We start from the raw sequence: 57,671 nt of genomic DNA on the forward strand, positions 1-57,671 counted from the left end.
CGAATCGAGTTTCTTTATCGGTGTCAGAAGATTTATTGGAACAACTATTTGAGACATATCATTCACCTGAGATTTTTCAACAAATCTTAAATGAAATGTACAGCCATTCAGAAGCTCTTCGATTAATCCATGAAATACCAAACTATCAGGAGCAAACATTAAATAGAGCAAAAGAATTACTCGATCGAGATTTTGTGTTCGAGGAGGATAAAGAATGAGAATCTTAAGAATAGAGATTGCTGCTTTTGGCAAGTGGCGACAAAAAAGCTTTGACTTTACTTCTGGGAATCAGTTGATTTATGGGGAGAATGAGGCTGGTAAATCAACAATCTACCAATTTATTCAAGCCATTTTATTTGGCTTTCCTTCAAAGGGAAAGAAGAAAAAGGATTACACTCCTAAAGATGGCTCCGCTTATGGAGGAAAGCTTTGGCTTGAACATCCTGTTTATGGAGAGATCATGGTTGAACGCTACAAGCAACAAAACCGAGGCAAAGCTAAGGTGCGTTTTAATGAGCAGGTAGGCAGTGATGAATTATTAGAAAAACTGATCACGCCTTTAACAAAGGAACTCTTTCAGCAGGTTTTTACTTTTCAACAAGAACAGTTGACCGAGCTGGAATACCTGAGAGAAAAGGAATTACATGATGCTTTGATTTCTTTAGGCATTACTGGTAGCTCGCAAGTTTTCCAAAAAAGACAGGATTATTTTCAAGAAGCCCAGCAGCTATTTAAAAAGAAGGGGCAAAAATTGCTCATTAACCAGAAATTGAATGAATGGAAGTTGTTGCAAGAAAAAGTTCAACAAAAACAAAATCAAGAAGCTTATTTCAGCCAATTAGTGCAACAAGAGCAGAGTTATAGTCAAGAACAAACAGTATTACAAGAAAAACTTCAAAAAATAAATGAAAAAATCAGTCAGATCAAACAGCAAGAACTTAATTATCCTTTATATGAAGAATGGCAAACTTTAAAAAGCAAGTCATTATCAGGAGTTCCAGAAGAAAAATTATTGATAGACCTCGAGGATTTTTCTAAACGGTATCAACAGATGACGGAGCGCCTAGATGAATTAGAAACGACTCTCGAAAAACATAGTGGCATGGATCAACAATCTGCTCGCTATTATTTTTATTTAGAAAATGAAGAAACATTAAAAGAAATACTAAAGCAACAAAATCAAGTGGAACAATCTCTCAAAGAGTGGGAAAGACTTCAAATAGAAGAAAGAGAGACAGAATCTGAACTGAAAATTTTAGAGCAACGTTGGCACTGGTTGAGGCAGCAAGCACCAAAAGAATTCTTGTATACTGAAGAATGGCAGCAACTTTTAACGGAGCACCGATCATTAAGTGAAAAAAGGAATCAATTGTCTATTCGCTCTGAAATCGTAGAAGAACAGCAACTAGCACTTGAAACGGAAATAAATAAAATAGAAGAAGAGCATCCAGAATTGATAAATAGCCAACCGGTAAGTAGTCAGCCAAAGATGAACCTACAATTGATTGTCATTTCGGCAATATTCATAGTGATTGCGTTTTTTATTCCTATGCCTTGGAAGCTCGTGCCGTTCTTATTTGTAGTAGGAAACGTGGCTTATTATTTGTACAAGCAAAGAGAAATAGGACAAAAGAGCAATCTAGCTGAAGTTAAAGGAATGTGGCAAGAAAAACTGGGGCAATTAGACAGTGTACTTGCTCAAATAGAAGAACTTAACCAGAAGAATAAAAAATGCTTCACTGAACAGCAAGTATTCGAAAAAAAAATAGGAGAGTTTTCTTCTAGGAATCACTTGGCACAGATGAATACATTTGAAGCGATGAGAACTTATGGACAGGAAGTATCCGATTACCAAAGGTTACTGGAGCTATTTGAACAAAAACAGGTACGTGTAAAGGAAATCAAACAAAAGCTATTGCTAGTCGAAAGTAAATTGGAGATCGTGAAGGAATGGCTACCGATACATGATCGGCAGTTGACTGAAAAAATGGGATTACTTGCTCAGTTTGTCGAAGCGATGGAACAGTTGAAATTTGCGAGAAGTTATCAACAAAATACATTATTGAAGCAAGAAATCAATCAGCTTAAAAAGAAACAGAAAACATTGTTGGCTGAGTATAACGGACAATTACAAAAAGCTGGACTTATGTATCCATCAGAAGTACCTGTGTATCTGCAAAAGGCAAAACAAACAAAAACGCATCTTAAGCGATTGACTGAATTAACCGAAATGCTAACGTCTCTTTTTCCAAAGAGCAAGACAAGAGAACAATTGAGCCAAGAATTGCGTACGTATCAGCAAGAACAGTACCGCTATCAATTAGAGGAAAAAGAAATCATCGAAAAACGCCAACGCTTGAAAATACAAGTAGAGGAACTTCAAAGAGATGGGACACTAGATGAGTTATACCAAGAAGCTAGTTTAGTAAAATCACAATTGGAACAGTTATTCGAAGAGTGGGGTGGCTTAGCGATTGCAGCGACATTTTTAGGTGATCTTTCAACCGAAATGAGTGAACGGCAACTCCCTCAGTTATTAAAAATTGCAGGTGATTATTTAGGGGTATTGACTAAAGACCATTATCACGAAATTTTATTACAAAATGACACATTGACATTAACAGATGGTAGTACGGAGTATCCAATTTATGAGCTATCAACGGGCACGAAAGATCAGCTGATCATGGCTATGCGATTTGCTTATCTATCATTAGAAGCTAAGCGTTCCATTTGTCCGATCATCATAGATGATGGTTGGTTGCATTACGATCATCAGCGGAAGTACCAATTGGCAAAACTTTTAGCCGAATTTGGGGAAAAGTATCAGGTAATTTGTTTTTCTTCTGATCAAGAAATGGTAAGCTATTACCAAGAGCTAAAACAAGCTGTAAATATACTAGAAGGAGCAAATAATGAAAAAAATTCGTGAATTAGTTATTGATGAACAGTTTGAACTGTTTGTTCTAATAAAAAATGCTGATGTTAGAATCGCAAAAAACGGGAAAAAATTTATCGCATTTACTTTTCAAGATACATCGGGAACAATTGACGGAAAATATTGGGATGCCTCCGAAGATGAAATAAAGAAATTTACTGCTGGGACAGTGGTGTTCCTTAATGGTAAAAGAGAAGTTTATCAAGGAAACCCTCAGGTGAAAATTTTACACATGCGTTTAACGAAAATCGATGAACCAAGTGAACCAAGTCTTTATATGGAACGAGCACCAATGAAAAAAGAAGCAATGGAAGAAGAAATCAATCAATTATTGTTTGAAATCACAAATGCGCATTGGAATCGAATTGTTCGTCATTTACTCAACAAGTACCAAAAACAATTTTTTGAGTTTCCGGCAGCTAAACGAAATCACCATGCATTCGCTAGTGGGCTAGCTTATCATACACTGACCATGCTTCACTTAGGCAAATCCATTGCAGATGAGTATCCGGAATTGAATCGGGCACTATTATATGCAGGAATCATTTTGCATGATCTTGGAAAGGTTATTGAACTATCAGGGCCAATGAGTACCGAATATACGTTGGCTGGTAACCTTGTAGGCCATTTGGTATTAGTGGACGAAGAAATTACAAAGGCCTGTGTGGCGTTGAAAATCAATGAGGCGGATGAAGATGTTTTGGTTTTGCGACATATGGTGTTGGCTCATCATGGGTTACTAGAATATGGATCGCCAGTAAGACCTCGGATAATGGAGGCAGAAGTTCTACATCAAATCGATAACATCGATGCTTCAATGCAAATGATGCTGACTTCTATACGACAAACAGAGCCAGGTAAATACACAGATCGTATTTTTGGGATGGACAATCGTAGTTTTTATGTACCTAAAGATATATAAATAGAAAGTACGTAGTCAACTTTGCGGGAATAAAGGGACCACCAAGAGTTAGATTTTTGATTTAACTCTTGGTGGTCCTTTTAGCATGATACGTGCTTTTATTTCGTCTTAAATATTTTTTTTATTGTAAAACAAGTATGTGTATGATTATACTTATTTAGAGAATCATTCAGTTGGGACGTGGGACGATTGGAACAAGTTATTCAAAGTTTTGATGATCGGAAAAAGTTATTATTGATTTGGTTACTAGGATTATTGGTTGCCCTTTGTCTGCTATACACGGCGTATAAAATCAGAAATCATTCAAAAATCGGACTGATTGCATTGACAACGATAGGGATATTTCTAGGAATCGTAATGACTTTTTCACTCATCGTTACTGTAATGTTAGGAATCAATTGGTAAAAAGAGGTCGAGATAAAAGTCGTTTAGGCTTGAGAAATTGGAGAAAAAAACGAACAATACGTTTTTTGTATTGTTCGTTTTTTTTTGAAATTTCCAAAAAGCTTGACTTTGGGATGCGGTTTATTCGAGAGTCTGTAGCAAACCTGATGTTTAGATTTGTCTCACATTCCCTTTGTTTATTTGCTTGATGATTCTGTAGTGCTTTCTTCAGTATCTGAAGCTTTTGTTGATTCAGTTTCTTTTGTTTCAGAAGATTTAGTTGATTTAGTTGATTCTTTTTCTGAATCGGAAGTGCTCTTGCTACCTGACTCTGTAGTAAATGCACTTAGGACATTTTTGAAGGAATCATCCTTCACTTTAACATTCGCTGCTTTTAATTCTTCTGAAATGACTTTTGTTTGGAAAGCTTGGTCATTCAGTTTTGTATCAGTAGCGATTTGTTTTACTTCATCTTTGTACTTGTCCATATCATTGCCTTTATTTTGGTTTTTCACCATTTTTACTACATAGTAATCAGTTGCGTAAGTACTTGCATTTGTAGCAGTGATGACATCAGATACTTCGCCATCTTTCAGTTTGAATGCAGCTTCTTGTACTTCTGTAGGAACAGTCTTGCTTTGAGAATCAAACTTGACTTTTCCGCCGTCTTCTTTTGTTGTTGTGTCAGTTGATTTTTCTTTTGCTAATTTTGTAAAATCATCACCATTGTCAGCTGATTTTTTCACATCTTTCGCATCATCTTCACTACCTAATTTAATGATTTGAGCTTCTACTTCTGGATGGAAAGATTTCCATGCAGTTTTCAAATCTTCGTCAGTCAGCTTGATGTGATCCTTGATTCCAGCTTGTAAGACTAGATTATTTTTGATTGTTTGTTTGTAGCTGTCTTTTGTATAGCCAGCTGCTTCCAATTGAGATTCAAATGTATCGCCGTAGCTTTTTGCTTGTTTGTCATACTCGGCATTGACTTTTTTGTCAGATACTTTATCTTCATATTTGTTATTGAAAACCTTATAAATGATCATGTTTTGAACTAACTGTTGATTGGCAGAAGAAGTTTTTGCTTCATCGTAAAAATCTGAAACAGTAATGGTTCCACCTTTCATTGTTGCAATATCTTTATCTGTACTACCTGAACAAGCTGCTAGTGCCAACACAGCCAACGCACTAGTTGCTGCTAAAATTATTTTATTTTTTTTCATTCAATTCTGCTCTCCTGTAATTTATTATTATTTTTACATATATAACTATACCACATAAAATTCTCAATAAAACCGTTCTTACGATAGTTTCAAATAAAATTCAAATTTTCATCACATTCACCATTTGAATTTTAAAAAATGATAAAATATGTCCCATGATTATTAAAAAAACGTATTATTGTAAGTCGTTCGGAAGTTCTTGAGATAATTTTTCTACCTGTTCTTGGATTTGAGCAATCCTTGGTTCTGCTTGAAATTTAAAATTTTCAATATCCTTTTTCATAGCATTTTGGAAAGCAGGAATAACAGAATTTGCGGTTTCTTTTGTTTCTACTAAGGCATGCTTAAAATGATTAAGACTGTTATTTAATTCATTCGTCAAAGCAGTTGCTTCGTCGACTTCAGTGATTAGTTTTTTTCTTGTATCATTGCCACTTCTGGGTGCGAATAGTAGACCCGATGTTGCACCTACTGCTGCGCCAAAGATAAGACCTTTGAGAAAATTTTTAATCATGGGTATTCACCTGCTTTTGGATAGCATTTTGGATACTAGCTAAGGTCTCAGCTGTATAATCTTCTTGATGATTGCCAAAATGAATAGAGAAGTCATCCTTTTTGCTGTATCTAGGTACCAAGTGGATATGTGAATGAAAGACAGACTGATAAGCAAGTTCTCGATTATTGTTTAAGATATTTAGACCTTCCATTTCTGGGAAAGCTTTTTCGATTGCGCGGGCAATTTTAGGGATTCGTGAAAAAACATTTGCTGCTAATTCTTCATCATAGTCAAAAATATCTGAAACATGTTTCTTGGGAACGACAAGGGTATGACCTTTTGTTGTTTGAGAAATGTCTAAAAAGGCATATACTTTTTCATCTTCATAGACTTTATAGCTAGGAATTTCTTGATTGATAATTTTGCAAAAGATACAGTTTTCCATTTGAAACATCCTTTCCATTAGAAATAATTCTTTAGTTTAACTTTACCATAAGTTCAAAGGAATGTATGAAAAAAAATAAATTGACTCGATTTTCTTCGTGGTATAATAATAGCAGTATACTTACGGAGGAAAATTTATGAGTTTAATATTAGAAAATGTCACGGGGGGCTACGGTCATCTACCCGTTTTAAAAGATATCAGTTTCAGAGTGAACCCAGGTGAGATGGTGGGAATGATTGGGTTGAATGGTGCTGGGAAAAGTACAACGATCAAACACATTATCGGGCTTTTGGAGCAAAAAAAGGGAACGATCTCAATCAACGATCTTACTTTGAAGAAAAATACGGAAGCTTATCGAAAACAAATCGGTTATATTCCCGAAACACCTTCTCTCTATGAAGAACTCACTTTAAGAGAACATATTGAAATTACTGCGATGGCGTATAATATCCCACTTGAAACTGCGATGAGAAGAGCGAAAAAATTATTGCATACTTTCCGCTTAGAGAATCGCTTAGAATGGTTTCCAGCTAACTTTTCAAAAGGAATGAAGCAAAAGGTAATGATTTTATGTGCTTTTTTAATTGAGCCTTCCTTATATATCATTGATGAACCTTTTTTAGGGTTAGACCCTTTGGCAATCAATGCGTTACTGGAATTGATGGTGGAAATGAAAAATGAAGGATCTGGCATCTTGATGTCCACACACATTTTAGCAACAGCAGAAAAATATTGTGATCGCTTTGTGGTGTTGCATAATGGAGAGATACGTGCGAATGGAACGTTGAACGATCTGCAAGAGGAATTCCAACTACCTGGTTCTTCGTTAGATGAAATCTATCTTTCTTTAACAAAGGAGCAGCAAGATGAATAATTTTTTTCAATTACGATTAGCGAAGCATCAGAAGAAAATGATGAAATATATGCGATATGTCCTAAATGATCACTTTGTACTGATCTGTTTATTTCTAATCGGTGGGGTAGGTTTCTATTATTCTAATTGGCTAAAAACGCTAACGACCCCTTTTCAATTAGGCGGAGTGATCCTTTCTGTATTTTGGCTTCTTTGCCTATATTTTGGAAAGTTTGCTTCTTTTACTCGTGCGGCTGATATTGTTTTTCTATTACCTAAAGAAGAAGAAATGCGCGGCTATTTACAGCAAGCCTTTCGCTATTCATGTATTTTTCCGTTCATCTTTTTAGGCTTGATCTGTGGCTTTTCTATGCCTTTACTCGTTGTTTCTACGGGGCGACCTTTTACAGTCTTCTTTTTTTATTTGATCATGCTCTGGTGTATGAAAAGTAGTCAGTTACAAATTAAAAGAGCAGAAGTGTTTCGGATCGACAACCGCCAGTTACTTTTGTGGAAAGGCGCATGGGCTGTATCTAGCTTACTCATGCTCTTTTTCTCTTTTTACTGGATTTGGATAGGACTTGTAGGTGCAATCGCTCAAGCTATTATCTATGGCTGGTTTTTATGGAAAAAAATGGATCGTCGTTTGGATTGGGAAAAAATGGTGCAGATCGAAGAACATCGTTTACATCAAATTTATCAATTCATCAATCTTTTTACGGATGTTCCAGAAATCACTTCCAAAGTTAAAAGAAGAAAGTACTTCGATCCTTTGTTAGAAAGAATCAGTAAAACACCAGCGAACACATATTATTACCTTTATATGAGAAGATTTGTTAGAGGAACTGATTTTAGTGGGCTTGTTTTTCGATTGACGTTGATCGGTGGTATTCTGATAGCCAGTATGTCTGACGTTTATTTTATCAGCGGTATCGGAGCATTATTCATTTACCTGATTGGATTTCAGCTTCTTCCTTTATACAATCAATTTCGCTATATGACACTCGTTAAACTATACCCAGTTCAAGAAGAGCAGAAGAAACGAGCGATTCAAAAATTATTATTAGGAGTACTTCTTGCAGTAGCAATTCTTTTTGGGTTGCTGGCTGCCATTGCCCTAAGTGGAGTAGAAAAAGTGATCCCTCTGATCATTTATCTAGTGGCTGCGGGACTGTTTGTTGGGCTGTATGCTCCCGCTAGACTCAAAAAAATGGATGATTGAAGAGATACAAGAATAAAAAACGGAAAAAGAGGATGAAAGAGAGCATGGGACAAAAGTAAGAAATACTTTTGTCTCATGCTTTAAAAACGAATAAACGGTGGGAGCAGAAGCAACTCCTTCTTAAATAAGCCGAAATCCACAAAAATTTGAAAAGCAATTTTCGTTGATTTCTTCTTATTTCTCAGAGTTAAACATTTCTGTTCCAACCTCTTTTCGTTCTCTTTTTTGATAAAAGATGGTTTTTTGAAGCTGAATGATGGAAAAAGAACGTATATGTGCTTGACGTTCGCGGCTTAGGCGACTAGAATAATAAGTACTGCAAAACATAGAGTTAAGAGGACGGGAGAATGCATGATGGAGTTTCAGTTAGACCAAGAATGGCGTTTACGCCCCATCAAAGGTGATACGGGAAAAACATACATAGGCATGCGTGATGAAGACAAGGTCTTTATTAAACGAAACACGACTCCAATGCTTGCTGCACTATCCCGAGAAGGAATCACGCCAAAGCTAGTATGGACAAAACGTACTGGGAATGGGGATACTTTAACAGCACAAGAATGGTTAGAAGGACGTTTATTGACACCCAATGAAATCGGGCAAAGAAATGACGTCATTGATGTATTGTATCATTTGCATCACTCAACATCATTGAAGACAATGCTGACACGTATTGGCGGTAAAGTAATGACTCCAGAAAAAATGTTGAAGCACTATGAATTAGATTTACCTGAGATGCTTAAAAACAATCAATTTTTACAAATTGTTCATCAGTTTTTACGTCAACAGCTTCCACATACGGATAAAGAAGATTTTGCAGTGGTGCATGGAGATGTGAATCATCGTAACTGGTTAGTATGTAAAAATTATTTATATCTAGTTGACTGGGATTCAATCATGTTTGCGGATCCTGCGGTCGATCTCGCCACGATTTTAGGGAATTATGTACCGTTGTCTAATTGGAATCAGTGGCTTATCAGTTATGGCATCAGACCGACAGATGAAATACTTGAGAAATTGCATTGGTATGCTGCAATGAATCTGCTTCAAGAGATCACTAGATATTGTAAACGGGATGATCATCGGAGAATGAACGAAGAAATTCTACAGCTGAAGCGGGTATTCAGCGGTTGATAAAAGTCGTAAATACCGATGCATCACCAGAAAAAAACAAAAATAAAACATGTGTATTTTTAATTTGAGATCAGAAGAGTTTAACTTCACTTTGTCTGATCTTTATTTTTTTAACTAAGAAAGGAATGGAAAGTTTCATGCGCGTACGAAATCGCCCAGGAGCTGCAGAAATGTTAGCAGCACACCCAGATCTTGTCATCAGTGAGCCTACCAAATGGAAAGGGAAATGGCACGAACTATTTGGAAATGATCAACCAATCCATATCGAGATTGGTATGGGAAAAGGACAATTCATCACAGGAATGGCAAAAGCACATCCAGAAATCAATTATATCGGGGTGGAGATGCAAGTGAGCGTTGTGTCGATCGCTTTAGACAAGCTTCTTGAAGAACCATTACCTAATTTGAAACTATTGCATGTCGATGGCTCAGCACTGACGGAGTATTTTTCAGATAGTGAAGTAGACCAAATCTACTTGAATTTCTCTGATCCATGGCCTAAAAAAAGACATGAAAAGCGTCGCTTGACCTACAAAACTTTTTTAGCTGTGGATGAACAGATTTTACGTCCTGAAGGGGAGATCCACTTTAAAACAGACAATCAAGGGTTATTTGAATATTCACTAGCAAGTTTTTCTCAATATGGAATGGTCATCAAGCAAGTATGGCTTGATCTGCACCAAAGTGATTTTGAAGGAAATATCATGACTGAATATGAAGAAAAATTTTCTTCAAGAGGACAAAGGATTTATCGAGTTGAAGCACAATTTAAAGATAAAACAAAATAAGTTGAAGTATCGTTTATCATGATTTAGCGGTACGGAAAAATATAAAGAGGTCGAGACAAAAGTCGTTTAGGTTTGAGAAATTGGAGAGAAAAGAGGTTGGGACAAAAGTGTTTCTTACTTTTGTCCCACCTTGTTTGTATTTTCAATTTTTATTTATTAAATACCTAGAAAAGTAGATTATCCTTTTTTGATCGAAGGTTCGATCAAATTGAATTTAGAAAAGGAGAACAACCCTTTATCAGTGATTTTTAACTCGGGAATGACAGACAAAGTTAAAAAAGAAAGAGTCAAAAAGGGATCGAAGGCTTGACTTGCTCCTAATTTATAGGCTTCTTTGGTTAGAGAAACCAACTGTGTGTTCACCTCTAAAAAAGGATCTTGGGACATTAGGCCGGCAATTGGTAATGGGAGGCAAGCTAATTCTTTTTCAGCTTTGACAGCAATCATTCCTCCACCTTTTTTGATCAACTGGTTTGCCGCATAGAGCATATCCTCATCGTTCGTTCCTACCACAACTATATTGTGGGAGTCATGAGCGACTGTCGTTGCAAGCGCACCGTCTTTCAATTGGAATCCTTTGACGATACCGACACCGATATTTCCTGTTTGATGGTGGCGTTCAATAACTGCGATCTTTAACCAATCATTTTCGATCGAATGTTCAAAGAATCCGCCTTTTACAGAAACCGTTTCTATCAAATCATTCGTCAATAAGCTGTTGGGAATGATTTCAATCACATGTGCTTGCTCTGAGTGTATCGGTAGAGCAAAAGAAGTGTTAGATAAGGGTTTGACATTCATTGCTGGTAAGTTATCTGTAAATGGATTTGGTTGTGTGGGAAATCTATCTTGGATTATCTCGCCTTGTTTCACTACTAAATTTCCTTGGGTGAAGACATCAACGATCGGTAAAGTAGTTAAATCATCAGTTAAGAAGAAATCAGCTTGATATCCAGGAGCAATCGCCCCTAAATGGTCAAGTCCGAAGCATTCTGCTGCATTTAAAGTAGCCATCTGGATAGCTTGTAGTGGGTCCATTCCCAATTGGATCACCTGCCGAATAATATGATCGATTGATCCTTCAGAAACGAGATCGTCAATCAATTTATCATCAGTGACAAATAAGCAGCGACGTGAATTTTCGGGAGTGATTGCTGGATATAATGCGTGAAGATCTTTTGCAACGGTTCCTTCACGAATCATCAAATACATGCCTAATGCTAGACGTTCTCTGGCTTCTTCAGCAGTTGTTGCCTCATGGTCTGTACGGATTCCAGCTGCCAAGTAAACATTTAAATCGTCTCCGTGGATACCAGCAGCATGACCATCGATTTTTTTATTTTTATTCTTCATTAATCGTAATTTATCGATAATTGTTGCCTCGTTTGTTGCGACAGCTTGATAATTCATGACTTCTGCAAGACCAAGGACTTCCGGCCGTTCCAGAAATGGGATAAATGAAGCAGCATCGAGAGTCGCTCCATTTGTTTCAAATGGTGTGACTGGGACGCAAGAAGGCAACATGACAAATATATTCATCGGAACACTTCTAGCATCATCGATCATAAAATCAAGGCCTGTACTTCCAGCAACATTTCCAATTTCATGAGGATCAGTAACCACGGAAGTAACCCCGTGGATCAGTGAAATTTTCGCGAATTCTTTTGGTGACAATAAGGAACTTTCAATGTGTACATGGCCGTCGATTAGACCTGGTACCAGATATTTATTTTTCGCATCATAAATTTGTTTTCCCTCGTAGTCTCCTACTCCAACAATCACCCCATCACAGATAGCAACATCAGCCTCCATGACTTCTTTTGTAAAAACATTGATAATTTTTGCGTTTTTGATGACTAGATCTGCGAGTTGTTTTTTTCCAGCAATTAAAATATGTTTTTCGAGTAATGAATCCACTTTAGACCCTCCAAAATAAATTTTTACTAGTATAACATAAATTCGGATTTTGCCAATGATTTTTAAAAGAATAATTCAGAATACAAATAAAAGTTGGAAAAAGACGTATGTTTTTTATGGAGGGAAGCGAATGGACATAAAAGTTTTTTCGAATGAACTAATCAAAGAAAGTTTTGAAAAGAATGTACAAGATATCTACATTTTACCAAGTGGATCAGGGTTTACGATTTATTATCGATATAGTAAAAAGCGAACATTTCAACAAGAAGTATCTTTTGAATTAGGACAACAATTGATTTCTCGATTTAAGTATTTAGGAGAAATGGATATTGGTGAAAAGCGAAAATCACAACTAGGTTCGTTGACCTATCCGTTGGAAGAAAGACAAATTAGATTACGTTTGTCTTCGGTGGGTGATTATTTACAAAGAGAAAGCTTAGTTATTCGTTTATTGTATGATTTGTCAGCAAAGCATTTTCGTTGTTTTTGCCCACGTGATTTCAAAATGATCGATACTTATACGAAAGAAAGAGGGCTCTATTTATTCAGTGGTCCTGTTGGTTCAGGAAAAACATCCTTGATGTATTATTTGGCACGTGAAACGACCCTCCAAGTCATTACAATTGAGGACCCAGTAGAAATCGAAGAACCATTATTTCTGCAATTACAAGTTAACAATAAAATCGACCAAACGTATGAACAACTCCTAAAACTTTCATTGCGGCACCGTCCGGACTTATTGATCATAGGGGAGATAAGAGATAAACAAACAGCGGATACTGCGGTAAGAGCAGCATTGACTGGACATCGTGTCTATGCTACTGTACACGCCCGTTGTCTAGAGGGAGTAGAAGCCAGGATGACTGAATTGATGGGAAAGAACCAAGATTTATTTGAATGTTTAGCAGGAGTGATCTATCAAGAAATTTTGTTGGATCAATTTCAATCGGCAGCAGTTTTGTGGGCCTATGATTTCTCATATAGTGGATTTGTAAAGAAGGGGTGGGAAGAAAGTCGTGAAGAGGCAAAAAAAGCGTGTTGGCAGACCACAACGTTTTAAAAAAATGCCTATCAAAGAACAAGCAAAATATATTCAATTGATGGGAGAATTACTCTTGAATGGGTTCAGTATCCAAGAGGCAATAACGATCCTCTTAAAAATCCAAGCAATAACCAAGATCCATTTACAAAATGCACAGCGGTTGCTACAGGAAGGACATCCATTTTATGATGTATTGCAACAAATGGGATTCAGCTCTGAAAAATTAGTGCAAGTCGAGTTAGCAGAGACGCATGGGAATTTAATTGAAACATTGAAAGGAATAGCTGAACAATTTCGATTGGTTGAAGAATTTCGTAAAGAATTGAAAAAAATGATCAGTTATCCCTGTCTATTATTGATTTTTTTACTAGGAATACTTGCTGCTTTACGGCAAATGGTTTTGCCACAACTCCTTGCTACGGATATGGTCGCAGCTTCACATTGGGGGATAGTATTTCTAAAAACTTTCCATTGGTATTTGCTTGGAACATTTTTGGTCGGGGGGCTCCTACTGATTTTTATTCAGGTTCGATTGACTAAAATGGATGTTATACAAAAATATACTTGGTTTAGTCAACTAGTATTTTTCGGGCGAATGTTCTCACTCTATCAATCTTCTTATATTGCTCTTGAATTAGGAAAATTATTCTATGAAGGATTAGAATTACGTCAAATCATTTATTGCTTGAAGGAAACAAGACAAGGAAGTTTGATCCAATTACTGGCTTTTCGACTAACTAAAGGACTTGAATCAGGGATTCCTTTGGCTGAACAATTTCAAAGTTATACATTCTTTACCGAAGATTTTAGTCAAATTATTTTACAAGGTGAAGCAAAGGGACAACTTGGAAAGGAGTTATTATTTTATAGCTCATTGACCAGACGGCATTTTTTTCAAAAGATCAATCGAATACTCCATTGGATACAACCACTGTTTTTTTTCGGGATCGCTAGTTTGATCCTACTGATTTATGCTGCAATTCTACTGCCTGTATATGGAAACATCGAGGAGGTTTTATTATGAGCGTGACCAAGAAAAAAAGACTTTTTCTTAATCGGGAACTTGCCAGTTTCACACTGATAGAAATGTTTATTGTGTTACTAGTGATCAGTGCTTTAGTTTTGTTATTTATTCCTAATATTTCGCGGTATCGGGATCATGTAAATAAAGAAGGAAGGGCGGCTGTGCTTCAATTGATCGATGCACAAAAGGAGCTATACTCGTTACAAAATAACGGGAAGGTCCCTACGATAGCTGAGTTATTGAAAGAAGGGTACATCAAACAAGAACATGCAGATGCTTATAATAAAAAGTAAGCATGACCCACCTGGGCATACATTACTAGAAACTCTACTTGTTCTATTCATTATATCAAGTCTGTTTATCTTTCCATTCGTTTCTATTTCATCGTGGCAAACACGATTAGCTGCCTATCAGTTCTTTGATCAATTTGAAAGAAGAATTTATGCCACACAAAAAGCAGCAATCGTTAACCAGGAAAACACAACGATCGCCTATGATAACAAACAAGCTCAGATCATTTTTACAGTTCCACAGCAAATGAGCAGTTGGTCAGTGTTGAAGATACCCAAAGAAATTGAAGTGAGAAGGGCCCCAACACTTATATTTGCTGCAAAAACTGGAAACGAAAGTTCCTTAAACGCGTATCAGTTTTACTGGAAGGAAGAAAAACAGTTGATCAGCTATCAATTCCAAATGGGAAGTGGTCATTATCTTAAAAAAGTCGAATAAAAGTGGTTTTGTATTATTAGAAACGCTGATGGCGTTAACAGTCACAGTTGCCTGTATCTATTTGGTAAGTTCAAGCAATCGATTTTTATTACAGTTAGACAAGCAGAACAATCGAAGAGTTTTGCTAGTACGTAGATTATATGAAGATGTCAAAACTTTTCGGAAACATCAACAGTTACCTAGTAGGACAATCGTTGAGCCGAAAAGTAAAACAGTGATTGAGTCAAACCAAAATGGGATACAACAAGTGAAAATCACGCAGGAGGAGGATACCATTGAGATCCTCCAAAAATAAACCTACCTTTACACTAATCGAATGTCTGATTTCATTAGTTGTTTTAAGCAGTATCTTCCTATCGATGACTTTGTTGATCAATCAAGCAAATCAAGTAAATAAGTATTTACAAAGAAAAGACCAAAAAGAATGGTTGATTTTTTTAGTGCAGTTTGAAGAAGAAATAAAACATGGTGAAAATATCCTAGTCAAAGATGATTGTGTCTATTATGAAATCTCCGATAAAGCTTATTCTATCGAGCAATACAAAAATATGATACGCAAACGAGGTCGAAATGGAGGCCATCAACCCATGCTGACAGCTGTCAGTACATGGATCGTAAAAGAAAATGAGACGACAGTGTCTTTTTTGATATCTTTTGAAAATGGGGAGGAGTATGAAGGCGTTTGGACAAAAAGCAAAGATGGAACGGCATAATCAAGCGAATATCTTGATAACTACACTTTTGATTTTCTTAGTGTGTAGTTCCTTGATGTTAGTTATTTTAGAAAATTATCGGCTCACTATCGATATCAATAAGAGAACTGAGAAATATTATATAGCCAAAATAATGAAACAATTAGCATTATCAAGAATCACCAATGAAAAAGTAAAAGGGAAATATCAATATTCTACTGGTATCGTTTTTTACACTCAACAAAATAACGAAGTAGAGTTCCACATTGAAGTTCTACCATATACCTTCAAATTTACGGAAAAGTTAAATAATGGTACAGATTGTGATACAGTTTGTGACTAAATGTATGAAAACGCCCTCTTTTCTGTTATAGCGCTGTTTTTCTGATATATGTGTTTATTATTTCACAAATAAAAAAGTGTGAAAACGATTGAAATTTTGTCGATTCTTCGTTAAAATTAAACAGGTAAAATAATTGTTATAATATATCTAGAAATGAGGTGCACCATGTTACCAGAAAAAATGGAACAGGGTTTTGAACAAAACCTAAAAGCGATTCAGCTTTTACAAAATGCATTGGGAACTTCCTTTTTAGAAGCCTATGTCGAAAATGCTGAGAACTTAATCGACAACTATCAAGTACGTGTGGTGGATGGGGTGCCGACTGAAGAGATCACAAAACAGATTTCAGCGATCTATGAAGAATTCAGTCAATTATCTTTTGAGCCAGAAGAATGGCGTCGTCTGTCTCAACTACTGTTACTAAAGGGGGCACAGACTGAACATCTGCAAGCAAATCACCAGTTGACTCCAGATAGTATTGGTTTTTTATTCGTCTTCTTAATTGAACAACTGTTCACAAAAAAGACAGAGCCAGTCAGAGTTTTAGACATTGCGGCAGGAATGGGTAACTTGTTATTAACAGTTCTTTTAAATCTAACGAACGCAGGATATCAAACGGAAGGGTTTGGTGTAGAGATCGATGATACATTGCTAGCAGTTGCTGCTTCAACGAGCGATTTGACCCAAGCAAATGTACAATATTTCCACCAAGATGGATTACAAGATTTACTGGTTGATCCAGTTGACGTTGCAATCAGTGATTTACCGATCGGTTATTATCCGAATGATCAAAAAGCAAAAGAATTTTTAACAAGCGCCAAGGTAGGCCACAGCTATGCACATCATCTGTTATTAGAACAAGCGATGAAATATGTCAAACCAGATGGATTTGGTCTATTTTTGATGCCAAGTAACTTTTTAGAAACAGAACAAAGTGAAAATGTGAAGAAATGGTTTAAAGAGGAAGGTTATCTACAAGGGATGATTCAATTACCAGACGAATTGTTCCGCAACAAGCAATCACAAAAAAGTATTTTGATTTTACAAAGAAAAGGGCCCAATGCAAAACAAGCACAAGAAGTGTTGCTTGTAAAACTTGATTCACTAAAGAAACCAGAGAAGGTGACCGAATTTTTTAAAGAATTTGAAACATGGAAATCGTCTTCTCTGTAATCATTCAACTAGAAGGAGAGTAATATGTCTAAAACAATTGCAATCAATGCTGGAAGTTCAAGTTTGAAATGGCAGTTATATCAAATGCCAGAAGAGACCGTAGTCGCTAAAGGAATTGTGGAAAGAATTGGTTTACAAGATTCTATTTTTACTATTAAGTATGGCGAAGATCAAAAATTCGAACAAATCATGGATATTGAAGACCATGAAATAGCAGTAAAAATGCTATTAGATCATTTGATTGAACTGCATATTCTAAGCTCGTATGATGAAATCACTGGTGTAGGACATCGTGTCGTACATGGTGGTGAAACTTATGGAGATTCTGTGATCGTTGATGAAGATGTCATGAAACGAATCGAAGTATTAGCAGAATTTGCACCTTTGCATAACCCAGCAAATCTAATGGGGATCAAAGCGTTCAAAAAAATATTACCAGACATTCTTAGCGTAGCTGTTTTTGATACATCATTTCATGCAACAATGCCAAAACACAATTATTTATATAGTTTACCTATTTCTTATTACGAAGATTACAAAGTTAGAAAATATGGTTTCCATGGAACGAGCCATCGATATGTTTCTGAACGAGCAGCTAAATTACTCGACAAACCGATTGAAGAATTGAAGTTGATTACTTGTCACCTGGGAAATGGTGTATCGATCACAGCCGTTGATGGTGGGAAATCAGTAGATACTTCTATGGGATTTACACCACTCGCAGGAGTAACGATGGGTACACGTTCTGGAGATATTGATCCAGCTGTCATACCGTATTTGATGGAGAAATTAGAGATCGATATCGATGGAGTGATGGATATCTTGAATAAAAAATCAGGCCTTTTAGGTTTAACAGGTTTATCAAGTGATATGCGTGATCTTGAGAAAAACTATGAAAAAGAACATATTCGCTTGGCCTATGACATTTTCGTCGACCGTATACGTAAATACATTGGTGGTTATGTTACAACCATGAATGGTGTAGATGCAATTATTTTCACTGCCGGAATCGGTGAAAATGATGGACATGTTCGTAGTGAAATCATTAAAGGAATGACATGGTTTGGCTGTGAAATCGATCCTGAATTGAATAAACTCCATGGTGAAGATTTGGATATTTCAACAAAAGACTCAAAAGTAAAAGTATTAGTGATTCCAACAGATGAAGAACTAATGATTGCTCGTGATGTTGAACGCTTGCGCAAATAAGCTTGATCTTAAAAGCGAATGCTCATCAATGAGTGAAGGTAAAATGCAAAAAAAACTGTTTGGTGGGAGAATAATTCTCTCACCAAACAGTTTTATGCTTATTTATCCTTTTTCTTGGGTAATTGGTTCTCTAAATCAGTACGTACAACAAGGACATCACAAGCAGCGTTGCGAATAACGAATTCTGAAACAGAACCTATAAATAGTCGTTCAACAGCATTTAATCCTGTCGCACCTAACATGATAAGGTCTACTTGGTTATCCTCAGGAATTTCTTTTGCAATAATTTGTTTAGGAGACCCGTACTCGATGACTGTAGTGACCTTACTCAACCCAGCTTTTTTAGCATTGGTTTCATAATCAGCAAGAGTTTGTTTAGCCATTTCAGTTGCTTGCTCAGCCAACATCCCATCAAATGAAGAGACTGTTTGGAAAGAACGAGTATCGATGACGTGTGCTAATAATAGCTCCCCGTTGTTTCTTATAGCGACGTTAACAGCCTTTTGAAAAGCTAATTCTGCTTCCTCAGAGCCATCTACGGCGACCATGATTTTTTTGTATTGTTGTAACATATGCGTTCACTCCTTCAGATAAAACATCTTTACACACCTATTGTAAAACAATTCTGAAAAAAAGAGAATTATTTACTGTTTGGTTTAGCCATTTTTTTCGCAAAATTGATACTGAACACGGAAGCTACGAGAATGACGAGGATCAAATAGGATAGAGCAATAAACCGTTGATTGAAAAAAGCCACGGCTATACCTAAGATTCCTAAAAAGGCATAAATGGCGCCAAAAAATTGCAAGAAACCTTGATTTTTTTCTGTTTTTTCGATTAATACAAAAAAGATAGGCTGTTTTTTTTAATAAATAATAGCTGACAAATAATAATAGTAATGCGGCAATGCCCATTAACAGTTGGATCATATGAATTCCTCCAAAATTCTAACTATCGCTCATAGGTTAGATAGTTTTCAAAGATGAAAAAGGGAGCTGTACCAAAATGGCATAGCCCCCTAAATCTTAAAAAAATGGTAATCTCCGTTAATGCCGGTGTTCGTCCTGTAGTATTGATCCCGCGAATTCAAGCAGGTGGGTCCCATGGTCGTAGCATCGAACTACCAAATGATAAGGCGTGTTACCAGCTGTGACACAAGACAGGTCCCAAGATATCAATAAAAATGTTCGGTCAACACACAAAGAGGACAATTCGAACATCACAGATTTCCCACTCCTATAGTAGCACAGGAAAATAAAAAGAGCAATGAGAGCGCTCAGGAAAATAGAATACACACTTAGTCATGTTTAGGAAGTTCTTTTTTCCAGTCTTTGATACGATAATATTGTTGTCCTAGTGCCTGTTCATACTTTCCAGTATCTTTTGGATGATAATATTGCGCATGTTTCAGTTTATCAGGTAGATATTGTTGATTCGCCCAGGCATTTTCAAAGTTATGTGGATATTGATAGCCCACTCCTCGATTCAGTGCTTTAGCGCCTTGATAATGACTATCACGTAAATGATCAGGGACTTCGCCAGCATTTCCGGCGCGGATATCAGAGATTGCTTCATCCAACGCAGTATAAGCAGAATTGGATTTAGGTGACAAACATAGATCGACAACAACATCTGCTAGAGGAATGCGCGCTTCCGGAAGTCCCAGACGTTCCGCAGCTAAAACAGCATTGACCGTTCGAGCAGCTGCTGCAGGATTCCCCAAACCGATATCTTCATAACCAATGACCATCAGACGCCGACAAATACTTGCTAGATCTCCTGCTTCGACTAAGCGGGCAAGATAGTGAAGGGCGGCATCTACATCACTTCCGCGTATAGATTTTTGGAATGCAGAAATCACATCATAATGGGCATCACCGTTCTTGTCATGGGTCAATGCTTTTTTCTGCACACATTCTTCAATGACAGGAAGAGTTAGGTGGATCATCCCTGCTTGATCCGGTTTAGTTGAACGTGCAGCAAGCTCTAATCCGTTCAACGCACTTCGAAGATCTCCGTTCGTGGCGCGTGATAAATGAAGCAATGCTTGATCGTCCAACTCTATGCTAAGCTGACCAAGCCCACGATCTTTATCATGCAAAGCTGTATGGATTGCTTTTTCAATATCTTGTTCATCTAGAGGTTTGACTTCAAAAATCTGGGTTCGACTACGGATAGCGGGATTGATAGTGATATATGGGTTTTCGGTTGTGGCACCGATCATTATGATCCGCCCATTTTCTAAATGAGGAAGTAAAAAATCTTGTTTTGTTTTATCCAGACGGTGGACTTCATCAAGTAAAAGGATGACTGTACCGCTCATTTTTGCTTCCTCTGCAACGATCTGCAAATCTTTTTTTGAATCTGTGGCCGCATTCAGCATTCGAAAAGCAAATTTCGTTGAACCAGCAATCGCACTAGCAATACTAGTTTTTCCGGTTCCAGGCGGGCCATATAAAATCATGGAAGACAACATTTTTGCATCAACCATTCGGCGAATGATTTTGCCTTCACCGACTAAATGCGTTTGCCCAACAACTTCGTCAATCGTTCGAGGCCGCATGCGATAGGCTAAGGGTTGTTGCATAAAAAAACTCCTCCTTTTGATTTTCGTACGTTAATTATAGCATAGTGGAAAAGATACTGTGAATTAGGTAAGTTCAGATGCTAAAGAAAGGATGAGGTCGAGACAAAAGTCGTTTAGTTTTTCGAAATTTCCGAAAAACCTGACTTTTGGCCACCGTTTATTCGAAGTTAGAGTCTGTGGCAAAACTGATTTTTACTTTTGTTCCACGCTCATAATTGTTGGAAGGTGTGAGTGATTACATAGAAAAACAGAATCCGTTCTCTTTTATTTTCTTTGGTGTAAAATAGAATAAACAAATAAAAAATGTATCAGGAGGGAAACAATGGGGAATACACGATTTGAAACCAAACTATTGGAAAGAGCGCGTGAACGTTTTGAAGAAACATTGGATCAAATGGATTTAACCGAAGCAAACACGATGCCTCAACCATTGATCAAATCAGTTACATGGCTGATCTGGCATACGGCTCGAGAAATTGATTATCAAATTTCAGACTTGAACGGAAGCAAACCACTCTGGATAAGTACTGGGTGGAATAAAAAATTTTCATTGGATTTATCTGATGATACTCAGGACTGGCGCCATACACCTGAAGAAGCGAAAAAAGTGGTCGTAAAAGAAAAACAATTGCTTATTGATTACTTAAATGACAGTATCCACTTGGCGAACGATTATTTAGAGAATGTAGATGAAGCAAGCTTTAGCGAAGTGATCGATACGAATTGGACACCTCCAGTAACAAGAGGAGATCGAATCATTTCTATCATTGATGATGCAGTGATGCATTCAGGACAAGCCGTGTATACTAGAAGATTAGTGATAGGTAAATAGTGGAGGTTTCTTTGAATAAAGGTAGATCAGCATAGATCAACGAATAAGGAGAGCGCATATTTTTATGCATCTCCTTATCTTGTTTTCCCAGATATTCTCAGTAGAAGAAAGAGGTTGGGACAGAAGTGTTTAACTCCGAGAAATAAGAAGAAATGAACGAAAATTGCTTTTCAAATTTTTGTGAATTTCGGCTTATTTCCGAAGGAGTTACTTCTGCTCCCACCGTTTATTCGGAGTTAGAGTCTGTGACAAAACTGATTTTTAGTTTTGTCCCACGCTCCTACGCCTCTGTTTTCATAGCTTATCCGATTAAATTTGTGTATGATAAGGGAGGTGAATAGAATGATGGATAATCGGAATTTAGATGAACTTTTAGGGAGTAAGTCAACACCTGAAGTGGCAAGAGATTTACTAGGTATGTATTTAGAATATTCTACACCTAAAGGAATTGTTGGCGGATATATCGTAGATACGGAAGCTTATCTTGGACCAGATGATGAGGCTGCACACAGTTTTGGTATGCGAAGGACACCACGAGTAGCGGCAATGTATGAAAAGCCAGGAACGATTTATCTTTACACGATGCATACGCACCGCATTTTAAATATTATTACGCAACCTGAAGGAATTCCTCAAGGGGTCATGATCCGAGCAATCGAGCCTGTGACAGGAATCGAACAGATGAGTGCCAATAGAGGTGGAAAAATAGGTCCGGACATCAGTAATGGACCGGGAAAATTAGTTGCCGCATTAGGAATACCGCAAGAACTTTATGGAAAATCAATTATAGATAGTCCATTACATTTGGTTTATGAGAAAAAAAGAGAACCGAAAAAAATTAGTGCGTTGCCTAGGATTGGAATACCTAACAAGGGAGAATGGACAGCAATGCCATTACGATTTGTTGTTTCCGGGAATCCGTACGTTTCGTTACAAAAAAAGAACCAGATCGATGAAGACTGGGGTTGGAGGAAGTAAAATGAAAAAAGAAAACTTACTTGATTATTTAGATCAGGCGATTGAAAAAACGATTACTGATTATGATGTAGCACTTGATTGGGATACGAAAAATCATACGATTGAGATTATTGTACGTCTATTTGCTGAGAATAAAGCACACTTTGAGATTGATGATGCAGAAGGTGTCGTATCAGAAGAAGATGTCATTGAATTTGAAGATGGTATCTTATTATTCAATCCACAAAAATCTAATTTTGATGAAGCAGACTATTTGGCAGTCATTCCTTATGAAGGGAAAAAAGGCTTGAAAAAATCTGTGGTTGATGCCTTGATCGAGTACTTAAATGAAGTTTTAGCTGAAGGACAAAGCGATTTATTAGATTTTCTAGATACAGATGATGAAACTGCTGTTTTTGAATTGACATTCGATAACCAAAAATTAGCTGAACTAGTCGAAGAAAAACAACAAAATCAGTCAGATGCATATTTACCGTATCCAAGTTACTAAGGAGTGAATTTCATGAAATGGAATGAAGTAAAAGTAGAAACAGCGAGTGAAGCAGTAGAAGCAGTTGCGAACATACTAATGGAAGCAGGAGCTAGCGGTGTAGCAATTGAGGATGCACTGGACATTGAAAATTTTCAGTCAGATCAATATGGAGAAATCTTAAATAAAGAAGATTTTACTTATTTAAAGGAAGGAGCCATTGTGATGGCTTATTTTCCTGAGACGATTTTTTTACCAGAAATTGTGCCCTTTATTAAGGAACGTGTAACAAAATTACCAGAATATGGGTTAGCGATAGGTAAAAATAGCGTGACAGCTAGCGAGGTGGAAGAAAGTAATTGGGCGACTGCTTGGAAAAAATATTACCATCCCGTACGCATTACCAGAATGTTGACAATTGTTCCTAGTTGGGAAAACTATCAAACAAATGATCCATTAGAAAAAATCATCACACTAGATCCAGGTATGGCATTTGGTACAGGTACACATCCGACCACTTCTTTAACTTTGCAAGCGTTAGAGACTGTATTGCGAGGTGGGGAAACTGTCTTGGATGTGGGAACAGGTTCTGGGGTGTTAAGTATTGCCTCAAAATATTTAGGTGCAAAAGATGTCTATGCTTATGATTTAGATGAAGTAGCTGTACGCTCAGCAAAAGAAAATATGGATATGAATGAAGTGGCAAAAGATGTCCACGTAGCGGCGAATGATTTATTAAAAGGAATCGAGATCGAAAGTGATGTCATCGTGGCTAATATCTTGGCAGATATTATTTTGCTGATGATCCCTGATGCTTGGCGTTTGTTGAAACAAACAGGCTCACTTATCGTTTCAGGTATTATTGAAGATAAAAAGCAAATGGTGATTGATGCAATGGAAACACAAGGATTTGTCGTCGAACAGATCTTCCAGCAAAAAGATTGGTATGCCATTATTTTAAAAAAGCCTGAGGTGGAATAAATGCAACGATATTTTTTAGAAGAAGCCTATCAACCATCTGAAAAATTTGAACTTTCGGCAGAAGCTTTTCACCATATCGTACATGTGATGCGTATGAAACCGAAAGACCGAGTCTACTTGGCTTTTAGCGACCAACAAGTGATCATTGCGGAAATCACAGAAATCACTGAGGAAAAAGTTTACTTGACTGAAATCGAAAAAGAAGAAATGGAAAAAGAATTGCCAAGTATGATCACGATTGCTAGTGGTTATCCTAAAGGTGATAAATTAGAGTGGATCGTTCAAAAAGGTACGGAGTTAGGGGCGCATGCATTTATTGGTTTTCCAGCAAAGACCTCGGTGGTGAAATGGGATGCGAAAAAAAGAAAAAAACGGCAAGAACGTTTAACCAAGATAGCTCAAGAGGCAGCAGAACAATCGCACCGCCAAATTGCACCACGAGTGGAGTTATTAGATACAGAGAAAGAATTGTTCACGCAGCTTTCTGACTATGATGTGATTTTGGTCGCATATGAAGAATCTGCAAAACAAGGCGAACTGGCGAATCTGGCGAAAGTATTCAACTCTGTGACCGCTGGCAGTCGAATTTTGGCGATTTTTGGTCCAGAGGGCGGATTGATGGCAGAAGAAATCAACCAATTTGTTGATGCAGGTGCTATTATTTGTGGTTTAGGACCACGGATTTTACGCACAGAAACAGCACCACTTTATTTATTAAGTGCAGCAAGTTATCATTGGGAATTAAACAAGTGAAAAAAATGTGAAAAAATATATGATAAGATCAGGAAAAATTGAAAATAACCCCAACAATCTGTATAATAAAAGCAATTATTTATTGTAAACAGGCACTATTTTTGTTTGAGAATGAAAGAAACAGTCCATAAGAACTGTTTTATAACCTTTGAAAGGGGGATTTCCTATGCCAAAAGAAGAAATTTTAACAGGCCCTGGTGTAATCAAACTGGTTAGTCAATACATGGGACCAGAACATGTTGCATTTGTCCAAAAAGCATGTGATTACGCTAGTGCTGCTCATGATGGACAATTTAGAAAATCAGGAGAGCCTTATATCATCCACCCAATCCAAGTTGCAGGGATCTTAGCCGATTTAAAAATGGACCCCCACACGGTCGCTACGGGTTTCTTACATGACGTGGTAGAGGATACAGAGGTTACACTAGATGATTTGAAAGAGGAATTTGGCCCAGACGTTGCGATGCTTGTTGATGGCGTAACGAAGCTAGGTAAGATCAAATACAAGTCACATGAAGAACAATTAGCAGAAAACCACCGCAAGATGCTGTTAGCTATGGCACAAGATCTACGTGTAATTATGGTGAAATTAGCCGATCGACTACATAATATGCGTACGTTGAAACATCTTCGGGAAGACAAGCAACGACGTATTGCTCAGGAAACGTTGGAAATCTATGCACCGTTAGCTCATCGTTTAGGGATCAGTCGTATCAAATGGGAATTAGAAGATACAGCATTGCGGTATTTGAATCCTAAACAATATTATCGAATCGTGCACTTGATGCAAACAAAGCGTGAAGAACGAGAAAAATATGTGAATGGGACAGTAGAAGACATCCGTTTAGCTACAGAAGAACTAGGAATCTTCGCAGAAATCTATGGGCGACCAAAACACATTTATTCTATCTATCGGAAAATGAAAGATCAAAAGAAACAATTCAATGAAATCTATGATCTATTAGCTATTCGTGTCATCGTAGATTCAATCAAGGATTGTTATGCTGTTTTAGGGGCAATCCACACAAAATGGAAACCAATGCCTGGCCGCTTCAAAGACTACATCGCGATGCCTAAAGCGAATATGTATCAATCATTGCATACGACTGTTATTGGACCAGCCGGAAATCCGGTGGAAATCCAAATTCGTACCCAAGAAATGCATGAAATCGCAGAATTCGGGGTAGCTGCTCACTGGGCATACAAAGAAGGAAAGAATGAAAAAGTAGAACCAGACGGTATGACAAAACAATTAAGCTGGTTCCATGAAATCATTGAACTTCAAGATGAAAGCTATGATGCCTCTGAATTTATGGAAGGCGTCAAAGGAGATATCTTTAGTGATAAAGTATACGTATTTACTCCTAAGGGGGATGTAACAGAACTTCCTAAGGGATCAGGTCCGTTAGACTTTGCGTATAGTATCCATACGGATGTCGGAAATAAAACGACAGGTGCCAAAATCAATGGAAAAATGGTGCAATTGGATTACAAGCTCAAAAATGGAGATATTATAGAGATTTTGACCTCGCCTAATTCATTTGGACCAAGTCGAGATTGGTTGAAACTAGTTGCTACGAGTAAAGCTAGAAATAAAATCAAGCGTTTCTTCAAAGCGCAAGACCGAGAAGAAAATATTACTAAAGGTCATGAAGCAGTAATAAAATGTATCGCTGACTTGGGCTTTACTCCTAAAGAGATCTTGTCTAAAGCTAAATTGCAAGATGCGCTGGAACGTTTGAATTATCAAACGGAAGACGATATGTATGCAGCTATTGGATATGGTGAAGTTAGTCCGTTGACTATGGCGAATCGTTTGACAGAAAAAGAACGAAAAGAACAAAAAATAGAACAACAAAAACAAGAAGCAGAAGAAATCATGAACCAGCCGAAAAAAGAGCCGGAAAAAATGAAAGTTCGTCATGAGGGTGGCGTGGTCATCCAAGGTGTCGAGAATCTGCTGATACGTATCAGTCGTTGCTGTAATCCAATTCCTGGTGATGATATCGTTGGGTATATCACAAAAGGTAGAGGGATTTCTATTCATCGAAGAGATTGTCCAAATGTCCAAGCAGACAAGCCAAATGTAGCGGAACGCTTGATTGAAGTGGAATGGGAAGATACTTCAAATACTAAAAAAGAATATGATGCGGATCTGGAAATCTATGGCTATAATCGTTCAGGTATGTTAAATGATGTCTTGCAGACAGTGAACACCATGACTAAAAATTTGAATAGCGTAGAAGCTAGAACAAATAAAGATAAGATGGCGACCATTCATTTAACTGTAGGCATCCAAAATCTTTCCCACTTGAAGAGTATCGTGGATAAAATCAAAGCCGTGCCAGATGTCTACAGCGTACGTCGAACAAATGGCTAGGAGGTACAAGTATGAAAGCAGTGATCCAACGTGCAAGTAAAGCTTCTGTTTCCATTGAGCAACAGGAAGTTGGTAAAATCGAACGTGGATTAGTCGTTTTATTAGGTGTCCATGAGGGAGATACGCAAGCGGATGTCGACTATTTAGTAAAAAAAGTTGCACAACTGCGTATCTTTGAAGATGAACAAGGAAAAATGAATCGAAGTATCGAAGATATTCAAGGAGAGCTACTGAGTATCTCACAATTTACGCTCTTTGCAGACACGAAGAAGGGAAACCGTCCAAGTTTTATTGCAGCAGCACGACCAGAAACGGCAATTCCGCTCTACGAAGCGTTCAATGAAGGAATCAAGCAAAGAGGCATTCCTGTAGCAACAGGAAAATTTGGTGCAGATATGGCTGTTTCACTGGTAAATGACGGACCAGTGACGATCATTATTGATTCGCAAAACAAATAGTGCAGAAGAGAGAGTGGGACAAAAGTAAGAAACACTTTTGTCTCATTCTTTAAAAACGAAACGGTGGGAGCAGAAGCAACTCCTTCTTAAATAAGCCGAAATTCACAAAAATTTGAAAAGCAATTTTCGTGAATTTCTTCTTATTTCTCGGAGTTAAACACTTCTGTCCCAACCTCTTCTATATTCGATAAGTCGGTAAACTTGAAAAATCAGGCAGTGATTTTCAAGAGTATCGACTTTTTTTTACATCGAACAGGGCAGCTTATCTTAGTCACTTTGCTTTTTTGATACTAGAACTAGAGTAGAACTTGGAGGGAATCACGGAATACTTCTGAGCCAATCGTTTCTGCAGACATTGTTAAAAAACAATAAAAATAGCTGAATAGCTACTTTAGCAAGATAAATAGAGAAGGTTCCATTTATTCTTAACTAGTAGCCATCAGCTGTTTTTTAGTGGATTAGGTTTGATTATTTAAACTGTTGAAATAGTTGGTCGATTGTTTGGTAATCTTCATTCGATAAATGGAGATCCAACGCTCGAGCATTATCCGCAACTTGTTCCGGTCTTTTTGCGCCTGGTATGACAACAGAGATCCGTGGATTCTTCATATACCAAGCTAACACAAGTTGTGCGATTGTTGCTTGATATTTTTCAGCCAACGGATGAAGTTGATCCACAGCTTGAATGATCTTTTCAAAACGTTCGCCCTGAAAATCAGGTCTATTTTTTCTTGGGTCATGAGCACCAAATTCTTGGGGACTATTTAGATGATACTTGCCAGTCAACAATCCAGAAGCAAGTGGGAAGTAAGGTACGAAGCTGATGTCGTTTTCTTTAAGATAAGGAAACAATTCTTTTTCCGCTTCTCGATAGATCAAACTGAACTTATCTTCCACAACATCTACATAGCCATCTAAATTGGCTTCTTTCAACTGTTCTAGTGAGAAGTTAGAAACACCGATCGCGCGAATCTTACCAGCTTCTTTTAGTTGGTGTAATGCTGCAATTGCTTCATTTTTAGGTGTATGATCATCTGGAAAATGGATATAAAAAATATCGATGTAATCTGTTTGCAAACGGCGTAGCGCATCTTCGACCGACTGCGTCAAAAATTCTGGGGAGTTATCAAAAACACCTTTCTTATTTGGTACATGTGCTGCTTTCGTTGCAATCACAATACGCGAGCGATCATATTCTTCTTCTCGTAAGACTTCACCAATCAACTCTTCTGAACGACCATTACCATAAGCAAATGCTGTATCGATCAAGTTGATCCCATTATTTAAAGCAGTGCGAACAACTTGTTTTCCAGTTTCATCTTCTAAGCCAGTAAAGAGATTGTGACCACCTACAGCGTTTGCCCCTAATCCAAGTTGTTCTGCGTAAACTTGTGAGTGTCCGATTCTTATTTCTGCCATTGTACAGGCCTCCTTTTCGTCTAGTCTAAAACAAAATTGGAAAAAGCTGAACTAAAAGGTCTTTCTGAAAGGAAAATGAAAAAGTGTCATGGAATATAGTTGTTCGGCATAAATTTCTTTGGTGTTTCTGACCTATTCTTTCGATTTTACTTGACTTTAAGACTTGTTTTTAGTAGGTTATAGTTAATATTGAAAATATCGATGAAAGAGCGAGTAGGTTTCTGAGACTTTACAAGAGAGGATCATCTGGGCTGAGAATGATCTAAAGGGGCGATTCTGAAAGACACTCTGGAGATGAACGTGTGAAAAGCCGTTCCGTGTACGAGCGTTAATCGTAAGAGGAAAGAGCAATCTTTCAAAATTAGGTGGTACCGTGTATGAATTAGTCATTCGCCCTTGTTCAAGATGAACGAGGGCGGATTTTTTTTTACATAGAAAATAAAAGGAGAGAAAAAAATGAGTTTCCAAAGACCAAAAGGAACAAATGATATTTTACCTGGTGAGTCAGAAAAATGGCAATTTGTAGAAGAAACTGCCCGCTTGTTATTTAGAGATTATCAATATAATGAAATCCGCACGCCTATCTTTGAACATTATGAAGTGATTTCTCGAAGTGTCGGTGATACGACGGATATTGTGTCAAAAGAAATGTATGATTTCTATGATAAAGGTGAAAGACATGTGACCCTTCGACCAGAAGGAACAGCTCCAATCGTGCGGTCTTTTGTCGAACACAAGTTATTTGGACCAGAGTACGCAAAACCGTATAAAACTTTTTACATGGGACCAATGTTTCGCTATGAACGTCCGCAAAAAGGGAGACTGCGTCAATTCCATCAAATCGGCGTAGAAGCGTTTGGCTCTGAAAACCCAGCGACTGATGTTGAAAGCATGGTGATGGCACTTGATTTCTTCAAACAATTAGGAATCAATCAAATCCGTTTAGTCATTAATTCTTTAGGAGACAAAGAAACACGTCAAGCATATCGTCAAGCCTTGATCGACTATCTTGTTCCCTTTGAAGAGCAATTAAGTGAAGATTCAAAACGAAGACTACACGAAAATCCTTTGCGTGTACTAGATAGCAAGGACAAACGCGATCAACGATTTGTAGCAGAAGCACCTTCTATTTTGGACTTTCTAAGCGAGTCAGCCCAAAAACACTTCGATACAGTGGTGACAATGCTAGACGCATTGGATATTCCTTATGAAATCGATCATAATATGGTACGTGGTTTAGATTATTACACACATACGATTTTTGAAATCATGAGTGATGCACCAAAAATGGGCGCTCAAGCAACGATTTGCGCAGGAGGTCGTTATGACAATCTTGTCGAAGAGTTAGGTGGTCCAGAAACACCTGGATTTGGGTTTGCGATGGGTATCGAGCGCTTGCTGTTGACAATGGAAGCAGAAGAAGTAGTGATCCCTGCATTTAATGAATTAGATGCCTATGTTGTAGCGTTAGGTGAAGAAACAAACATCGAAGCATTGAAGCTCGTACAAGTAATTCGGAATTTCGGCTTTTCTGCGGATCGTGACTTCATGAATCGTAAAGCAAAAGCCCAATTCAAAACGGCAGATAAAGCAAATGCAAAATTGGTTTTAGTCATTGGAGCAGATGAATTGGAAAATCAGACAGTGACTGTTAAAGCCATGGCAAATAGAAAAGAAAAAAGCTTCCCATTAACAGAAGTTTATGAACATTTTGATGAAGTCTATGATGAAATGACTTTATTCGAGTAGGAGGAAATGAAAAAATGACACAAAGAACAACATATTGTGGTTTGGTATCTGAAAAAGAATTAGATCAAACTGTCACATTAAAAGGGTGGGTCCAAAAACGCCGGGATCTTGGAGGCGTGATTTTTATTGATCTACGTGACCGTGAAGGAATCGTCCAAATCGTCTTTAACCCGGAAGTAAACAAAGAAGCATGGGAAATCGCTGACAAATGTCGTAGTGAATATGTCATTGAGATCACTGGTGTTGTGAAAAAACGTGAAGAACTAGCAATCAATCCAAAAATGGTAACAGGTGAATTTGAAGTATTTGCTAGCGAGATCGTTATTTTGAATAAAGCAAAAACACCACCATTTTTAATCGAAGATGATCAAACAGTCGGTGACGAAATCCGTATGAAATACCGTTATTTGGATTTGCGTCGTCCAAAAATGACAAAAAATATCAAAATGCGCAATGAAACAACGAAAGCAATCCGTCACTATTTAGATGATAACGACTTCTTAGATATCGAAACACCATATCTAGGTAAATCAACACCAGAAGGAGCGCGTGACTATCTAGTCCCTTCTCGTGTCCATGCAGGCCATTTCTATGCGCTGCCACAATCTCCACAATTATTTAAACAATTACTGATGAATGCTGGTTTTGACCGGTATTACCAAATTGTTCGTTGTTTCCGTGATGAAGACTTACGTGGTGACCGCCAACCTGAGTTTACCCAAGTCGATATCGAAACAACTTTCTTAACAACTGAAGAAATCCAAACGTATACGGAAGGATTGATTGCCAAAGTAATGAAAGATGTTCGTGGCATCGATGTGACTTTACCATTTCCTCGTATGACGTATGATGAAGCGATGGACCGTTATGGGAGTGATAAACCAGATACACGTTTTGACATGGAATTGATCGATTTGAGCAATATCGTGAAAGATGTTGATTTTAAAGTATTCCAAATGGCACTTGAAAAAGGCGGCGTGGTGAAAGTTCTGAATGCGAAGAATGCTGCAAGTAAGTATTCCCGTAAAGATTTAGATAATCTTGGTCAGTATGCTAGTCAATTCGGTGCAAAAGGCTTGGCATGGCTAAAAGTGGAAGAAGATGGATTGAAAGGACCAATCGCTAAATTCATGGGTGATGCAACGGAATCAATCGTTGCAGCAACAAACGCTGAAGTCGGCGATATCCTATTGTTTGGTGCGGATAAGAAAGAGATCGTTGCAGCAACTCTAGGTGCGATCCGTTCTCGTTTAGGGAAAGAATTAGGCTTGATCGATGAATCAAAATTCAATTTCTTATGGATCACAGAATGGCCTCAATTTGAATATTCAGAAGAAGAAGGACGGTATGTCTCTGCGCACCATCCATTTACAATGCCTAAAGCAGAAGACGTAGAATTATTAAGTACTGATCCAGGACAAGTATATGCAGAAGCGTATGATATCGTTTTGAATGGCTACGAATTGGGCGGTGGTTCTATCCGTATCCACACACGCGAATTACAAGAAAAAGTATTAAAAACATTAGGATTTTCTCAAGAACAAATGGAAGAACAGTTTGGCTTCCTATTGACAGCTTTAGATTACGGATTCCCTCCACACGGCGGTATCGCTCTAGGACTAGATCGTTTCGTCATGCTACTTGCTGGTGAAGAAAATATTCGTGAAGTAATCGCATTCCCTAAAAACGGAAAAGCTGCAGATGTAATGAGTGACGCACCAAGTACCGTTTCCGATGCACAATTGTTCGATTTGAATATTGACGTAACAAGTGTAGAATAAATGTAATTAAAACGAGAAGCATGTGTGTCGCGGGAAAGCAAACTCTTAGAAATAAGCTAGAAGTTTTTCAACAATGAAAAGTCGTTGAACAAAATTCTTTCTTGCTTATTATTGGAATTGAGCTGCTTTTTCAAAACTTCTTTTAGAGGGTGAGACAAGATTGTTTGTCCACTCTCTTTTTTGAGTAAACGATATGGAGAAACATAAGCGATAAGAAGAAATCTGCTTGAGAGAAGTCGAGATTTTCAAAGATTTGAACAGTGATTTTCGTCAATTCTTGCTTATTTTTTTCGGGAGTATATTCCTTTGGTTCTAGCCGCTTTTTTGTGTCGATGTTTTCTTGATTTAATTCTAAAACCCTTTATAATTAAGCCATAACATATAAAGTGAGGCTTTTTCATGAAAAAAACTTTCGAAAATTGGACGTACCATGATTATACGACCAAACTTTCGGCATCTATCGTGTATGCATTGATTGCATCTGTAGCACTAAACTTCTTTTATCAACCTGGGCATATCTATTCAAGTGGTATTACGGGATTAGCTCAAATACTGACGACTTTATCGAAATCATTGATTGGTTTTGAAGTACCAGTATCAACAACTCTTTATCTCTTGAATGTTCCGTTATTCATCTTGGCTTGGTTAAAAATCGGAAAGAAGTTTACTATTTTTACCTTTATCACTGTAACTTTGACTTCGCTTTTTATCCATATTTTACCGCAAACTGTTCTTTCAACTGATCCAATCATTTGTGCGTTATTTGGTGGAGCTGTTATGGGACTGGGTATCGGCCTAGTTTTAAGGAATGGGATATCTTCTGGCGGATTGGATATCGTAAGTATCACAATTCGTAAGAAAACTGGTAAATCTATTGGCTCCATTTCGATTTATTTCAATGCGATGATCGTGTTTGTGGCAGGACTTCTTTTTGGATGGCAGTACATGTTCTATAGTACGCTTTCTATTTTTGTCAGTGGAAAGGTCACGGATGTTGTCTACACGAAACAAAAGAAAATGCAAGTAATGATCGTAACAAAACATCCAGAAAAAGTGGTCAATGAAATCCAAAAATGCATGCGTCGCGGAATCACGATCATCAATGAAGCAGAAGGTGCATATAAGCATGACAAACAAACTGTATTGATGACTATTGTGACACGATATGAATTACCACTATTGAGAGAAGCAATGAAAGCCTCTGATCCGCATGCGTTCGTTAGTATCGCGGAAAACGTCCAGATCCTTGGGCGATTTTATGAAGATGGTATTTAGAGTGAACAACGAATAAAACGCTGTAGACAGTCGTAAGGCTGTTTACGGCATTTTCTATGAAAGAAGTTCTTCTTGATTGCTATCGTTATTTTTGAAATTTTGTTAAAATTATTAAAAATATGTTCTTTTTTTTTAAGTTTATGGGATGATAGGAAAAATAGTAAAATGGCTGGAATTTATTTTGCTATTTTCACTTAACACACGTATATTATGAATGAAAAAAGTTTATGAAAAGTTGGAATATTGAATGGAAAAAAAGAAAAGGTTAAAAAAAAGTCGCTATATTACTGGCTTTGATGGTATTCGCTCTTTAGCCGTTGTAGGGGTCATTTTATACCATTTATTACCAACCAGTATGAAAGGCGGCTACTTGGGTGTTCCAATATTTTTTGTTGTATCAGGTTACCTGATTACTGATTTGTTGCGACAAGAATGGGAACAAAATGGAAAAATCAACATTTGGCAATTTTATGTCCGGCGAATGAAACGGCTCTACCCCGGCTTAGCATTTCTATTGATTACTGCATCGGCGTACATCACCTTATTTCAACGAGGGTTATTGAACAATCTGCGAGGGGTCGTTGTAAGTAGTTTGCTCTATGTCAATAACTGGTGGCAAATCAACAATGGACTATCTTATTTTGATCGATTCGCCAATGAATCCCCGTTTACACACATTTGGTCGTTGGCAGTAGAAGCACAGAACTATCTGATCTGGCCGGTCATTTTTGTTTTATTGATGGTTTTTGTTCGTAAAAGAAAATGGATTTTCTATACGGTTTTAGGGACCTCTGTTTTATCAGCAATCTTGATGATGATCTTGTACACTCCAGGTGGTGATCCTACACGTGTGTATTATGGAACCGATACACGTCTATTCTCTATCTGGATGGGAAGCGCTCTTGCGTTTGTCTGGCCGAGTACGCGCTTAAAGAAAAATATTCCAAAGCAAGCAAAACGTATTTTGAATCTAGCGGGATTGATTTCGTTACTTGCATTAATCCTTTTCTTTTTCTTCTTAGATGATCATTATAGTTTTGTCTATTATGGTGGGATGTTCTTAGTAACCATCTTTTGTGTCATCTTAGTTGCCGTAACGGCTCATCCCGGTGCAAGTTTAGATCGTTGGCTGACAAATCCAGTATTTACATGGATCGGAAAAAGAAGCTACGGAATCTATTTATATCAATTTCCAGTGATGATTTTTTATGAAGCAAAAGTGTCAGATATTGCCGATCATGTCTTGATTCACACGGTGATCGAGATATCCTTGATTTTGATCATCAGTGAATTGTCATATCGCTATATTGAACGACCATTAGCTCGATTTGATTACAGTAGAACACTTCAAGTAGTCAAAGGTTGGTTCAAAACACCGATCATCAGCAAACAAAAACCATGGCTTATCCCTGCAACTTTGGTAGTTATCGTTGCTTTAGTTGGTTTTGTGACTGCGCCAAAAGACTCAGTGACAGCAGACCAGAAACAGTTACAAGCAAAAATTGCTGAGAGTAAAAAATTGGCAGAAGAAAGCCAAAAAGATTCTGAAAAGAATGACGGGACAGTGGATCAAGCAATTCTTGATAAGTACGAGCTAACTGTAGAGCAAGGGAAGAAAGCACAAAAATTGCAACTGACTGCTTTCGGAGACTCTGTTATGCTAGATGCAGCAACAGATTTGAAAGAGGTATATCCGCAGGTCGTTGTGGATGGAGATGTTGGTCGCCAACTTTATGCGAGTGAACCATACATTGAAGAACTTAAAAAACAAAATCTGTTAAAAGATACTGTATTGATCGGACTTGGTACAAATGGAGCATTTACGGAAGCTCAATTCGATACCATCATGAGCGCTCTAGGTGATCGCAAAGTTTACTGGGTAAACGTTCGCGTACCTACGAAACGTTGGCAAAATGATGTAAATGCGATGCTAGCGGATATGGCGAAGAAGTATGACAACCTCACTTTGATTGATTGGTATGACTATAGTAATGGCCATAGTGACTGGTTCTACGATGATCAGGTCCACCCAAACCCAGAAGGAATGAAACACTATATCCATCTGGTCAGTGAAACGATGCTAGGTAAAAGTAAAACAGACACGAAAACAACGAAAGATACAACCAATGGAAATAGTAATACAGATGTTTCTACCAGTGGAAACAATATAAATGAACAATAGTAAGAAGAAACCGGAATAGAAGAATTTCACTCCGAGAATTAAGAAGGGATTCACGAAAATTGCTTTTCAGATTTTTGTAGATGTCAACTTATTATTCGAAGGAGTAGCTTCTGATTCTACCGTTCGTTTTTAGAGCATGAACAAAAGTAGGAATACTTTTGTCCATGCTCTTTTTTTATTTGAATACGAGCTCAAATCACCTGATTAGGTACATTGAATTGGCGTCTTGAAATCAATAGGATCAGGATTCTCACAAAGTCAGAAAAGAGCATCTGATTTACTTGCTTTCTTCTGGTAGGGGACAAGAAGAGTGAGAAGTTAAGTAGCGCTCTTTTTGTAGACGAGTTAATTTTTTGAAAGCTGCCTCAGCTTTTGTTGCTTCACTGCGAGAAGCGAAAACTTCGGCATGGATCATTTTGACAGGACGACGTTTTTGCAATCGTGTGTATTTAGCTCCAACACCACGATTGTGTTCTCCTAGTCTTCTAGTCAAATCAGTCGTGTAGCCCCCGTAAAATGTGTGGTCCTTGCAATACAAAACATAAAAGTAGTGTTCATTGGCCATAAAGCATCGCACGTATTTCCGCAGTGTATTCACCACTTGAATCATAGGTAGTCAAAGGGGGAGCTACTTTGAATCCATCTAATTTTCCTTCTTTGATTCCCTCAACTAATAAAATGTTTGCTTCTTTCCCAGTTTTAGGGTAGACGAACTGGATTTTTTTGGGAGCGATTCGCTGTTTCTCCATTACTTTTATGATTTCCAAAAAGCGATCTGGTCGATGGACCATCACAAATCTGCCATTTGTTTTTAAAAGCTTACTAGAGATCGAAATGACTTCTTCCAAGGTGGTATAGATTTCATGACGAGCTATTGCCAGATGTTCATTAGGATTTTTTTTATTCGTGGGTAATCCCTTGAAATAAGGTGGATTGCAGACAACCAGATCACATGAATTGTGACGTACAACAGAAAGGCTGTCTTTTAAATCAATTGTATGGATCGTCATTTGCTTTTCGAGTTGATTTAAAGCGATACTTCGCCTTGCCATATCTGCCAGTCGTGGTTGGAGTTCGATTGCATCGATGTGGGCGTTAGTCCGCTTACTTAAAAACAGCCCCACAGCTCCATTCCCAGCGCAGAGGTCAACGATTTGTCCTTTTTTTGGTACTCGTGCAAAATTAGCGAGTAAAACAGCATCTAAAGAAAAAGAGAAAACTTCTGAGCTTTGGATGATTTTGATATCCTCCGCATATAATTGGTCGATTCGTTCGTATTCGTGAAGCATAGATTCCCTCCAAAATGAAAAAACTAATTGTTTGTATTATACTATTTTTATAAAAAAGAACAAAGGTAGCTTGTAAAGTCAAATGAATTTAGGCATACTATGACCATAAGCACAGAAAGGAAGAGACTATGTTTTATCGATTTATGAGAGGGATTGTCCGCGTGATTTTAGCTTTGGTCAACGGAAATGCTCGATATGAAAATAAAGAAGTATTGCCACAAGATGAGAATTACATACTAGTTGCTCCGCACCGTACGTGGTGGGATCCCTTGTATCTTGCTGTGGCGGCTGCGCCAAAAGAGTTTAGCTTTATGGCAAAAGAAGAGCTATTCAAAAATCCAGTATTACGTTTTATTTTGACTCATTCCAACGCATTTCCAGTAAAAAGAGATAACCCAGGTCCAAGTGTAATCAAAACACCAGTCAAGATTCTGAAATCAACGAATCTAGGGTTGATCATGTTTCCGAGTGGAACAAGGCATGCAACGGAGCTTAAAGGCGGTATGGCGTTGATCTCTAGAATGTCAAAAGCAAAAATCGTTCCAGCAGTCTATCAAGGTCCGCTTACTTTAGGCGATTTATTCAAACGAAAACGTGTGACCGTCCGCTTTGGCGAACCGATCGATTTATCAGATATCAAAAAAACAGATAAAGAAGGAATGGCGGAAATCGAACGTCGAACACAAGCTGCATTTGATCGTTTAGATAAAGAAGTCAATCCTGATTTCAAGTATGAGATCCAAAAGAAAGATTGATCTAACAAGTGTAGAAATGATTCATCCAAAAACGTCGAGGCAAAAGTCGTTTAGGTTGGAGAAATTGGAGAGAAAAACGAGCAATACGTTTTTTGTATTGCTTGTTTTTTTTTTGAAATTTCCGAAAAACCTGACTTTTGGACGCCGTTTATTTCCGAAGGAGTTGCTTCTGCTCTCACCGTTTATCCGAGAGTCTGTAGCAAAACAGATTTTTTAGATTTGTCCCATATTCCTTTTTACGTCTTTCACAAAATATCACAGGTGTCATGTAGTTAATGGAAGTGTTATAATAGTCAGAAGGACATTTTTTGAGGTGATGAGATGCGTTTTTTACATACAGCCGATTGGCATATAGGGAAAAAATTACAAGGCTATGATTTGATTGAAGATCAAAAATATGTACTGGCACAAATTTTAGAAATTGCAAAAGAAGAAAAAGTGGATGCGATCGTTATTGCAGGTGATTTGTATGATCGAAGCGTGCCTGCTGTTGATGCTATCGAAGTTTTCAATGAGTTGATGGTCGAGTGGAACTTGCACGAAAAATTCCCGATTTTTGCGATCTCAGGAAACCATGATAGTAATATCCGTTTATCTGCGGGAACGCCTTGGTTTAGTCATTCCAATTATTTTTTACAGACACGATTTGAAGAATCATTTCAACCGATCGAATTTAAAAACAGTCAATTTTTTTTATTGCCTTATTTTGAACCGATAGCGGCAAGAATCTATTTTGAAGATGACACGATCAAGACGATTCAACAAGCCATTGAAAAAGTAGTGGACCGAATGCAAGAAGCATTTGATCCGAATAAAAAACATATACTGATTAGTCATTTTTGTGTCATGGGAAGTACAAAATCGGATTCGGAAACAAAGATCGAAGTTGGCGGGCTAGATGCGGTCCCTGGAGAACTACTTGAACCCTTCGATTATGTGGGATTAGGACATTTGCACAATAAGTCAGCGTTGCATCAAAAAAACGCTCGTTATAGCGGTTCTCCACTAAAATTTTCTCTTTCAGAAATCAATCAGCAAAAGGGCGTGTGGATCGTTGATCTGGAGGAAGAATTATCTTTAACTTTTCGCGAGTTGACGCCGCTATTTGAAATCGAAGAAATCACTGCAACCTTCAAAGAATTGTTAGATCCAACATTTTATCAGAAAATCAATCGAGAAAATTATGTACAGATTTATTTGGAAGACCGAACGATCATTCCGAATATGATGAACCAACTACGAAAAATCTATCCGAGGATCCTAGGGGTAGAAAGATCAAATGGTCGTGAAGTTCAAGTAAAAAGGAATTCGAAAAAAGTGGTGACCAAAGATCCGCAAAAATTAGTGCAGGGATTCTTCAAAGAGATGACAAATGAAGAATTGACAGAAAAACAAAACCAGTGGCTGACAGAAACATTACAAGAACTTACGGAAACGGAATGATCAATAATGAAACCTAAAAAATTAACATTAAAAAATTTTGGTCCATTTATTGATGAGACCATTGATTTTTCTAAACTTACGGATGCACCGCTTTTCTTGATCACAGGTAAAACAGGTGCAGGAAAGACAACGATTTTTGATGGTATGACCTACGCACTATTTGGCGAAACTTCGGGTAAAATCCGTTCAGCTAAAGAAATGCGTTCCCTTTTTGCAACACCGGAAGAGGAAACGAGTGTCTTGTTTTCTTTTGAACATCAGCAGATGAGTTACGAAATAGAACGAAAACCAGAACAGGTGCTTGCGAAACGTAAAGGCAATGGTAATCGGAAGCAAGCTGCTAAAGTGTCATTAACGATTTTTGATGAGAAAGGCAAAGAAATCAAACAGTACACGAAGCGTAGTGAAGTCGATCAATTGATCAAAGAATTACTGAATCTGGATGCGAAGCAGTTCTCGCAAATCGTGTTATTACCGCAAGGCGAATTTCGTAATTTTTTGATTTCTTCAAGTAGTGAAAAAGAAGGGGTTCTCCGTAATTTATTTGGTTCACAATTCTTTCAGCAATTTAATGAACAATTGAAAGAAAAGGCAAAGTTACAACAGCAAAAGTTGGACCATCTGGAACAAGAACTAACATTGCTTCGAAAACGTTTTGTGATGATGAATGAAGAGCCAACTGAAAACGTGAGTTATGAAGAAACGATTGCTCTTTGGCAGCATGAACAGACAGCACTTGAAGAAATCATCTTGGCTGAAAAAGCCAAACTTTTGAAATTACAAGAGCAACAAAAACAAATAGAAAATGATTATTACCGCTCAGAATCTTTGAATAAAAGCTACAAAGAAAAAACAAGATTGATTCAACGAAAAAAAGAATTAGACGAAAAAGAGACAGTAATCGTTGAAAAAAGGCAATGGATCAAACAATATGAATTTGCCCAAAAATTACAGGATACTATAGCAAGAAGTCATGAATATGTAAGTGATCAGCTTGAAATGGCAACAAAAGAAAGAGCTTATTTCGAACAACTTACGCATAAAGAGCAGCTCTACAAAAAATGGTTAGAACAAGAAGAAGAACGAATGGCTCTCCAAAAAGAAATCGACGGGTTATCTAAAGATTTTCAGGAGAAAAAAATATTGTTGCCGATCGCTGATCAATGGCAACAAAAGCAAGTAGACCTAAAAGAGTTACAAGAGGAAGAGCAAGCGCTGCATGAGAAAAAAAGAGTCATCAGCCAAGAAGAAGCGCAGATCCTATTGGAACAACAAAAAATCCAAGAACAACTGGCAGAACAAGAGGAGCTACAAGAAAATCGACTTCATTATGAAAAACTCCGCCAAGAACATGAAAAACATCAAGAGATGATCGAACAATGGAACGAAAAGAAAGAACAGATCGAAAGTTATCGAGTACAGTTAAATGAGATCAAAAGTCAGTATGAAGCAAACCAAGAGTATTTAAGTCAACAGACAGAATTGTTAGACCGCTTGAAAAGTCAGTGGGCGAGCCAACAAATTGCACGACTACAGCTATTATTACTTCCAGGACAACCTTGTCCAGTATGCGGGGCGACAGAACATCCTAATCAACAGGATCGGCATGAGCTACCAGAAAAAGAAGAAATCGTGGCACTTGAACAAAAATTAGCGCAAACAGAATCAGTGATCGATCAAATCCATCAAGAAATTGGTCGAAACGAAGCAGATCGAACGAAAATTTCTGAGCAACTAACAAAGCTTACTGAATGGTGTTCAGCCAAGAGAGAAGAAATCGCTAAAAACGAAGAAATATTGAAAACGAAAATCAAAAAAACTTTCATATTTGCGAAGGTGAGCGATCTTGTTGTATCCTTAAAGGAAATCGACCGTGATTTAACGGCTCAGATAAGTGTCATTGCACAGGTAAAGAAAGCCCAACAAGAAATACTGGAGAAATTACCAGAAATCACGGATAGGTTAAAAGAAATCGAACAATACATTGATCAAAATAAAGAGAAAATCCAACAAACACAAGGCGAATCAGCCAGTTTGGCCAAGCAGTTGGAAAAGATCGATACCCATACATTATCGGCGGACGTCAAATACTTAGAAGAACAAATCGCTTCAAAAACGCAGCGGCTATCGAAAGAAATGGAACAAGGTCTTAGTTATTCACAAGAAATCAACTTATTGAAAACACAGATTGATACGATCCATGAACAGCAGAAAAAAAATGATCAAAAACTTGAAAGCATCCAAGAGAAAATCTCAGAAAAAATGAAGGAGCAGGACTACTTCAAAGAAACTGAGGAGATTCTTTCTTTTGTGCAACAAGAAGAAGTATACAATGAAGCAGTTCAAGTCACCAATGCCTATGAAGAAGAACGCTTGATTGTAGAGGACCGACTTGCACAACTAGCAACGATTTCTCTGGAAGAAGAGCTTCAGGATTTAAATGATTTGAAGGAACAATTAGAAAGAATAAAAGAAGAAGTAACGAAACAGCAAGAAAGTTGCTATCGTTGGCAAGAACAAAAGAATCAAAATCAACAGATTATTGAGGAGTTTTCTTCGATTTATCAAACCAGTCAGAAACAGTTAGATGAACTGATCGAACTGCAACAACTTGCACAAACGATCAATGGTGAGAATCCTCGAAAGACTAGCTTAGAGAGATATGTGCTACAAGTTTACTTGCAAGAAGTACTTCAAGTGGCAAACTCACAGTTGCAACGTCTAACAAAAAATCGGTATCAATTTGAGTTAGCCGAAGAAGTAGGTAGTTATCGTGGTAAAACGGGTCTTGAAATCAATATCTACGATGATGAAGCGGGGATGTCTCGAGGTGCGCATACTCTCTCAGGTGGGGAAAGTTTTATTGCCGCGCTTTCATTAGCCTTAGCGTTAGCCGAAGTGATCCAAGCACAAACAGGTGGAGTAACCATTGAGGCCCTATTTATTGATGAAGGTTTTGGTTCTTTAGATGAAGAAGCACTTGAAATGGCTATCGAGGCATTGGAAACGATTGAAAGTGAAGGACGAATGATTGGTATCATCAGCCATGTAAGGGAATTAAAGGAAAGAGTTGTACAACAAATAAGAATCAGTACAGAAGGTAGTGGCCAAAGTAAGGTACGCTATCATCTTGGATAATAGGGGGATGAACAACGATGAAATGGAGTATACCGGAAAAAGTCATTGCAAGAGGACGTCAGTACCTGCAAGAAGGACGGGTGTTATCGGTAGTCCCTGACCAAGAAGAAAAAGTATGGCATGCAGAAGTTTTAGGTAGTGAACTATACATGGTGGATTTGGATGGCACAGCAAAAGAAGTTGATTTTTGTCAATGTCCTTACTGGGAAGAGCATAAGTATTGTAAGCATACTGTGGCAGTGGAGTTGTACTTGCGATCCAAGAATCTTTCACGAATCATTCAAGCAGATCAGGCAATGATCGAACCAGTGAAAAGAAGTAGTGAGGGAGAGATCTTATCAAAAGGATTTTCGCGGCTTAAAATCAAAAATACTGCTCAAAGAATACAACCCTTGATTGTTGAATATCAGGTAGAGGCAATCGAAACAAATCATTATCACCCAGAATTAGCTATCTTAGCGCTCTATTTACGTATTGGTTATTTAGATAATCCAAAGAAAACATATATCGTCAAAAATATTTTTGATTTTCTTCAATCCTTTACTGAAAATGAGAACTATACCGTTAATAAGCAGTATCAATTTCAGTTAGATCATCGTGCGTTCCAGAGTGAGGATCAGGAGATTTTATCTCAATTAGCAGGTTGTGCGCAAACGCAACTTCTTTTAGGCTCAAGTGGGATGCAAGTGAAAGGAAAACTTGATAAACGTTTTCTACTATTGCCGATCGAACAAGCTAAATCGTTGCTGTCACAGATGAATCAAACGACACGCTTGCAAGTGCAAATCAATGAGTTGAAGTTTCAAGGCATCCAATTTTCTGAGAATGAGAAACCATTGGTATTCACAGTGACAAAGCAAAATGAGTCTTATCGATTAGTTGCACAAAATGATTTTGATTTATTTTTGACACATTACCAGTGGGGAATGATCCAAGGCACTTTTTATTCATTAAATAAGCAGCAGCAAGCTGTCTATTTAACTTGGAAACAACTCATGCGAAGATTTACAGAACCAGAAGTATTATTTGAGAAAAAAGAGCTTTCTTCTTTATTTAAAGAGATCATTCCGTTACTTTCCGAGGTTGGTGAGGTAGAGGTAGCTGATGAAGTGAAAGCAGAAGTGACGGATATTCCTGTTGACTTTGTTTTTTACTTCCGTAAATCAAAAGGAAAGATACAAACACGTGTTGATTTCGTTTATGATAAAGTGATTTTTTCAACCGATGCAAAACATGAAGTGAGTGCTGGGGATTCTTCAGAAGTATTGAGGGATAAAGCACAAGAACAACGAGTTCTGGATTTACTCAAGATGTATCGTTACCGAAAAAATGAAACTGGTTATGAACGTGCTTTGCCATCAGGCGAAGAATTGTATGCTTTTTTCCGTACAGAATTGGCAGTTTTCCGTCAATTTGGTGAAGTCAGACTTGGTAAAAAGCTTCGTGAATTGTACTTAGACGCGCAGCGACATCAACCAAAAATAGAGGTAGAAGAAACAAGCTCGTGGTTAGATATACGATTTGACGTGACGGGGATCAATGAACATGAGATTGACCAAGTTTTACAAAGTTTATTACGTAATGATGCTTTTTATACCCTCGAAAATGGTCAAGTATTATCATTTGATTCAGAAGAATTCCAACAAACCAGTCAAGTATTACAACAATTTAGAGAGTCGATCCGCTCAGATTCAGGGACGATACATCTACCGAAAAATCAAGGATTGATCATCCAAGATAAATTGTCAGGTAGTAATGCAACCTTTAGTGATTCATTCCAAAAAATGATCCAGGATCTGATCCAACCGGAACAATACCATGTAGAATTACCTGAAACATTGCATGCTGAGCTCAGAGATTACCAAAAACAAGGGTTTAAATGGTTAAAAATGTTAGGAAACTATCAATTTGGCGGAATCTTAGCAGATGAAATGGGACTTGGGAAAACGTTGCAGACGATTGCGTACTTACTTTCTGAAAAAGAAGAAAAAGGAAATCTATCTGCCTTGATCGTTGCACCAGCAAGTTTGATCTACAACTGGCAAGCAGAAGTGAAAAAATTTGCGCCTTCTTTAAGTATCCAAGTGATCAACGGCAACAAAAAAGAACGTGAAGAGCTATTATCACTTGAAGCAGATATAAGAGTGACATCCTATGCAAGTTTGAGGCAAGATCTAGCAGATTACCAAGAAAAAACAATCAACTATCTGATATTAGATGAAGCACAAATGGTTAAAAATAGTAGTACAAAGACCGCTCAAGCTCTACGAGAACTAAGTATTCCACAACGATTTGCGTTGAGTGGGACACCAATCGAAAATAACTTAGAAGAATTATGGTCACTTTTTGCGACAATCATGCCAGGATTTTTCCCGAACAAAACACGATTTAGGGAATTGACTCCGGAAGAAATTGCGAAGATGATCCGGCCATTTGTATTACGCCGCGATAAACAAACGGTACTCAAAGACTTACCTGAAAAAACGGAGATGAACCTTTACTCAGCATTGACTGAAGAACAAAAAACGGTATATCTAGCCTATCTGCGTCAAATGAGAGAAGAAATCACCTCAATGGATTCTGAAACATTCAAAAAGAATCGAATCGGTATTTTAGCAGGACTGACTCGATTACGACAGATCTGCTGTGATCCGCGTTTATTCATTGATGATTATCAAGGTGGTTCTGGCAAATTAGAGCAAGTAAAAGATCTACTTGTAGCAGCAAAAGAAAATAATCGTCGTGTCCTATTGTTTTCACAATTCACAGGAATGTTGACAATTTTGCAAGAGGAATTAGCTGAATTAGGACTTTCCACATTCTATTTGAGAGGAAGTACTAAGCCGCAAGATCGTTTAACGATGGTCGATGCGTTTAATGAAGGAGAAAGAGATGTTTTCTTGATTTCGTTAAAAGCAGGAGGGACTGGATTGAACCTGACTGGTGCAGATACCGTGATTCTTTACGATTTATGGTGGAATCCAGCAATTGAGGAACAAGCAGCTGGTAGAGCCCATCGAATCGGCCAAAAGAATGTCGTTGAAGTGTGGCGAATGATCGCAGAAGGAACGATCGAGGAACGAATGGATTCTCTGCAACAAGAGAAACGAGAATTATTCCAAAAAGTCATCCAAGGGAATGAGGAACAATTGACTAAATTAACAGAAGAAGATATTCGTATGATCCTCAGTGTTGGAGAATTGGAAGAATAGGAAGTATCATAAACTGTTAGATTTAGAAGACAAGTTACTAAAATGAATGAAGCCAAATAATCTAAAATAGCTTTCCCGAAGTGCAATCAAATGATAGAGTGACTATCTTTTGGCTTGCAAATGCTATTTTAAAGATTATTTGGCTTATTTTTTGCGTTATAAAGTTAGGATAACGACATCAGCTAAAGATAGCTTGCATTGTTTCTAACAATTGATCAAAAGAGGTGATTTCGATGTCGCAAGTTGGTGATTCATCAATTCTTCGTTCGCGATGGTTGAACCAAAGAGCTTGCCAGTCAGCTTTTTTTGCGCCTAGCACATCGTTATCGTAGTTATCGCCAACATATAATGTTTCACATGCTGTCATATTGAATTGCTTTTCAGCGAGTTGAAAAATTTCTTTTTCAGGTTTTTGATAACCTGTTGCTTGAGAAACGATCATGTTTTCAGCAGGAATCCATTTTTTTAATTGAAGCTGATTCAATTTTTTTGTTTGATGATCAGTAGGGCCGTTTGTGATGATTCCAAGAGGAACATCTTTTGTTTTCAAAAAATCCAATGTTTTCTTTACTTCTTTATGAAGACAAATATTATCTAACTCTTCTTCATAAACTTGTTGGAAATAAAGGCCATCTTTTTCAGTGATATGGGGATAGTCCAAATCTTTGAGTGATTGACTGATCCGGTGTGCTCGCATGTATTCCAATGTCCAATTACCTGCCATTACTTTAGGAAAATTTTCGTCACTATGATGGCGGAAACGGATATATAATGGATGCATATCTTCATCCGAAACAAGCGGAACGACTCTTTTTACCGCATTTCTAAATGGTTGTTGCTGATCGTACATCGTATCATCAACATCAAACACAACTGATTTAATCAAATTTTACACGCCTTTCGGTTTTCATCATTTTTTTCACAAATCCTCGACTATTGTAACAGAAAAATAAGCTTTAAAAGCTTGTTAAATAAAGGTTTTTATTACTATATTTCAAATTAGTTGACAGGATAAGGTTTTTAAATTTCAGTTTTTTTCACTAAAAATAGAAAAATGATTCATAGTTTGATGAACAAACTAATCATTATTGACTAAAGTCGATCAAGAATTTTAATTCAAGAAAGGGTATATTTACAGTTACACTTGTTTTTCTAATACAGAAAAAATAAATTAATTAAAAAATAAAATAACGATAATATGCAAAAATAAGTAAATTTTATTCTGTATGATACATCCAGCAATAAAAAAAATCAGTTGTATTATTGAGAAAATAAGCGTTATATTAATTCTAATCTGTACTTGTAAATCAAGATTATTTTGGATAAAAATAAATAAAAAACATAATTCTTCTAATGAAAACGCTACCTAATAGTAGCTCGTATAAAATAATGATACAGATTTAATAGCTGTTTCACTGTTTTTGTTCATTTGAATTAGATTTGAAAACTCTCATTTTTAAATGGTTAACCAAGGTCTAAACGCTGGTTTTACGGAATATAAATCTTAGATAACTTTCATTTTTTAAAAAAAATTTATGAAAAAAGGTAGCTATTTAAAAGTTGATTATGTATAATAGAAACAGATGGAAGATTATAATGATCTTCTGTTACAAAAAAGTGGCAATAGCCACAAAAAGGAGTGGTGCACGTTGTTAACACTATATACTTCCCCAAGTTGTACTTCCTGCAGAAAGGCTCGTGCGTGGTTGCAAGAACATCAGATTCCATTTGTTGAACGTAATATCTTCTCTGAACCTCTAAACAGTTCAGAATTAAAAGCAATCTTACAAATGACAGAAGATGGCACAGAAGAAATTATTTCAACACGATCTAAAGTTTTCCAAAAACTAAACATGGATCTTGATGAATTACCGTTGCAAGAATTATTGGAACTTGTACAAAATAACCCTGGATTGTTGCGTCGTCCAATCATGATCGATGACAAACGTCTGCAAGTTGGTTTTAATGAAGATGAAATCCGTCGTTTCTTACCACGAGATGTACGTCAGTTAGAATTGCGTCAAGCACAATTGATGGCTGGTTTATAGAAAAAAATCTTAACTTAGAAAAACTTTCAAATAGTTTTTCTAAGTTTTTTTTTATATCCTTATGATCAACAGATGGAATACTAAAAAAGAAATCATTTTTTGGATGGTAGCATGAGAGAAAAGAAGAGGGATTTGCCAAGAGTGTCAAGTAAATGGAAAAAATTTAGTTTGTTTTTAAGCGATAATTATTTTTCTTTACATTTAAGCTTATTTCGATACAATGAAGGTATATTGACTGTTGTGGCAAAGTGAGGTGTAGCAAAATGGAAATGGAACATATTAACGAAAACACAATACGAGTAATGATTGGGCATGAAGACTTAGAAGAGCGAGGAGTCTCATTTTTGGACCTACTAGGAAACCATAGAGAAATTGAAAACTTTTTCTATAGTATTCTGGAAGAAGTGGATATTGAAGATGAGTTTCGCAGCAGTGAGGCTGTTACTTTTCAGGTGTTGCCAAAAGGAGATGGCTTAGAACTTTTTATCAGCAAAAATCTTCCGAATGAAGAAATGCTCCAAAATGATGAAAATTCGTTGGATTCTGATGATGTGACTGAGTTTATTCAACAACAAATTCTGAATAATGAAGTAGAAGAATCGGACGAACGCATTTCCGATGAAATTGAACACCAAGCAATTTTTGCTTTTGACGACTTTGAACAAATGATTCAATTGGCGAATAATGTAGAACTAGAATCAGCGTGGACGGATATCTACCTATTAGATGATGTGTACTACTTAGTGGTTCATTTTTGGATGGAAAATTTATCCCAAATGGACGTTGAAAACCAAATTGCACGCGTTTTGGAGTACGCAGAAAAAAGCGATCGTACAAATGAAACACTGAATGAGTATGCCAAACTCATTATGGAAAGAAATGCATTAGAACGAACACGATTTTATTTTGCTTGATCAAAAATAAAATTTCTCCACCTGTTTGGAATAGATAAGAAGGATTTGATCCGAAAGATCAGATCCTTTTTTGCGTATGTTTTTTTGGAGGTGAGAATAATGCTTTATGCCATCGATAAGAAGGGAAAACAGTTTCCTGCTCAAAAAGTGACGAAAGAGCATTTGCTTTTTTGTCCGGTGTGTCAAGGGCGGGTGATTTTAAAAACTGGGAAACAAAAAAGTGCGCACTTTGCGCATAAAAGCCGTAAAGTATGTACTGGTTTTAGTGAAGGCGAAACGGAAGAACACCTAAACTTAAAACAAGTCGTGTTCGATTGGCTTCAGCGACATTCAACAAATTCAGTGATTCATCTAGAGGGATACTTACCGAAAATTCGTCAAAGACCGGATGTTCTTTACGAAACATTAGCAATAGAAATTCAGTGTTCCACATTACCATACAGAAGATTTGAAGAGCGAACTAACACATATCAAAAAAATGGCTATGGAGTGTGGTGGATCATAGGAAACAACTTTTTAAAAAATAAAAAATTGACGATGATCGAAAAACGCTTTTGTGCATTTAATGAAAGTTGTGGGCTTCATCTATGGCAATTGGACTGGAAAAAGAGACAATTGATTCTGCGTTATCATATGAAAGAAACGATCAATGGTAAAATCACCTATGAAAAAAAATCGTGGTTGTTTTTCAGTGGTGTACTGCCAAAGCTTTTTAATGAAACCGTTGGCGAGATAAAACCTGAAATATTATCTAAAAGAGTAACCTATAAAAGATGGCTGCAGCAGCAACTATTTTCGCGACATCCTAAATATATCAAGTTACAAGGTATCTGCTACACCTATCAAAGGCACTTGCTGTATTTACCAGATTGGATGTATCGTGATAGTTACTTTTTCTTCTATTTTAAAGAGTTAGTATTTCTTTATCGAATCTTGTACGAGGAGGTTTCTATTAGGGAGGCACATAAAAGCAATTATGGGCGATACCTAAGATGGTTACAAAAACTTTTTGCGTATAAAAAAAGCTGGCAATTCCCCCTTGTTAGGGAATCAATCATTTATTCTTCATTTTATGAAGAATGTCGCCTATATTCTATGTGTAAACCGAATTAAGTTGTGCTAAAATGGACTTCAATAGCTAGTGCTATGAAGGTGAACATCTTGATTGTAAAAAAGATGCGATAGGAATGAAAAAAAGGAGTGTATTCAATGAGTGAAACGACCAAATTACCAAAAAGAGAAGAATTACCTGAAGAACTAACATGGGACTTAACGAAAATCTTTGCAAACGATCAAGAATTCGATCAGGCTTATGAAAAATTGACTGAAGAATTAAAAAATTCTGATAAATATAAAGGGACTTTGGCAAATAGTGCCACAGAATTTTTGGATGCACTTGAATTTGTTTTAGATGTTTATCGAAAAATCGAACGGATCTATGTTTATTCTAGTATGAAAAATGATCAAGATACTGCAAATACAACCTATCAAGCATTGTATGCCCGATCTGGCAGTTTATTAGCAAAAGTGAGTGAAGCTATTTCGTGGTACGAACCAGAAGTACTTCAACTTTCAGATGACCAAATCTGGCAGTACTTTGAACAAGAACCAAAACTAGAACTTTATCGCCATTATATCCAACAAATGGTAGATAATAGAGCGCATGTCCTGTCTGCTGAACAAGAATCTTTACTTGCAGGAGCAGGTGAAATATTTGGTGCTTCTAGTGATATCTTTGCGGTATTGAACAATGCTGATCTAGAGTTTCCTACGATCACAGATGAGAATGGAAAAGCAATCCAACTTTCTCACGGTGTTTACAGACAGTTAATGGAAAGTACGGATCGCAATGTTCGCGAAGCAGCATTCAAAGGTTTTTTCAGTGTATATGAACAATTTAAAAATACATTTGCATCTACGTTGAGTGCGCATATCAAAGGCCATAATTATAAAGCAAAAATCCGTCATTACAAGTCAGCTCGTGAAGCTTCTTTAAGTAACAACCATGTTCCAGAAAGCGTGTATGATACATTAGTGGAAGTTGTCAATAAAAACTTGCCATTATTACACCGTTATATGTCTGTTCGTAAACGTCTTTTAGGGGTAGACAAACTACACATGTACGATCTATATACACCAGTTCTAGGTGAAGCACCAATCAAGTTTACCTATGAAGAAGCAAAAGCAAAAGCATTGGAAGCCTTAAAACCAATGGGTGAAGAATATCTGACAGTCGTTGAAAAAGCCTTTTCAGAGCGTTGGATCGATGTAATAGAAAATAAAGGCAAACGTAGTGGCGCGTATTCTTCAGGAAGCTATGATACAAATCCATACATTCTATTGAATTGGCATGATGCCTTGGATCAACTATTTACATTGGTACATGAAATGGGACATAGTGTCCACAGTTACTTCACTCGTTCAAACCAACCTTATGTGTATGGGGATTATCCGATTTTCTTAGCTGAAATTGCATCAACAACGAATGAAAATATTTTAACGGAGTACTTGTTGGAAACAGAAGAAGATCCTCGAGTACGGGCGTATGTTTTGAATCATTACCTTGATGGATTCAAAGGTACGATATTCCGTCAAACTCAATTTGCAGAATTTGAACATTTTATGCATGAAGAGGATGCAAAAGGTATTCCGTTGACAAGTGAATACTTGAGTGAAAATTATGGGAAACTGAATACTAAATATTATGGACCAGCTGTAGAAGAAGATCCAGAAATCAAGTATGAATGGTCACGTATCCCTCATTTCTATTACAATTACTATGTTTATCAATATTCGACTGGATTTTCAGCTGCCTCTGCTTTAGCGAAGAAAATCTGGACGAAAGAACCACAAGCATTAGAAAACTACCTTACTTATCTGAAGTCTGGAAGTAGTGATTATCCCGTTGAAGTAATGAAAAAAGCGGGTGTCGATATGACGAAAGCAAATTATATCGAAGATGCAATGGTCATATTTGAAAAACGCTTGAATGAACTAGAAGAATTAGTAGAAAAATTATAAGCAGCTGTTTACTTTTCGCCAATCATTCTTTTTTGAATGAGAAGGAATGATATTGAACGAAAAGAGGTTGTGGCAGAAGAGGCTAACTCCGAGAAAGAAGAAAGATACATGCAAATTTCTTGCCGGATTGGCTATCGATTTATTTGAGAAAGAGTTGCATCTGCCATTTGTTCTTGTTTAGCACGTGAGGTAAAAGCATTCCTTGCTTTTGCCTCGCGTGTTTTCTTTTTTTTATCATCTAATGAGATGATATTTGCGGTACTCCTTATTTTTATTGAATGTATCTGTTCATAATCAAAAGAAATATATCTATTTTATTTTTTTATACTTGTTTTTCTTTATTGACTAGTGGAACTTTTTTTCTTATGCTGAAAAAAATGAGAAATGGTATAGTAAAAGTAAAAAAGAGCGTGGGATAAAAGTAAGAAACACTTTTGTCTCATTCTTTAAAAACGAATAAACGGTGGGAGCAGAAGCAACTCCTTCTTAAATAAGCCGAAATTCCCAAAAATTTGAAAAGCAATTTCCGTGAATTTCTTCTTATTTCTCGGAGTTAAACACTTCTGTCCCAGCCTCTTCGTATAAATAAATGGGAATGGAGGATCATTATGTCTTTTTGGGGCTTTGAACAAGAATCAGATGAGATCGTATTGTCGTATGTCGACTGTCAGGTTCGTTGTTTAAGAGACGCTGCAAGACGAGAAATGAAGAGAAGGAAGAACTACAAAGCAAAAAAATATCTAAATCATCATAAAAAAGGAGGAGTCCATAATGAAAGAAGTTCAATTAACCAAGAAAAGTGATCTGACAGAAGGTGGCTGTAATGCGTGTGGAATCATTGACTCTACGATTTATCAGCTTGACTTAGGTGGGAAAAAAGCAACAATAGCAGAATTGTCCGTAGGATCATTAGTTGATAGCTTGGCCTTGTTAGAGGGATTTGAGGGGGAAGATATTTACGAGATGCTTGGAGAGATACGGCAATTAAAACATGCAGGAAAATGCGTGGAGGTTCGGCAAGAAGATGGGTTAATTCATTTTCAAAAGGATCATGAAGCGTTGACTGTCAAAAATGTGATTGAGGCCCCAGAGCTGTATCAACAAGTCAACCAAATCCTAAAACAATTTTTTGACTTAGGATCGTATAAATTCACAGAAAAAAAAACAAGAGTCTTGTGTGAATACGGAGTGGCAGAAGACGATTGAAGAACAGACAAACAATACGTATTTATTTCAATAAAACCAATCAAGTAGATCGAAGCTCACTAAGAAAAGAAGTAGAACGAATCCAAGAGATAATCTAGGATCGTTCTACTTCTTTTTAGTATTGATTTGAATTCGACTGAAATCAAGCAGTGGCTACATCAGGATCGATTTTAGTCGTGCCATTACCGATATGAGCGACATAAAACTCTGGTGCATAACCAACAACTTTCAAGTAAGCATCGTAGACATTATTTTCAAATTCTGGAATGTTTTCTTCTTTGACCAATGCGATGGCACATCCGCCGAATCCAGCACCAGTCATTCGAGCGCCTAAGACACCTTCTTGTTTTTGGGCAGCATCTACCAAAGTGTCTAATTCAATCCCAGTTACTTCGTAATCATGACGCAATGAGTAATGAGAGGCATTCAATAACTTGCCAAACGCAGCTAAGTTTCCTTTTTCTAATTCTGCTTTTGCTTCTAATGTGCGCTGGTTTTCTGTTACTGCATGGCGTGCTCGGCGAATCAAAGTATCATCGTTGATCAAATCTGTATGAGCTTCAAAGGTTTCGCTGTCTAGGTCACCTAATGCATCGATCGCTAATTGTGTTTGTAGACGTTTAAGCGCCTCTTCACATTCACTTCGACGTTCATTGTATTTAGAATCTGCTAATTCACGACGTTTGTTTGTGTTCATGATAACCACTGCATAGCCATCTAATTTCACTGGAACCATCTCATATTTTAAGGTATTTGTATCGAGTAAGATTGCTTTGTCCACTTCTCCAAAGCCGATTGCGAATTGATCCATGATCCCTGAGTTGACACCGATAAATTCATTCTCTACTTTTTTTCCTGTTTGTACTAATACAAGACGATCTATAGCCAGATTAAACAAATCTTCTAATACGACACCTACTAATAATTCTAAAGAAGCGCTACTTGATAAGCCAGCACCATTAGGGATCGTTCCTTCCACTAATAATTCGAAGCCATGATCAAATGTATACCCTGCTTCTTTTAACTTTAGGATCATTCCTTTGACATAGTTTGCCCAACCAGCTTGTTTATCATAATCTAACTCATTCAATGTAAAGCTGATTACGCCGTCATCTTCAAAATTTGTTGAATACACTAAGACTTTATTGTCTTTTCGAGAAGCTGCGACACCTTGAGTGCCATAAGTGATCGAAGCTGGGAAGACATGCCCACCATTATAGTCAGTGTGTTCACCGATCAAGTTGATTCTTCCGGGTGAGAAGTATTGAGCTGTCTGTTTAGGCCCGAAGATTTCTGCAAATTTTGTATTTAAGCTACGTTTGATTTCCATTATTAAAAATCCTTTCTTGTTTCGATTTTAAATTCTGTTGTTGTTTCAAAGGGGGTATTTGGTGGAAGCTTGATATCTCCAAAATCCGAGAACTGTTCTGCCCCAGGAGCAATTTGCGTTTCAAACGTGATCCCACCATGATCACTCAGATTTTTTCCCCGCATTTCAGGTGTATTTTCTCCAAAGTTTGCTGTAAATACCACAATACTTGGCGCATCTGTTGCTACACTTACTTTGATTTTTTCATCTGGACTGACAAGAAAAGCTACTACTTTGTCTAATCCTTGTTCCTTTAAGAAAAAGGGATGATCGATGCCATCGAAAAGCACTTTTTGATCAAAATCACTTTCAAAAACAGTCGCAAGCTGTTTCGGCTCTTGAAAATCAAATGGCGTATTGGCTACCGAAGATTTTTTTCCTAATGGGATACTATCTGCTCTCAAAGGGGCGTACTCTTCACTGTCCAACCAAAGAACATGCTGATCGATTGGTTGGGTGATATCACCGCTTAAATTGAAGTAGACATGATTTGTCGGGTTGAATAGGGTCGTCTGATCACTTATACCGCGAGTGGTTACCCGCCAGATATCATCTTGAGTCAATGTATAGCGAACTTCTACTCTTAGATTACCTGGAAAACCATGTTCTCCGTCAGGACTTTCGGTAGTGAAGAGAACAGTATCTCCTTGTTCATCTTCGATCGTTTGATAAGACCATTTCTTGGTTTCAAAACCTGGAGAACCGCCATGCAAGGAATGACCAGTAGCTGGATCGACACTTAGTTGGTACGTGCGATCGTCAAGCGTAAAATGCCCATCCTCGATTCTGCCAGCTGTCCGACCAATCGAGGCACCAATATAGGCATCTTTTTCTAGGTATTCTTGAGCGGAGTCAAACCCTAATGCTAATTCTCTGTTTTCTGCCTTCAAGCTGACGATACGCGCCCCTAAATCGGTAACCGCTAATCGTAGTCCGTGTTTATTTGTTAAAACAAGTAAATGATATCCTTGTCCAAAATCTTTGATTGTGATTGACATAATAAACGTCCTTTCTTTACGTATTGAAGTACGGCAAATCCACCCTTTTTTGCTACATGAGCTGTCTAAAGTTCTTGGTTCTAATTCAGCTTACAAACAATAAGCGATTAAAATGAATAAGAACGGTCCTTTATTTATTTATACCTTATCAAGAAAACGCTTCCTAATGAATATATTTCTGTGACTACTATTTAACTTTTTGTTGCATATTTAGAAGACTAGAGTAAAGTTGAAGTGTGGAGGTGTATCGATGGAACAGGCTATTTTTCTAAAAAAGGAACAACAACAGATAAAAAAAGAATTGAATTTTGACTTTTGTGGTTTTTCAAAAACGCTGCCATTTCACTCTTTCGGTCCTGCGATCAGACAAGATTTTATTTTGCATGTCATAATGGAGGGGAAAGGAACATACCATGTCCGGGAACAACGATATGAATTGAAAAAAGGGGATCTTTTTTTGATACGTCCAGGTGAGTCTACCTTTTATTTAGCAGATGGAGAAGATCCTTGGGTCTACTGCTGGTTATCATTTGGAGGAGCAGCTGCTGAAGAGATCATTCGGCGCTCACCATTTAAGGATGACCAATATACGATGGTATCAGCAGGTATCTCCGCATATGTCGATCTTATTTTGGAATGTATCCATTACTCGCAAGAAGATGTAGCAGATGAGTTAGAATTGACTGCTTTAACTTATCGGCTTTTGGCAACTCTATTGAAAGATGGGGGAAAAGTGAGATTAGGAGAGCAAAAAGTGTATTCTCCTTTAGTGCTCGATACAGTGAAATACATCGAAGAACATTATGCACAACAACTGACAGTAGAAGAAATTGCTTGCGGATTATCCGTCAATCGTAGCCATTTGTCGCGAGTATTCAAAAATCATTTGGGAACGAGTATCAAAGAGTATTTGATTGGTGTACGTATCAATCGGGCGGCTTTTTTACTTTCATTAACAGAAAACTCAGTAGAGAATATCGCTTATCAAGTTGGCTTCAATAGTTTAGTCGTTTTTAGTCGAATGTTCAAAAAAACAACTGGTGAAACAGCGACAAGTTATCGGAAACGAATGAAAAATGAGGAATCAAGATACCATTCCTTGGAAGCCTTAAAAAAACAATTAGAAACGCAAGAAATTGTATCATGGACGACTTAGAGACAAGCGTGGCAGAAATGTCCTTTTTACTTTTTATGCTAAACTATATAGGACACAATGAAGGATAGGAGTTTTTGACATGAAAAGTTTGGTCATCGTGAGCCACCCCGCAATCGATACATCATTGAACCAACAATTTTTTAAAGAAGCAATGAACGGAACGAATGCTACTTGGCATCATCTGGAAGAGATGTATCCTGATGGTCAGATAGATTTAGCTTTAGAGTTACAATTACTGAAAGAACATGATCGTATCATTTTTCAATTTCCATTTTACTGGTACAGTGCCCCAGCACATTTAAAATTATGGCAAGATACTGTTTTGGAGCATGCATCGCTAGAACTAAGAGGAAAAGAGCTAGGGATCGTTTTGACGACAGGAGTTGCCGAAAAAGAGTATCAATCCGGAGGAAAAGAAGAATATACGATTTCAGAATTTTTGCGGCCGTATCAACGAATCGCGAACAAACTGATGATGTCTTTTTTACCACCATATGTCATGTCTCAATTCATGTATCAATCAAAGGAAAAAAAATGGGAACGGCTGATTGCGTATCAACAGTATTTAACTTTAAAGGAGAAACCTACTTTGACGAATCGTATTGACTGGTTTATTGCACAAATGAGCGCCAACGATACCTTAAAATCAATTGGGGAACCAATGCAAGAATACGTGATCGATTATTTAGAGAAAGCAAAAGAAGATATTGAAGATCTGACATTTACATTACGCGAATTAAAGGAGTA

Annotated in this window: 52 protein-coding genes, 1 other RNA gene, 1 pseudogene and 1 other annotated feature (2 of these 55 running past the window's edge); of the genes and pseudogenes, 40 read left to right on the forward strand and 14 right to left on the reverse strand. The window is 37.3% G+C overall.

All coding sequences use genetic code 11. The features are described from left to right. The 4 genes from CJZ72_RS06980 to CJZ72_RS06995 form a co-directional block, all read left to right on the forward strand. Positions 1-218, forward strand: the 3' portion of a protein-coding gene (locus CJZ72_RS06980; RefSeq protein ID WP_081134870.1) for a DNA repair exonuclease. Its footprint begins 1,003 nt before the window's first position; 218 of the gene's 1,221 nt are visible here — the last part of the coding sequence; the start codon falls outside the window, past its left edge; the stop codon is at positions 216-218. Then, positions 215-2,929 (forward strand): ATP-binding protein, encoded by a 2,715-nt coding sequence (locus CJZ72_RS06985; RefSeq protein WP_095443717.1) that lies wholly within the window; start codon positions 215-217, stop codon positions 2,927-2,929. Before CJZ72_RS06980 ends, CJZ72_RS06985 begins: the two co-directional genes overlap by 4 nt. After that, on the forward strand, positions 2,913-3,857 hold the full coding sequence (locus CJZ72_RS06990) for a 3'-5' exoribonuclease YhaM family protein (RefSeq protein WP_005877368.1): 945 nt from the start codon (positions 2,913-2,915) through the stop codon (positions 3,855-3,857). The genes CJZ72_RS06985 and CJZ72_RS06990 overlap by 17 nt, the downstream gene beginning before the upstream one ends. Before the next feature lie 180 nt (positions 3,858-4,037). Beyond that, positions 4,038-4,262, forward strand: coding sequence for a hypothetical protein (locus CJZ72_RS06995; RefSeq protein WP_232509800.1), 225 nt, complete (start codon positions 4,038-4,040; stop codon positions 4,260-4,262). Positions 4,263-4,438: 176 nt separating this feature from the next. On the opposite strand, the gene CJZ72_RS07000 is transcribed toward CJZ72_RS06995, so the two are convergent. The 3 genes from CJZ72_RS07000 to CJZ72_RS07010 form a co-directional block, all read right to left on the reverse strand. Further along, positions 4,439-5,464: a peptidylprolyl isomerase gene (locus tag CJZ72_RS07000; protein WP_005877363.1), complete on the reverse strand. Its 1,026-nt coding sequence runs from the start codon at positions 5,462-5,464 to the stop codon at positions 4,439-4,441. A 175-nt stretch (positions 5,465-5,639) separates the two neighbouring features. After that, positions 5,640-5,978 (reverse strand): YtxH domain-containing protein, encoded by a 339-nt coding sequence (locus tag CJZ72_RS07005; protein WP_081134875.1) that lies wholly within the window; start codon positions 5,976-5,978, stop codon positions 5,640-5,642. Then, entirely contained in the window at positions 5,971-6,405 is a 435-nt protein-coding gene (locus CJZ72_RS07010) for an HIT family protein (RefSeq protein ID WP_005877359.1), read from the reverse strand. The genes CJZ72_RS07005 and CJZ72_RS07010 overlap by 8 nt, the downstream gene beginning before the upstream one ends. Before the next feature lie 136 nt (positions 6,406-6,541). Between CJZ72_RS07010 and CJZ72_RS07015 the strand changes: the two genes are divergently transcribed. The 4 genes from CJZ72_RS07015 (at position 6,542) to trmB (ending at position 10,402) form a co-directional block, all read left to right on the forward strand. Next, positions 6,542-7,279, forward strand: a complete 738-nt coding sequence (locus CJZ72_RS07015; RefSeq protein ID WP_081134877.1) for an ABC transporter ATP-binding protein — start codon at positions 6,542-6,544, stop codon at positions 7,277-7,279. Next, the gene (locus tag CJZ72_RS07020; protein WP_119218993.1) at positions 7,272-8,480 is read left to right on the forward strand and encodes an ABC transporter permease; all 1,209 of its coding nucleotides are present in this window, start codon (positions 7,272-7,274) and stop codon (positions 8,478-8,480) included. The genes CJZ72_RS07015 and CJZ72_RS07020 overlap by 8 nt, the downstream gene beginning before the upstream one ends. Before the next feature lie 351 nt (positions 8,481-8,831). Then, a complete protein-coding gene (locus CJZ72_RS07025; protein WP_016176902.1) occupies positions 8,832-9,614 on the forward strand; it encodes a phosphotransferase family protein in 783 nt (260 codons plus the stop codon). Between the two features lie 137 nt (positions 9,615-9,751). Continuing rightward, a complete protein-coding gene (gene trmB / locus CJZ72_RS07030; RefSeq protein ID WP_081134878.1) occupies positions 9,752-10,402 on the forward strand; it encodes a tRNA (guanosine(46)-N7)-methyltransferase TrmB in 651 nt (216 codons plus the stop codon). 177 nt (positions 10,403-10,579) lie between these two features. On the opposite strand, the gene ade is transcribed toward trmB, so the two are convergent. Beyond that, positions 10,580-12,319 carry an adenine deaminase gene (gene ade, locus CJZ72_RS07035; RefSeq protein WP_095443718.1) on the reverse strand — a complete coding sequence of 580 codons (1,740 nt, stop codon included), beginning with the start codon at positions 12,317-12,319 and terminating at the stop codon, positions 10,580-10,582. 130 nt (positions 12,320-12,449) lie between these two features. Between ade and comGA the strand changes: the two genes are divergently transcribed. From comGA to CJZ72_RS07080, 9 genes are all read left to right on the forward strand, one after another. Then, positions 12,450-13,379: a competence type IV pilus ATPase ComGA gene (gene comGA / locus CJZ72_RS07040; RefSeq protein ID WP_005877347.1), complete on the forward strand. Its 930-nt coding sequence runs from the start codon at positions 12,450-12,452 to the stop codon at positions 13,377-13,379. Beyond that, complete coding sequence (gene comGB, locus CJZ72_RS07045; protein WP_081134881.1) at positions 13,336-14,385, forward strand: competence type IV pilus assembly protein ComGB; 1,050 nt, start codon at positions 13,336-13,338, stop codon at positions 14,383-14,385. The genes comGA and comGB overlap by 44 nt, the downstream gene beginning before the upstream one ends. Next, positions 14,382-14,678 (forward strand): competence type IV pilus major pilin ComGC, encoded by a 297-nt coding sequence (comGC, locus tag CJZ72_RS07050; protein ID WP_095443719.1) that lies wholly within the window; start codon positions 14,382-14,384, stop codon positions 14,676-14,678. Before comGB ends, comGC begins: the two co-directional genes overlap by 4 nt. Then, complete coding sequence (gene comGD, locus CJZ72_RS07055; RefSeq protein WP_005877342.1) at positions 14,653-15,114, forward strand: competence type IV pilus minor pilin ComGD; 462 nt, start codon at positions 14,653-14,655, stop codon at positions 15,112-15,114. Before comGC ends, comGD begins: the two co-directional genes overlap by 26 nt. Then, positions 15,086-15,409, forward strand: a complete 324-nt coding sequence (locus CJZ72_RS07060) for a hypothetical protein (RefSeq protein WP_005877340.1) — start codon at positions 15,086-15,088, stop codon at positions 15,407-15,409. The genes comGD and CJZ72_RS07060 overlap by 29 nt, the downstream gene beginning before the upstream one ends. Beyond that, positions 15,390-15,827 (forward strand): competence type IV pilus minor pilin ComGF, encoded by a 438-nt coding sequence (gene comGF, locus CJZ72_RS07065; protein WP_081134883.1) that lies wholly within the window; start codon positions 15,390-15,392, stop codon positions 15,825-15,827. The genes CJZ72_RS07060 and comGF overlap by 20 nt, the downstream gene beginning before the upstream one ends. Next, positions 15,814-16,149: a competence type IV pilus minor pilin ComGG gene (gene comGG, locus CJZ72_RS07070; protein ID WP_227260044.1), complete on the forward strand. Its 336-nt coding sequence runs from the start codon at positions 15,814-15,816 to the stop codon at positions 16,147-16,149. Before comGF ends, comGG begins: the two co-directional genes overlap by 14 nt. Before the next feature lie 165 nt (positions 16,150-16,314). Then, positions 16,315-17,322 carry a class I SAM-dependent methyltransferase gene (locus CJZ72_RS07075; RefSeq protein WP_081134886.1) on the forward strand — a complete coding sequence of 336 codons (1,008 nt, stop codon included), beginning with the start codon at positions 16,315-16,317 and terminating at the stop codon, positions 17,320-17,322. Between the two features lie 24 nt (positions 17,323-17,346). Further along, positions 17,347-18,531, forward strand: coding sequence for an acetate/propionate family kinase (locus CJZ72_RS07080; protein WP_005877332.1), 1,185 nt, complete (start codon positions 17,347-17,349; stop codon positions 18,529-18,531). A gap of 98 nt (positions 18,532-18,629) precedes the next feature. On the opposite strand, the gene CJZ72_RS07085 is transcribed toward CJZ72_RS07080, so the two are convergent. From CJZ72_RS07085 to CJZ72_RS07100, 4 genes and pseudogenes are all read right to left on the reverse strand, one after another. Next, positions 18,630-19,103, reverse strand: coding sequence for a universal stress protein (locus CJZ72_RS07085; RefSeq protein WP_005877330.1), 474 nt, complete (start codon positions 19,101-19,103; stop codon positions 18,630-18,632). Positions 19,104-19,171: 68 nt separating this feature from the next. Beyond that, positions 19,172-19,460, reverse strand: a pseudogene (locus tag CJZ72_RS07090) (hypothetical protein). 107 nt (positions 19,461-19,567) lie between these two features. Further along, positions 19,568-19,762: non-coding RNA, 6S RNA (ssrS, locus tag CJZ72_RS07095), on the reverse strand. Between the two features lie 66 nt (positions 19,763-19,828). After that, positions 19,829-21,118 carry a replication-associated recombination protein A gene (locus tag CJZ72_RS07100; RefSeq protein ID WP_081134888.1) on the reverse strand — a complete coding sequence of 430 codons (1,290 nt, stop codon included), beginning with the start codon at positions 21,116-21,118 and terminating at the stop codon, positions 19,829-19,831. Positions 21,119-21,440: 322 nt separating this feature from the next. On the opposite strand from CJZ72_RS07100, the gene CJZ72_RS07105 reads away from it, so the two are divergent. The 7 genes from CJZ72_RS07105 (at position 21,441) to dtd (ending at position 27,969) form a co-directional block, all read left to right on the forward strand. Continuing rightward, positions 21,441-21,950 carry a DinB family protein gene (locus CJZ72_RS07105; protein ID WP_081134889.1) on the forward strand — a complete coding sequence of 170 codons (510 nt, stop codon included), beginning with the start codon at positions 21,441-21,443 and terminating at the stop codon, positions 21,948-21,950. Between the two features lie 342 nt (positions 21,951-22,292). Then, a complete protein-coding gene (locus CJZ72_RS07110; RefSeq protein WP_081134891.1) occupies positions 22,293-22,928 on the forward strand; it encodes a DNA-3-methyladenine glycosylase in 636 nt (211 codons plus the stop codon). Between the two features lies 1 nt (position 22,929). Then, positions 22,930-23,418, forward strand: coding sequence for a DUF3013 family protein (locus tag CJZ72_RS07115; RefSeq protein ID WP_005877321.1), 489 nt, complete (start codon positions 22,930-22,932; stop codon positions 23,416-23,418). A gap of 12 nt (positions 23,419-23,430) precedes the next feature. Further along, entirely contained in the window at positions 23,431-24,378 is a 948-nt protein-coding gene (gene prmA / locus CJZ72_RS07120; RefSeq protein WP_005877319.1) for a 50S ribosomal protein L11 methyltransferase, read from the forward strand. Next, positions 24,379-25,131 carry a 16S rRNA (uracil(1498)-N(3))-methyltransferase gene (locus CJZ72_RS07125; RefSeq protein ID WP_005877318.1) on the forward strand — a complete coding sequence of 251 codons (753 nt, stop codon included), beginning with the start codon at positions 24,379-24,381 and terminating at the stop codon, positions 25,129-25,131. It begins immediately after the preceding gene. A 166-nt stretch (positions 25,132-25,297) separates the two neighbouring features. Then, positions 25,298-27,511 (forward strand): RelA/SpoT family protein, encoded by a 2,214-nt coding sequence (locus CJZ72_RS07130; protein WP_095443720.1) that lies wholly within the window; start codon positions 25,298-25,300, stop codon positions 27,509-27,511. A gap of 11 nt (positions 27,512-27,522) precedes the next feature. Next, entirely contained in the window at positions 27,523-27,969 is a 447-nt protein-coding gene (gene dtd, locus CJZ72_RS07135) for a D-aminoacyl-tRNA deacylase (RefSeq protein ID WP_005877314.1), read from the forward strand. A 468-nt stretch (positions 27,970-28,437) separates the two neighbouring features. Here the strand turns inward: dtd and CJZ72_RS07140 are convergent, their stop codons facing one another. Then, positions 28,438-29,388 (reverse strand): aldo/keto reductase, encoded by a 951-nt coding sequence (locus CJZ72_RS07140; RefSeq protein WP_081134895.1) that lies wholly within the window; start codon positions 29,386-29,388, stop codon positions 28,438-28,440. A gap of 192 nt (positions 29,389-29,580) precedes the next feature. After that, positions 29,581-29,789: a binding site (T-box leader), on the forward strand. Positions 29,790-29,844: 55 nt separating this feature from the next. Here CJZ72_RS07140 and hisS point away from each other — a divergent pair. The 4 genes from hisS (at position 29,845) to CJZ72_RS07165 (ending at position 36,375) form a co-directional block, all read left to right on the forward strand. Beyond that, the gene (gene hisS, locus CJZ72_RS07150; RefSeq protein ID WP_081134897.1) at positions 29,845-31,137 is read left to right on the forward strand and encodes a histidine--tRNA ligase; all 1,293 of its coding nucleotides are present in this window, start codon (positions 29,845-29,847) and stop codon (positions 31,135-31,137) included. 14 nt (positions 31,138-31,151) lie between these two features. Continuing rightward, positions 31,152-32,918: an aspartate--tRNA ligase gene (gene aspS, locus CJZ72_RS07155; protein WP_081134898.1), complete on the forward strand. Its 1,767-nt coding sequence runs from the start codon at positions 31,152-31,154 to the stop codon at positions 32,916-32,918. A 399-nt stretch (positions 32,919-33,317) separates the two neighbouring features. Next, on the forward strand, positions 33,318-34,193 hold the full coding sequence (locus tag CJZ72_RS07160) for a YitT family protein (RefSeq protein WP_005877306.1): 876 nt from the start codon (positions 33,318-33,320) through the stop codon (positions 34,191-34,193). Between the two features lie 247 nt (positions 34,194-34,440). After that, a complete protein-coding gene (locus CJZ72_RS07165; protein ID WP_081134900.1) occupies positions 34,441-36,375 on the forward strand; it encodes an acyltransferase family protein in 1,935 nt (644 codons plus the stop codon). Positions 36,376-36,652: 277 nt separating this feature from the next. Here the strand turns inward: CJZ72_RS07165 and CJZ72_RS07170 are convergent, their stop codons facing one another. Then, positions 36,653-36,940 (reverse strand): GIY-YIG nuclease family protein, encoded by a 288-nt coding sequence (locus CJZ72_RS07170; protein ID WP_081134901.1) that lies wholly within the window; start codon positions 36,938-36,940, stop codon positions 36,653-36,655. Then, positions 36,930-37,664: a tRNA1(Val) (adenine(37)-N6)-methyltransferase gene (locus CJZ72_RS07175; RefSeq protein WP_081134903.1), complete on the reverse strand. Its 735-nt coding sequence runs from the start codon at positions 37,662-37,664 to the stop codon at positions 36,930-36,932. The genes CJZ72_RS07170 and CJZ72_RS07175 overlap by 11 nt, the downstream gene beginning before the upstream one ends. A gap of 128 nt (positions 37,665-37,792) precedes the next feature. On the opposite strand from CJZ72_RS07175, the gene CJZ72_RS07180 reads away from it, so the two are divergent. The 4 genes from CJZ72_RS07180 to CJZ72_RS07195 all read left to right on the forward strand — a co-directional run bounded on the left by CJZ72_RS07180 (position 37,793) and on the right by CJZ72_RS07195 (position 46,212). Then, complete coding sequence (locus tag CJZ72_RS07180) at positions 37,793-38,419, forward strand: lysophospholipid acyltransferase family protein (RefSeq protein WP_005877298.1); 627 nt, start codon at positions 37,793-37,795, stop codon at positions 38,417-38,419. Positions 38,420-38,740: 321 nt separating this feature from the next. Beyond that, positions 38,741-39,862 (forward strand): exonuclease SbcCD subunit D, encoded by a 1,122-nt coding sequence (locus CJZ72_RS07185; RefSeq protein WP_081134904.1) that lies wholly within the window; start codon positions 38,741-38,743, stop codon positions 39,860-39,862. A gap of 6 nt (positions 39,863-39,868) precedes the next feature. Beyond that, complete coding sequence (locus CJZ72_RS07190) at positions 39,869-43,000, forward strand: AAA family ATPase (protein WP_095443721.1); 3,132 nt, start codon at positions 39,869-39,871, stop codon at positions 42,998-43,000. 17 nt (positions 43,001-43,017) lie between these two features. Beyond that, a complete protein-coding gene (locus CJZ72_RS07195) occupies positions 43,018-46,212 on the forward strand; it encodes a DEAD/DEAH box helicase (protein WP_081134908.1) in 3,195 nt (1,064 codons plus the stop codon). A gap of 178 nt (positions 46,213-46,390) precedes the next feature. Here CJZ72_RS07195 and CJZ72_RS07200 read toward each other — a convergent pair whose 3' ends face one another. After that, entirely contained in the window at positions 46,391-47,098 is a 708-nt protein-coding gene (locus tag CJZ72_RS07200; protein ID WP_005877290.1) for an HAD family hydrolase, read from the reverse strand. A gap of 763 nt (positions 47,099-47,861) precedes the next feature. On the opposite strand from CJZ72_RS07200, the gene spxA reads away from it, so the two are divergent. The 6 genes from spxA (at position 47,862) to CJZ72_RS07235 (ending at position 53,401) form a co-directional block, all read left to right on the forward strand. Beyond that, positions 47,862-48,260 (forward strand): transcriptional regulator SpxA, encoded by a 399-nt coding sequence (gene spxA, locus CJZ72_RS07205; protein ID WP_005877288.1) that lies wholly within the window; start codon positions 47,862-47,864, stop codon positions 48,258-48,260. Positions 48,261-48,523: 263 nt separating this feature from the next. Continuing rightward, positions 48,524-49,174, forward strand: a complete 651-nt coding sequence (locus tag CJZ72_RS07210) for an adaptor protein MecA (RefSeq protein WP_081134910.1) — start codon at positions 48,524-48,526, stop codon at positions 49,172-49,174. 99 nt (positions 49,175-49,273) lie between these two features. Continuing rightward, a complete protein-coding gene (locus CJZ72_RS07215; protein ID WP_095443722.1) occupies positions 49,274-50,287 on the forward strand; it encodes a competence protein CoiA in 1,014 nt (337 codons plus the stop codon). A gap of 96 nt (positions 50,288-50,383) precedes the next feature. Beyond that, positions 50,384-52,195 (forward strand): oligoendopeptidase F, encoded by a 1,812-nt coding sequence (pepF, locus tag CJZ72_RS07220; RefSeq protein ID WP_081134913.1) that lies wholly within the window; start codon positions 50,384-50,386, stop codon positions 52,193-52,195. A 608-nt stretch (positions 52,196-52,803) separates the two neighbouring features. Continuing rightward, positions 52,804-52,998, forward strand: a complete 195-nt coding sequence (locus CJZ72_RS07230; protein WP_081134918.1) for a hypothetical protein — start codon at positions 52,804-52,806, stop codon at positions 52,996-52,998. After that, on the forward strand, positions 52,967-53,401 hold the full coding sequence (locus CJZ72_RS07235; protein WP_095443723.1) for a DUF4809 family protein: 435 nt from the start codon (positions 52,967-52,969) through the stop codon (positions 53,399-53,401). The genes CJZ72_RS07230 and CJZ72_RS07235 overlap by 32 nt, the downstream gene beginning before the upstream one ends. A gap of 142 nt (positions 53,402-53,543) precedes the next feature. Here the strand turns inward: CJZ72_RS07235 and CJZ72_RS07240 are convergent, their stop codons facing one another. Continuing rightward, entirely contained in the window at positions 53,544-54,731 is a 1,188-nt protein-coding gene (locus CJZ72_RS07240; RefSeq protein WP_081134922.1) for a galactokinase, read from the reverse strand. A gap of 2 nt (positions 54,732-54,733) precedes the next feature. Then, a complete protein-coding gene (locus tag CJZ72_RS07245) occupies positions 54,734-55,768 on the reverse strand; it encodes a galactose-1-epimerase (RefSeq protein WP_081134925.1) in 1,035 nt (344 codons plus the stop codon). Positions 55,769-56,018: 250 nt separating this feature from the next. On the opposite strand from CJZ72_RS07245, the gene CJZ72_RS07250 reads away from it, so the two are divergent. Both CJZ72_RS07250 and CJZ72_RS07255 read left to right on the forward strand, forming a co-directional pair. Then, positions 56,019-56,924, forward strand: a complete 906-nt coding sequence (locus CJZ72_RS07250; RefSeq protein WP_081134927.1) for an AraC family transcriptional regulator — start codon at positions 56,019-56,021, stop codon at positions 56,922-56,924. Between the two features lie 79 nt (positions 56,925-57,003). Beyond that, positions 57,004-57,671: the 5' portion of an NAD(P)H-dependent oxidoreductase gene (locus CJZ72_RS07255; protein WP_081134929.1), read on the forward strand. It continues 1 nt past the right edge of the window; the window shows 668 of its 669 coding nt (coding positions 1-668); its start codon is at positions 57,004-57,006; its stop codon straddles the right edge of the window (only 2 of its three bases are visible, at positions 57,670-57,671).

It is taken from the genome of Enterococcus durans, from assembly GCF_002277935.1.
GTDB classification, from domain to species: Bacteria; Bacillota; Bacilli; order Lactobacillales; family Enterococcaceae; genus Enterococcus_B; species Enterococcus_B durans.

Excerpts from the sequence above, each read along its gene's own strand:
- CJZ72_RS07130 (WP_095443720.1), top strand. The coding sequence starts at position 25,298 with ATGCCAAAAGAAGAAATTTTAACAGGCCCTGGTGTAATCAAACTGGTT.
- CJZ72_RS07015 (WP_081134877.1), top strand. The coding sequence starts at position 6,542 with ATGAGTTTAATATTAGAAAATGTCACGGGGGGCTACGGTCATCTACCC.
- CJZ72_RS07215 (WP_095443722.1), top strand. The coding sequence starts at position 49,274 with ATGCTTTATGCCATCGATAAGAAGGGAAAACAGTTTCCTGCTCAAAAA.
- CJZ72_RS07100 (WP_081134888.1), bottom strand. The coding sequence starts at position 21,118 with ATGCAACAACCCTTAGCCTATCGCATGCGGCCTCGAACGATTGACGAA.
- CJZ72_RS07175 (WP_081134903.1), bottom strand. The coding sequence starts at position 37,664 with ATGCTTCACGAATACGAACGAATCGACCAATTATATGCGGAGGATATC.
- CJZ72_RS07000 (WP_005877363.1), bottom strand. The coding sequence starts at position 5,464 with ATGAAAAAAAATAAAATAATTTTAGCAGCAACTAGTGCGTTGGCTGTG.
- CJZ72_RS07140 (WP_081134895.1), bottom strand. The coding sequence starts at position 29,388 with ATGGCAGAAATAAGAATCGGACACTCACAAGTTTACGCAGAACAACTT.
- dtd (WP_005877314.1), top strand. The coding sequence starts at position 27,523 with ATGAAAGCAGTGATCCAACGTGCAAGTAAAGCTTCTGTTTCCATTGAG.
- comGG (WP_227260044.1), top strand. The coding sequence starts at position 15,814 with ATGGAACGGCATAATCAAGCGAATATCTTGATAACTACACTTTTGATT.
- CJZ72_RS07160 (WP_005877306.1), top strand. The coding sequence starts at position 33,318 with ATGAAAAAAACTTTCGAAAATTGGACGTACCATGATTATACGACCAAA.
- CJZ72_RS07005 (WP_081134875.1), bottom strand. The coding sequence starts at position 5,978 with ATGATTAAAAATTTTCTCAAAGGTCTTATCTTTGGCGCAGCAGTAGGT.
- prmA (WP_005877319.1), top strand. The coding sequence starts at position 23,431 with ATGAAATGGAATGAAGTAAAAGTAGAAACAGCGAGTGAAGCAGTAGAA.
- CJZ72_RS07080 (WP_005877332.1), top strand. The coding sequence starts at position 17,347 with ATGTCTAAAACAATTGCAATCAATGCTGGAAGTTCAAGTTTGAAATGG.
- hisS (WP_081134897.1), top strand. The coding sequence starts at position 29,845 with ATGAGTTTCCAAAGACCAAAAGGAACAAATGATATTTTACCTGGTGAG.
- CJZ72_RS07190 (WP_095443721.1), top strand. The coding sequence starts at position 39,869 with ATGAAACCTAAAAAATTAACATTAAAAAATTTTGGTCCATTTATTGAT.
- CJZ72_RS07210 (WP_081134910.1), top strand. The coding sequence starts at position 48,524 with ATGGAAATGGAACATATTAACGAAAACACAATACGAGTAATGATTGGG.
- CJZ72_RS07075 (WP_081134886.1), top strand. The coding sequence starts at position 16,315 with ATGTTACCAGAAAAAATGGAACAGGGTTTTGAACAAAACCTAAAAGCG.
- CJZ72_RS07195 (WP_081134908.1), top strand. The coding sequence starts at position 43,018 with ATGAAATGGAGTATACCGGAAAAAGTCATTGCAAGAGGACGTCAGTAC.
- CJZ72_RS07180 (WP_005877298.1), top strand. The coding sequence starts at position 37,793 with ATGTTTTATCGATTTATGAGAGGGATTGTCCGCGTGATTTTAGCTTTG.
- CJZ72_RS07250 (WP_081134927.1), top strand. The coding sequence starts at position 56,019 with ATGGAACAGGCTATTTTTCTAAAAAAGGAACAACAACAGATAAAAAAA.
- CJZ72_RS07085 (WP_005877330.1), bottom strand. The coding sequence starts at position 19,103 with ATGTTACAACAATACAAAAAAATCATGGTCGCCGTAGATGGCTCTGAG.
- CJZ72_RS07010 (WP_005877359.1), bottom strand. The coding sequence starts at position 6,405 with ATGGAAAACTGTATCTTTTGCAAAATTATCAATCAAGAAATTCCTAGC.
- CJZ72_RS07105 (WP_081134889.1), top strand. The coding sequence starts at position 21,441 with ATGGGGAATACACGATTTGAAACCAAACTATTGGAAAGAGCGCGTGAA.
- CJZ72_RS06990 (WP_005877368.1), top strand. The coding sequence starts at position 2,913 with ATGAAAAAAATTCGTGAATTAGTTATTGATGAACAGTTTGAACTGTTT.
- CJZ72_RS07185 (WP_081134904.1), top strand. The coding sequence starts at position 38,741 with ATGCGTTTTTTACATACAGCCGATTGGCATATAGGGAAAAAATTACAA.
- CJZ72_RS06985 (WP_095443717.1), top strand. The coding sequence starts at position 215 with ATGAGAATCTTAAGAATAGAGATTGCTGCTTTTGGCAAGTGGCGACAA.
- trmB (WP_081134878.1), top strand. The coding sequence starts at position 9,752 with ATGCGCGTACGAAATCGCCCAGGAGCTGCAGAAATGTTAGCAGCACAC.
- CJZ72_RS07235 (WP_095443723.1), top strand. The coding sequence starts at position 52,967 with ATGAAAGAAGTTCAATTAACCAAGAAAAGTGATCTGACAGAAGGTGGC.
- CJZ72_RS07110 (WP_081134891.1), top strand. The coding sequence starts at position 22,293 with ATGATGGATAATCGGAATTTAGATGAACTTTTAGGGAGTAAGTCAACA.
- CJZ72_RS07170 (WP_081134901.1), bottom strand. The coding sequence starts at position 36,940 with ATGGCCAATGAACACTACTTTTATGTTTTGTATTGCAAGGACCACACA.
- CJZ72_RS07240 (WP_081134922.1), bottom strand. The coding sequence starts at position 54,731 with ATGGAAATCAAACGTAGCTTAAATACAAAATTTGCAGAAATCTTCGGG.
- CJZ72_RS07020 (WP_119218993.1), top strand. The coding sequence starts at position 7,272 with ATGAATAATTTTTTTCAATTACGATTAGCGAAGCATCAGAAGAAAATG.
- comGD (WP_005877342.1), top strand. The coding sequence starts at position 14,653 with ATGCAGATGCTTATAATAAAAAGTAAGCATGACCCACCTGGGCATACA.
- CJZ72_RS07025 (WP_016176902.1), top strand. The coding sequence starts at position 8,832 with ATGATGGAGTTTCAGTTAGACCAAGAATGGCGTTTACGCCCCATCAAA.
- CJZ72_RS07125 (WP_005877318.1), top strand. The coding sequence starts at position 24,379 with ATGCAACGATATTTTTTAGAAGAAGCCTATCAACCATCTGAAAAATTT.
- CJZ72_RS07115 (WP_005877321.1), top strand. The coding sequence starts at position 22,930 with ATGAAAAAAGAAAACTTACTTGATTATTTAGATCAGGCGATTGAAAAA.
- pepF (WP_081134913.1), top strand. The coding sequence starts at position 50,384 with ATGAGTGAAACGACCAAATTACCAAAAAGAGAAGAATTACCTGAAGAA.
- aspS (WP_081134898.1), top strand. The coding sequence starts at position 31,152 with ATGACACAAAGAACAACATATTGTGGTTTGGTATCTGAAAAAGAATTA.
- comGA (WP_005877347.1), top strand. The coding sequence starts at position 12,450 with ATGGACATAAAAGTTTTTTCGAATGAACTAATCAAAGAAAGTTTTGAA.
- CJZ72_RS07165 (WP_081134900.1), top strand. The coding sequence starts at position 34,441 with ATGGAAAAAAAGAAAAGGTTAAAAAAAAGTCGCTATATTACTGGCTTT.
- CJZ72_RS07230 (WP_081134918.1), top strand. The coding sequence starts at position 52,804 with ATGTCTTTTTGGGGCTTTGAACAAGAATCAGATGAGATCGTATTGTCG.
- CJZ72_RS07245 (WP_081134925.1), bottom strand. The coding sequence starts at position 55,768 with ATGTCAATCACAATCAAAGATTTTGGACAAGGATATCATTTACTTGTT.
- comGC (WP_095443719.1), top strand. The coding sequence starts at position 14,382 with ATGAGCGTGACCAAGAAAAAAAGACTTTTTCTTAATCGGGAACTTGCC.